The 52,611-nt window shown below is 58.6% G+C and carries 45 protein-coding genes and 3 pseudogenes (1 of these 48 only partly in view); 20 read left to right on the plus strand and 28 right to left on the minus strand.

What is annotated here, in order from left to right:
* Positions 1-856, plus strand: the 3' portion of a protein-coding gene (locus DXD49_RS04885; RefSeq protein WP_117734568.1) for a DMT family transporter. It extends 47 nt beyond the left edge of the window; only the last 856 of its 903 coding nucleotides appear in the window; its start codon lies beyond the left edge, outside the window; it ends in the stop codon at positions 854-856.
* A gap of 88 nt (positions 857-944) precedes the next feature.
* Positions 945-1,670 carry a uracil-DNA glycosylase gene (locus DXD49_RS04890; RefSeq protein ID WP_117734569.1) on the plus strand — a complete coding sequence of 242 codons (726 nt, stop codon included), beginning with the start codon at positions 945-947 and terminating at the stop codon, positions 1,668-1,670.
* Positions 1,671-1,720: 50 nt separating this feature from the next.
* Here the strand turns inward: DXD49_RS04890 and DXD49_RS04895 are convergent, their stop codons facing one another.
* The 3 genes from DXD49_RS04895 to DXD49_RS04905 all read right to left on the minus strand — a co-directional run bounded on the left by DXD49_RS04895 (position 1,721) and on the right by DXD49_RS04905 (position 4,903).
* Positions 1,721-2,401: an SDR family NAD(P)-dependent oxidoreductase gene (locus tag DXD49_RS04895; RefSeq protein ID WP_117734570.1), complete on the minus strand. Its 681-nt coding sequence runs from the start codon at positions 2,399-2,401 to the stop codon at positions 1,721-1,723.
* A gap of 9 nt (positions 2,402-2,410) precedes the next feature.
* Positions 2,411-3,133, minus strand: a complete 723-nt coding sequence (locus DXD49_RS04900) for a VUT family protein (RefSeq protein WP_233502109.1) — start codon at positions 3,131-3,133, stop codon at positions 2,411-2,413.
* Between the two features lie 156 nt (positions 3,134-3,289).
* On the minus strand, positions 3,290-4,903 hold the full coding sequence (locus DXD49_RS04905; RefSeq protein ID WP_117734571.1) for a peptide chain release factor 3: 1,614 nt from the start codon (positions 4,901-4,903) through the stop codon (positions 3,290-3,292).
* 569 nt (positions 4,904-5,472) lie between these two features.
* Between DXD49_RS04905 and DXD49_RS04910 the strand changes: the two genes are divergently transcribed.
* From DXD49_RS04910 to DXD49_RS10050, 5 genes and pseudogenes are all read left to right on the plus strand, one after another.
* Entirely contained in the window at positions 5,473-5,853 is a 381-nt protein-coding gene (locus tag DXD49_RS04910; RefSeq protein WP_117743314.1) for a GntR family transcriptional regulator, read from the plus strand.
* A 23-nt stretch (positions 5,854-5,876) separates the two neighbouring features.
* Positions 5,877-6,758, plus strand: a complete 882-nt coding sequence (locus DXD49_RS04915) for an ABC transporter ATP-binding protein (protein ID WP_117734573.1) — start codon at positions 5,877-5,879, stop codon at positions 6,756-6,758.
* Positions 6,755-7,453, plus strand: coding sequence for an ABC-2 transporter permease (locus tag DXD49_RS04920; RefSeq protein WP_117734574.1), 699 nt, complete (start codon positions 6,755-6,757; stop codon positions 7,451-7,453). The genes DXD49_RS04915 and DXD49_RS04920 overlap by 4 nt, the downstream gene beginning before the upstream one ends.
* A gap of 259 nt (positions 7,454-7,712) precedes the next feature.
* Positions 7,713-8,126, plus strand: a pseudogene (locus tag DXD49_RS10045) (EamA family transporter); the annotation flags it as partial.
* Between the two features lie 57 nt (positions 8,127-8,183).
* A pseudogene (locus DXD49_RS10050) lies at positions 8,184-8,588 on the plus strand (EamA family transporter); the annotation flags it as partial.
* Positions 8,589-8,682: 94 nt separating this feature from the next.
* Here the strand turns inward: DXD49_RS10050 and DXD49_RS04930 are convergent.
* From DXD49_RS04930 to DXD49_RS04940, 3 genes are all read right to left on the minus strand, one after another.
* The gene (locus tag DXD49_RS04930; protein WP_117763678.1) at positions 8,683-9,987 is read right to left on the minus strand and encodes a chloride channel protein; all 1,305 of its coding nucleotides are present in this window, start codon (positions 9,985-9,987) and stop codon (positions 8,683-8,685) included.
* Between the two features lie 125 nt (positions 9,988-10,112).
* Positions 10,113-10,646, minus strand: coding sequence for a TIGR00730 family Rossman fold protein (locus DXD49_RS04935; protein WP_117734577.1), 534 nt, complete (start codon positions 10,644-10,646; stop codon positions 10,113-10,115).
* Positions 10,647-10,682: 36 nt separating this feature from the next.
* Positions 10,683-11,108, minus strand: a complete 426-nt coding sequence (locus DXD49_RS04940) for a potassium channel family protein (RefSeq protein ID WP_158550201.1) — start codon at positions 11,106-11,108, stop codon at positions 10,683-10,685.
* Positions 11,109-11,362: 254 nt separating this feature from the next.
* Here DXD49_RS04940 and DXD49_RS04945 point away from each other — a divergent pair, with 254 nt between their 5' ends.
* A complete protein-coding gene (locus DXD49_RS04945) occupies positions 11,363-11,842 on the plus strand; it encodes a pyridoxamine 5'-phosphate oxidase family protein (RefSeq protein ID WP_117734579.1) in 480 nt (159 codons plus the stop codon).
* 105 nt (positions 11,843-11,947) lie between these two features.
* Here the strand turns inward: DXD49_RS04945 and DXD49_RS04950 are convergent, their stop codons facing one another.
* Positions 11,948-13,120 (minus strand): MalY/PatB family protein, encoded by a 1,173-nt coding sequence (locus tag DXD49_RS04950; RefSeq protein ID WP_117794369.1) that lies wholly within the window; start codon positions 13,118-13,120, stop codon positions 11,948-11,950.
* Between the two features lie 151 nt (positions 13,121-13,271).
* Positions 13,272-14,009, minus strand: a complete 738-nt coding sequence (gene tsaA / locus DXD49_RS04955) for a tRNA (N6-threonylcarbamoyladenosine(37)-N6)-methyltransferase TrmO (protein WP_233502110.1) — start codon at positions 14,007-14,009, stop codon at positions 13,272-13,274.
* 141 nt (positions 14,010-14,150) lie between these two features.
* Here tsaA and DXD49_RS09650 point away from each other — a divergent pair, with 141 nt between their 5' ends.
* Positions 14,151-14,978 carry a TipAS antibiotic-recognition domain-containing protein gene (locus tag DXD49_RS09650; RefSeq protein WP_117763677.1) on the plus strand — a complete coding sequence of 276 codons (828 nt, stop codon included), beginning with the start codon at positions 14,151-14,153 and terminating at the stop codon, positions 14,976-14,978.
* Positions 14,979-15,029: 51 nt separating this feature from the next.
* Positions 15,030-15,275 carry a glutaredoxin gene (locus DXD49_RS04965; protein WP_117763676.1) on the plus strand — a complete coding sequence of 82 codons (246 nt, stop codon included), beginning with the start codon at positions 15,030-15,032 and terminating at the stop codon, positions 15,273-15,275.
* Positions 15,276-15,434: 159 nt separating this feature from the next.
* On the opposite strand, the gene DXD49_RS04970 is transcribed toward DXD49_RS04965, so the two are convergent.
* The 8 genes from DXD49_RS04970 to DXD49_RS05005 form a co-directional block, all read right to left on the minus strand.
* A complete protein-coding gene (locus tag DXD49_RS04970) occupies positions 15,435-16,388 on the minus strand; it encodes a tRNA-dihydrouridine synthase (protein ID WP_117794370.1) in 954 nt (317 codons plus the stop codon).
* A 50-nt stretch (positions 16,389-16,438) separates the two neighbouring features.
* Positions 16,439-19,693 carry an ABC transporter ATP-binding protein/permease gene (locus tag DXD49_RS04975; protein ID WP_117743320.1) on the minus strand — a complete coding sequence of 1,085 codons (3,255 nt, stop codon included), beginning with the start codon at positions 19,691-19,693 and terminating at the stop codon, positions 16,439-16,441.
* A gap of 187 nt (positions 19,694-19,880) precedes the next feature.
* Positions 19,881-21,572 (minus strand): FAD-dependent oxidoreductase, encoded by a 1,692-nt coding sequence (locus tag DXD49_RS04980; RefSeq protein WP_117794371.1) that lies wholly within the window; start codon positions 21,570-21,572, stop codon positions 19,881-19,883.
* The gene (locus DXD49_RS04985) at positions 21,569-21,895 is read right to left on the minus strand and encodes a rhodanese-like domain-containing protein (RefSeq protein ID WP_117734587.1); all 327 of its coding nucleotides are present in this window, start codon (positions 21,893-21,895) and stop codon (positions 21,569-21,571) included. Before DXD49_RS04985 ends, DXD49_RS04980 begins: the two co-directional genes overlap by 4 nt.
* A gap of 119 nt (positions 21,896-22,014) precedes the next feature.
* On the minus strand, positions 22,015-22,674 hold the full coding sequence (locus tag DXD49_RS04990; protein WP_158564863.1) for a Crp/Fnr family transcriptional regulator: 660 nt from the start codon (positions 22,672-22,674) through the stop codon (positions 22,015-22,017).
* Positions 22,675-22,772: 98 nt separating this feature from the next.
* Positions 22,773-23,735 carry a redoxin domain-containing protein gene (locus tag DXD49_RS04995; RefSeq protein WP_117736508.1) on the minus strand — a complete coding sequence of 321 codons (963 nt, stop codon included), beginning with the start codon at positions 23,733-23,735 and terminating at the stop codon, positions 22,773-22,775.
* Between the two features lie 35 nt (positions 23,736-23,770).
* Positions 23,771-24,682, minus strand: coding sequence for a 4Fe-4S binding protein (locus DXD49_RS05000; RefSeq protein WP_233505092.1), 912 nt, complete (start codon positions 24,680-24,682; stop codon positions 23,771-23,773).
* Positions 24,675-24,821, minus strand: coding sequence for a CD1871A family CXXC motif-containing protein (locus DXD49_RS05005; protein ID WP_197032826.1), 147 nt, complete (start codon positions 24,819-24,821; stop codon positions 24,675-24,677). The genes DXD49_RS05000 and DXD49_RS05005 overlap by 8 nt, the downstream gene beginning before the upstream one ends.
* 89 nt (positions 24,822-24,910) lie before the next feature.
* Between DXD49_RS05005 and DXD49_RS05010 the strand changes: the two genes are divergently transcribed.
* Complete coding sequence (locus DXD49_RS05010; RefSeq protein ID WP_117743324.1) at positions 24,911-25,585, plus strand: response regulator transcription factor; 675 nt, start codon at positions 24,911-24,913, stop codon at positions 25,583-25,585.
* Positions 25,582-26,730, plus strand: a complete 1,149-nt coding sequence (locus DXD49_RS05015) for a HAMP domain-containing sensor histidine kinase (protein WP_117794373.1) — start codon at positions 25,582-25,584, stop codon at positions 26,728-26,730. The genes DXD49_RS05010 and DXD49_RS05015 overlap by 4 nt, the downstream gene beginning before the upstream one ends.
* Positions 26,731-26,846: 116 nt before the next feature.
* Here the strand turns inward: DXD49_RS05015 and guaA are convergent, their stop codons facing one another.
* On the minus strand, positions 26,847-27,827 hold the full coding sequence (gene guaA / locus DXD49_RS05020; RefSeq protein ID WP_117743326.1) for a glutamine-hydrolyzing GMP synthase: 981 nt from the start codon (positions 27,825-27,827) through the stop codon (positions 26,847-26,849).
* Positions 27,828-28,123: 296 nt separating this feature from the next.
* Here guaA and DXD49_RS09755 point away from each other — a divergent pair, with 296 nt between their 5' ends.
* Together DXD49_RS09755 and DXD49_RS05030 are read left to right on the plus strand one after the other, a co-directional pair.
* The gene (locus DXD49_RS09755) at positions 28,124-29,128 is read left to right on the plus strand and encodes a helix-turn-helix transcriptional regulator (RefSeq protein WP_199568962.1); all 1,005 of its coding nucleotides are present in this window, start codon (positions 28,124-28,126) and stop codon (positions 29,126-29,128) included.
* A gap of 155 nt (positions 29,129-29,283) precedes the next feature.
* Complete coding sequence (locus tag DXD49_RS05030; protein WP_117794374.1) at positions 29,284-33,651, plus strand: hypothetical protein; 4,368 nt, start codon at positions 29,284-29,286, stop codon at positions 33,649-33,651.
* A 90-nt stretch (positions 33,652-33,741) separates the two neighbouring features.
* Here DXD49_RS05030 and DXD49_RS05035 read toward each other — a convergent pair whose 3' ends face one another.
* From DXD49_RS05035 to DXD49_RS05045, 3 genes are all read right to left on the minus strand, one after another.
* Positions 33,742-34,326, minus strand: a complete 585-nt coding sequence (locus DXD49_RS05035) for a hypothetical protein (RefSeq protein ID WP_117794375.1) — start codon at positions 34,324-34,326, stop codon at positions 33,742-33,744.
* Positions 34,327-34,335: 9 nt separating this feature from the next.
* Positions 34,336-34,566: a helix-turn-helix transcriptional regulator gene (locus tag DXD49_RS05040; RefSeq protein ID WP_117734598.1), complete on the minus strand. Its 231-nt coding sequence runs from the start codon at positions 34,564-34,566 to the stop codon at positions 34,336-34,338.
* Positions 34,567-34,779: 213 nt separating this feature from the next.
* A complete protein-coding gene (locus tag DXD49_RS05045; RefSeq protein ID WP_117763667.1) occupies positions 34,780-35,988 on the minus strand; it encodes an ATP-binding protein in 1,209 nt (402 codons plus the stop codon).
* Positions 35,989-36,240: 252 nt separating this feature from the next.
* On the opposite strand from DXD49_RS05045, the gene DXD49_RS05050 reads away from it, so the two are divergent.
* Complete coding sequence (locus DXD49_RS05050; protein WP_117794376.1) at positions 36,241-38,238, plus strand: type IIA DNA topoisomerase subunit B; 1,998 nt, start codon at positions 36,241-36,243, stop codon at positions 38,236-38,238.
* 45 nt (positions 38,239-38,283) lie between these two features.
* On the plus strand, positions 38,284-40,524 hold the full coding sequence (locus DXD49_RS05055; protein WP_117794377.1) for a DNA gyrase subunit A: 2,241 nt from the start codon (positions 38,284-38,286) through the stop codon (positions 40,522-40,524).
* A 90-nt stretch (positions 40,525-40,614) separates the two neighbouring features.
* On the opposite strand, the gene DXD49_RS05060 is transcribed toward DXD49_RS05055, so the two are convergent.
* On the minus strand, positions 40,615-41,823 hold the full coding sequence (locus tag DXD49_RS05060; RefSeq protein WP_117794378.1) for an ATP-binding protein: 1,209 nt from the start codon (positions 41,821-41,823) through the stop codon (positions 40,615-40,617).
* Between the two features lie 383 nt (positions 41,824-42,206).
* Positions 42,207-42,737: a flavodoxin family protein gene (locus DXD49_RS05070; RefSeq protein WP_117734603.1), complete on the minus strand. Its 531-nt coding sequence runs from the start codon at positions 42,735-42,737 to the stop codon at positions 42,207-42,209.
* A 287-nt stretch (positions 42,738-43,024) separates the two neighbouring features.
* Here DXD49_RS05070 and DXD49_RS05075 point away from each other — a divergent pair, with 287 nt between their 5' ends.
* Together DXD49_RS05075 and DXD49_RS05080 are read left to right on the plus strand one after the other, a co-directional pair.
* Entirely contained in the window at positions 43,025-44,758 is a 1,734-nt protein-coding gene (locus tag DXD49_RS05075) for a DUF262 domain-containing protein (RefSeq protein WP_117794379.1), read from the plus strand.
* Between the two features lie 9 nt (positions 44,759-44,767).
* Positions 44,768-45,112, plus strand: coding sequence for a DUF6508 domain-containing protein (locus DXD49_RS05080; protein WP_117734605.1), 345 nt, complete (start codon positions 44,768-44,770; stop codon positions 45,110-45,112).
* A gap of 224 nt (positions 45,113-45,336) precedes the next feature.
* Here the strand turns inward: DXD49_RS05080 and DXD49_RS05085 are convergent, their stop codons facing one another.
* The gene (locus DXD49_RS05085; RefSeq protein ID WP_117734606.1) at positions 45,337-45,774 is read right to left on the minus strand and encodes a helix-turn-helix domain-containing protein; all 438 of its coding nucleotides are present in this window, start codon (positions 45,772-45,774) and stop codon (positions 45,337-45,339) included.
* A 189-nt stretch (positions 45,775-45,963) separates the two neighbouring features.
* Positions 45,964-47,019, minus strand: a complete 1,056-nt coding sequence (locus DXD49_RS05090; protein ID WP_117734607.1) for a YeiH family protein — start codon at positions 47,017-47,019, stop codon at positions 45,964-45,966.
* A 217-nt stretch (positions 47,020-47,236) separates the two neighbouring features.
* Here DXD49_RS05090 and DXD49_RS05095 point away from each other — a divergent pair, with 217 nt between their 5' ends.
* Complete coding sequence (locus tag DXD49_RS05095) at positions 47,237-48,127, plus strand: LysR family transcriptional regulator (protein WP_117734608.1); 891 nt, start codon at positions 47,237-47,239, stop codon at positions 48,125-48,127.
* Positions 48,128-48,375: 248 nt separating this feature from the next.
* On the opposite strand, the gene DXD49_RS05100 is transcribed toward DXD49_RS05095, so the two are convergent.
* From DXD49_RS05100 to DXD49_RS05115, 4 genes and pseudogenes are all read right to left on the minus strand, one after another.
* The gene (locus DXD49_RS05100) at positions 48,376-48,624 is read right to left on the minus strand and encodes a transposase (RefSeq protein ID WP_117794380.1); all 249 of its coding nucleotides are present in this window, start codon (positions 48,622-48,624) and stop codon (positions 48,376-48,378) included.
* A gap of 195 nt (positions 48,625-48,819) precedes the next feature.
* The gene (locus tag DXD49_RS05105; RefSeq protein ID WP_006720091.1) at positions 48,820-49,035 is read right to left on the minus strand and encodes a histidine kinase dimerization/phospho-acceptor domain-containing protein; all 216 of its coding nucleotides are present in this window, start codon (positions 49,033-49,035) and stop codon (positions 48,820-48,822) included.
* Positions 49,036-49,114: 79 nt separating this feature from the next.
* Positions 49,115-49,732: pseudogene (locus DXD49_RS05110) on the minus strand (GyrI-like domain-containing protein).
* Positions 49,733-49,871: 139 nt separating this feature from the next.
* Positions 49,872-50,321, minus strand: coding sequence for a hypothetical protein (locus tag DXD49_RS05115; protein ID WP_117794381.1), 450 nt, complete (start codon positions 50,319-50,321; stop codon positions 49,872-49,874).
* A gap of 794 nt (positions 50,322-51,115) precedes the next feature.
* Between DXD49_RS05115 and DXD49_RS05120 the strand changes: the two genes are divergently transcribed.
* The gene (locus tag DXD49_RS05120) at positions 51,116-52,078 is read left to right on the plus strand and encodes an Abi family protein (protein WP_117794382.1); all 963 of its coding nucleotides are present in this window, start codon (positions 51,116-51,118) and stop codon (positions 52,076-52,078) included.
* Positions 52,079-52,611 lie beyond the last annotated feature (533 nt).

Here is a 52,611-nt window from a genome sequence, read left to right on the forward strand (position 1 = left end):
ATGGGGCTTTTCGTATCCCCTCATGAAGATCGGCATGGACAGCATGAACGCCACGAGCATCGTCGCGCTACGCTGCATCATCGCCTTTGTGGTCTGCCTGCTGCTCTTCCACAAGCACGCGTTGCGCATCAACCGCGACCTTATGGTCCGTGCCGCCATCATCGGCGCCATTATGGCAACCGAGCTCACCTGCATGTGCCTGGGCTCCAGCCTCACCTCTGCCTCCACTGCCGGCTTTTTGCAGAGCCTGACGGTCGTAATCGTGCCGTTTGCCAACGCCGCCCTGCTGCGCCGCGCCCCCGAGCGCAAAGTGCTCGTCGGCACCGCCATCGTCACCTGCGGTATGTTGCTGCTCTCGGGCGCCGACTTCACTAGCCTGAACCCGGGCGCGCTCATCATGCTGCTCTCCGCCTTTGTCTACGCCGGACACATCATTGTGGCGAAGCGCTTTGTCGAAGATGTCGACCCGCTGGCTCTGGGCGTTTGGCAGCTGGGCTTTGGCGGCTTGTTCTCGGGCATCGCCGCATTCACCTTTGGCGGCTTCACGCTTCCCAGTACGCCCAGCGAGATCGTGGTCGTCATTGCGCTCGCACTCATCTGCTCTGCTTACGGCTTTATCACCCAAACGCTCGTGCAGCCCCATGTGCCTGCCGAGACCACCGGTTTCGCCTTCTCGCTCGAGCCGGTATGCTCTGCCGTCTTTTCGTTCTTCCTGGTCGGCGAAGTCCTGAGCCCCATCGCCTTCTTTGGTGCCGCCCTCATCCTCACCGGCGTCATGGTGGCAACCGTCGAACTTCCGCGCCTTCGCGCGCATGGACAGGCTCGCATGGCAGGAGCGCCCGAGCACGTCTCGTAGACCCCGCTCTTCATACAGCCGTGGCATAAAGGCAACCGGTGCGCCTTTACAATAGATGCCAACAGAGCATCTGCCATAAAGGAGCCCCATGGACACCGCAACCCGCGACCTCAACATAGCAACTTGGTTGGGCAATGCGCCGCAGCCGGTACGTGACACTACGAACCAGCTGCTCGAGCGTATCGCCCTTTTGCGTGCCGAGCAGACCATCTACCCGGCACAAGACGACATCCTCAATGCCCTCGCCTACACGCCGGCCGACCAGGTCAAGGTTGTCATCTTGGGTCAAGACCCCTATCACGGACCCAACCAGGCCATGGGGCTGTCGTTCTCGGTCCCCGCGACGCAAACCAAGTTGCCGCCGAGCCTGCGCAACATCTACAAGGAACTCAATGCCGATCTGGGTTGTCCCATTCCCTCCACGGGAGACCTAACCCCATGGGCACAGCAGGGCGTCCTGCTCCTCAACACCACGCTCACCGTGCGCGAGCATGCCGCGAACTCGCACGCCAAGCTGGGCTGGAGTACCCTGACCGACTACATTATCGAACGCTGCTACCAGCTGCCCCAGCCGGTAGTCTTTTTGGCATGGGGCCGCTTTGCCCAGCAGATGGTCGAAGGCAAGCTCGCCACGACCGGCGCGGGCAAGGCAACCGACAAGTTCTGCCTGGCCTCTACGCACCCCTCGCCGCTTTCGGCCAACCGTGCCACGGCAGAACTCCCCGCTTTTATGGGGTCGCGTCCCTTCTCCGCTGCCAATCGGTTACTCGAACAGCACGGCTCGACCCCCGTTAACTGGACTTGGCTCGGATAAAAATCGATACATCGAAAACGCGCCCGACAGCTTTCCATCGGGCGCGTTTCCTATTCGGGCCAAATAAATTGCGTGCGGCCGGCCTCGCCGCCATCGATCAGCAGGCTCTGCCCGGTCATAAACCGGTTGGTCACGCCCACAAAGTAGATCCACTCGGAGATCTCTTGGGCGGTGGCCCAGCGCTTAAGCGGCGTGAGTTCCATAATCTGGCTCCACAGGTGTTCGTCTTCCATCACGCAACGGTTGAGCGGCGTGATCACGCCACCCGGGTCCACACTGTTGGCGATGGCCTGCGGCGCCAGGCGGTTTGCAAGGTTCTTGGTGTAGGCGATAACGCCGCCCTTGCTGGCGGCATAGTCGGGAAACTCCGATCCCGTATGCCCGCTCGCCGACCCCACATTGACCACGGATTTGATAGCCGGTGTCGGCTTGGCGGCAAGCCCCTCCCCCACAAAGGCATAGCGCTCGGTCACGTTGATGGTGCCACGCAAGTTGGCGGCAATATCGTCGGCCGAATCCTGCACACCGGCAACGTTCACGATTACCTGTGGCTCAAGGTCGCCTGGAAACGAGTCAGGCTCGCGGACATCAACGATCAGATGGCGGTAGCGCTCGTGTTCGATCGCCGCCGGCAGCAGATCAAAGCCCACGACCTCGTGGCCCTCGTCCAAAAAGCGCTGCACGCACGCGGCTCCGATACCACCCGAAGCACCCGTGATCAAAACCCGCATGCTTGCTCCTTAGGCGGTTGCATGGCGCTTGAGGTACTCGGCGCCCACATTCTCGCGCTCCCAGCTGCGCACGACCTTGTAGCCCACGGGGCTCAGGAAGACCTCGCACAGCAGCTCGGCAACAGCGCCGGTCAGCGAGCACATAAGAACCTGCACCCAGGTCCAACCAAAGAACGTGTGGCTCACCACAATGGCAAAGACTAGGTTGTCGATAAACTGGCCGACACCCGTAGACACATAGGAGCGGAAGGCAAAGCTCGCAAAGTTATTCTTTTTGAGCATGCGGCCGAGCGACTGGTTGAGTGTGGAGTTAACCACGGCAGAGACGAGCATTGCCAGCGAAGAGCCCAGCACCACATACCAGGTGCCACCGATGGTGGCGTTAAGGGCAGTGTTGACCTCGATCATACCCGTGTCGTAGTAGGCGCCCCACATGCCGGGCGTGAGCGAGCATGCCCAAAAGCACAGGCTCACGGCCAGGTTGACCGCCAACGCGAGGATAGAAATTTTGATGGATGCCTTGGCGCCAAAGCGCTTGCAAATCATGTCCTGGCACAAAAACGAAACCCAGCTCACCACAAAGCCGCAATCGAGTGCCAGATACGGCAGGCTGATAAGCTCCTTGTTGGCCAGCAGGTTCATCATGATAACGCTCACGATAAACAGCGAAACCGTTGCCGCGGGAATGCTCCGCAACAGGACCTTGTAGTCCTCCATGACCTTCTTGATCATTATGTACTCCTTTGGTTTTAGGTTTAACGAGCAGGATATCGGACCCGAACTGCTCGGCCGCCACGGTCTTGAGGCGACGGTGGGTATGATAGCCGCTCACACGGCGGCAGGCAAGCAAGCGGCGCGGCAGCCCCACAGGACCACCGCGCCGGCGCACTAAAACGTTACGTTGCCAAACTCCGACAGGACAAGGTCGGGGTTGTGGTCGGTCGCCCAGTCAACATTCCACGGGCTCGTAAACAGCAGCAGTTTGCCGCCGCGCATGTCCTCGACGCGCAAGGTGTCACGCGTGAGCGAAAGGCCCGGGATGTCGATGGTGTCGGGGTCGTTCTGGATCCAGCGGATGTCCGTATAGGGCAGCGGCTGACGACGGACTTCAACACGGTACTCGGCCTTAAGGCGGCGCTCGAGCACCTCAAACTGCAGTACGCCGACCACGCCCACGATGACGCTCTCCATGCCGGCACCCAGCTCGCGGAAGATCTGGATGGCGCCCTCCTGGGCAAGCTCCTCCATGCCCTTCACGAATTGCTTGCGCTTGAGCGTGTCGACCTGCGTGATGCGGGCGAACATCTCGGGGGCAAACGTCGGGATCTGCGGATACTGTACGTGGCGCTTGCCAGAGCACACGGTGTCGCCGATGCTAAAGATACCCGGATCGAACAGGCCTACGATATCGCCCGCGTACGCCTCGTCCACGATGGCGCGGTCATCGGCCATCATCGACGTGCCCGTGGCAAGCTTGAGCTTACGGTTGCCCTGCACGTGGAAGGCATCCATGCCGCGCTCGAACTTGCCCGAGCAAATGCGCACAAAGGCGATACGGTCGCGGTGGTTCTTGTCCATGTTGGCCTGGATCTTAAACACAAAGCCGCTAAAGTCGTCGCGGCACGGATCGACCGGCTCGCTGGTGAGCGTATCGGTATAGGCGCGCGGCGTCGGGGCCAGGCGCAAGAACTCCTTGAGGAAGGGCTCCACGCCAAAGTTGGTGAGCGCCGAGCCAAAGAACGCCGGGCTCAGCTTGCCGCAGGCCACGGCATCCAGGTCGAGCTCGTCGCCGGCGCCATCGAGCAGCTCGATGTCGTCCATCAGGTTCTTGTGGTTCTCCTCGCCAATAAGCTCATCCATGGCGGGGTCGCCCAGCTCGGCCTCGACCTCGGCGACCTTCTTGGTGGCGTTGGCGTGACCGTCGCCCTCAAAGGCGATGACGCGACGGGTCTGACGGTCGAACACGCCGCGGAAGTTACGGCCGCTGCCGATTGGCCAGTTCATGGGGTACGTATTGATGCCCAGGACGTTCTCGATCTCTTCCATGAGCTCAAACGGATCGCGGGCCTCGTGGTCGAGCTTGTTCACAAAGGTAAAGATGGGAATGTGGCGCAGCGTGCAGACCTTAAAGAGCTTTTTGGTCTGGGCCTCGACGCCCTTGGCGCCGTCGATGACCATGACCGCGGCGTCGGCGGCCATAAGGGTACGGTAGGTATCCTCCGAGAAGTCCTGGTGGCCGGGAGTATCGAGGATGTTGACGCAGGCGCCGTTGTAGGTGAACTGCAGTACCGAGGAGGTAACGGAAATACCGCGCTCCTTCTCGATGTCCATCCAGTCCGAGACGGCATGCTTGGCCGAACTCTTGCCCTTGACCGAGCCGGCGGTCTGGATGCTGCCGGTATAGAGCAGCAGCTTCTCGGTAAGCGTGGTCTTACCGGCGTCCGGGTGGCTGATGATCGCGAATGTGCGGCGCGACGAGATTTCATCCGACAGGCTTGCCATGCGGATCCTTTCTTGCATTGAGTGCATTACGTCGTTGAAACCGTACTATTGTAGCCGCGAAATCCCGCCACAGGGCACCTATCAGGACAAATTCATCAGCCAAGCTCGCTGTGCACCGGGCAGCCGCCTCAAGGACTGTCTCGATCTGTAACAGATAGACGGGTTTTAGCGTTCCTGGTGTTACAGATTGAGATAAACGGCTGGGAAGATCGACACCGTCTCAATCTCGTCTCAATCTGTAGCAGAAAGACGGGTTTTGAGCCTCCACCTGTTACAGATTGAGATAAACCGGCAGGAAGGCAACCAATGTCTCAATCTGTAACATCTAGCCGCCCAAATCGACTCTTACTGTTACAGATTGAGACAAATAGACAGGCGGGCAAATAACATCTCAATCTGTAACAGCAAGCGACCCAAAACGGACCTAGGTGTTACAGATTGAGATTGTTTTGAAGTAAGCGCGACACTGGCAGGCTATTCCACATTTCCTCTTGCATAACTGTGCATAGTGTATATATACTGTGCTTACCGGTTATATACACGTGTAGCCCAACAGCTAAGGAGCCGCTGTGGACATCATCCTATCCAATTCGAGCGACAAGCCCATCTATGAGCAGATCTCCTCGCAGGTCAAAGCTCAGATCCTTTCGGGCGCACTCGCTGCAGGAGCCAAACTCCCCAGCATCCGCGCGCTCGCGAGCGACCTCGGTGTGAGTGTCATCACCACCAAGCGCGCCTATGCCGACCTGGAACAACTTGGCTTTATCTGTACCGTGCAGGGCAAGGGCTGCTTTGTCGCCGAGGGCAACCAGGAACTCTTGCGCGAAAACCAGCTTTGCCATATCGAAGAGTTGCTTGCGCAGGCCGCTACGCAGGCCGAAACCCTGGGCGTCACGCGCGACAAATTGCACGAGATGCTCGACCTTGTAGCCCCCGAAACCATGCAGTAGCCATCTGCAAGAAAGGCTATACCATGCAAAACTTGCTAGAACTCAAAGGCGTCTCACGCCGCGTAAGCGACCGCTTTTCCCTACGCGATGTCACACTCACCGTGGAGCCCGGCCAGATTGTTGGCTTTGTGGGCGCAAACGGCGCCGGTAAGACAACGACGATTCGCGCCGCGCTCGGACTCATAAAGCTCGATGCCGGCGAGGTGCACCTGTTTGGGCAGCACTGCGGCACCGACGCGCCCGGCGAGACACAGCGCCATCTGCGCTCCCGCATCGGTCTTGTCCTGGACACGTGTCCTTTCCCTTCCACGCTCAAGGTGGGCCAGATCGAGACGCTCGTAGGCCCGGCGCACCCCACATGGAGTCGCGAAACATTCGCCAGATTTATCGAACGATTTGGCCTTGATCCCAAAGCCAAGGTCAAAGACCTCTCCCGCGGCATGGGTATGAAGCTGCAGCTCGCCTGTGCGCTCAGCCACAATGCCAGGCTGCTCGTTTTGGACGAAGCCACCGCGGGCCTCGATCCCATGGCGCGCGAGGAGCTGCTCGATGAGCTGCTCGCCTTTGTTTCCGACGGCCAGCGCAGCGTACTGCTCTCGAGCCACATTACGTCCGACCTCGATAGCGCCGCCGATCGCGTCATCTGCATCGATAACGGTTCGATTGCATTTGACCTGCCACGCGAGGACATTACCGACCGCGCCGGAATCGCCCACTGCACGCAAGCACAGGCCGCAGAGCTCATGGCTTGCGTCGAAGGCGCCCGTGCTGCCCGCCACGCCTATAGCGTGGACGTGCTCGTGCCCAACCGCCGTGATACGCTCGAGGCTTTCCCCGAGATTCCCTGCGATCGGGCAACCATTGATGACTACCTTCGCCTCATGCTGAAAGGGGCTTCAAAATGAAACGCGCCTTTATGTCCGAGCTCGCCATCGTTCGCACGCTTATCCCGAGCATCGCGGGTGTCGGCTTATTTATATTCATCGTGATGACCCTCGCCAACGCATCGGATGGTGATTCCGGCATGAGTGCTGGCGCCTGCGCAGTCAGCGCCATGTCGCCCATCATGATCATGAACTCGCTAGCCGGCTTCGACAATCAAAACGGATGGGAGCGCTATCGGGCAACGCTGCCCTTCTCGCGCAAAGACATCGTCTGCGCACGTTACCTGTGTATCGTTGCTTTCTCGGCCATCATGGCATGTGCGGCCGCGCTGTTGAACATCGTCACCATCCCACTCTTCAATAATGCAGGCATTTTCCCGACGGGACAGGTCGTATTTGAGATCGCAATTGCCTCGGCAGCCTCGATGCTCATCTCCCTCATGATGGTGTTTTTGGCGCAGCCGCTGTTCTTTCGTTTTGGACACATGGAGGCGCTGCGCCTGTCCGTTGGTCTGTTTGCCTTGCTCGGTTGCCTTGCTATGGCCACGCTGAGCTCCTCCAACCCCATCAGCAACTGGCTCATGTCGATTGCCGGGGCAAATCCCGATTCCGCCGTCCTCGGCTGCCTGTGCGCAGGAATTGCCGTCCTGGCCCTCGCGCTATGCGCAATCAGCTGCACCGTCAGCACCAAGGTTTATCGAGTACGCGACCTGTAATCGACAGCTAAAGGACTTGGGCGGCACCCCACCTCATTTACTAGATAAGACGAAGCAGTAACAACGTCGTTACCACCCTTCACGGCATGCCGTTCACTTCTCGGAAAAACATTCACCTTCAATTCGAGCCCTAACCAAATGGCTCCCCGGAACATGGCCCCGTCTCGCCGCGGCCATATCAAACCTTCATGGTGGGGCGGTATCCTTATGTCCATAAAACTCGCAGGATAAACCCATTATCCAAGGAGGCATCGCACCCGTGTCGTGGGTCGTCGCAGCATTTGCGTCAGCATTCTTTGCCGGCATCACATCCATCTTGGCCAAATGCGGTATCAAGCAGACCGACTCCGATATCGCGACGGCCATTCGCACCTGCGTGGTGCTCGTTTTCGCCTGGGCAATGGCGGGCATTTCTAGATCCATTGGGACCATTGGCAGTATCGAACCCAGATCCTGGCTCTTTCTCGTCCTCTCGGGACTCGCTACAGGTGCTTCGTGGATCTGTTACTTTAAGGCGTTGAGCATCGGAGACGTCAATAAGGTCGTACCGGTCGACAAGATGAGCACCGTGCTCGCCGCGCTGGTCGCCATCGCGCTTTTTGGTGAGACGAGCAACCTTGCGGTTAAGCTCGTGGGAACCGCTGTCATCACCCTCGGCACGTTTTTAATGATCGAGAAGAAGCAGTCCGCCGGACCCGAGCAGCAGCAAGACCGGACCTGGCTCGCTTACGCCCTCGGCGCCGCCGTGTTCGCGGCACTCACCTCCATCCTCGCCAAGATCGGCATCGAAGGCGTCGAGTCAAACCTGGCCACGGCAATCCGCACCTGCGTGGTACTGGTTATGGCATGGGCAATCGTGGCAGCCAAGGGAAAACTGGAGCAGGTCGCGCACGTTGACCGGCGCGAACTCACATTTCTCGTAACATCGGGCATCGCAACCGGAGCATCGTGGCTGCTCTATTACTACGCCATCGCTGCAGGCCAGGTGAGCGTCGCGGTGCAGATCGACAAACTATCGATTGTCGTATCGGTACTATTTGCGCGTCTGGCATTCAACGAAAAACTCTCACGACGCAGCGCCATCGGTCTCGCCCTCATCGTACTGGGCACCGCCGCGCTTGCAATTTGGAAGTAGCGCCGATACCGAACGAAATCCAGTCCACCCGCAAATCCGTGACACAGCGCCCGCACCGGACTTGAGATGTTTGTACTGACTGCGCGCTATCGTGCTACTTGCGCAGCGGCTTGGGCAGCGGAATGCCGGCGGCGATAACGGCGGCGATGATCATGCAGACGATACCCTTGAGCGGGAAGCACATGAGCAGCAGGCCCACGACCATGACCGGCTGACGCATGACCGCACCCATCATCGATGCCGTGCAGACGGCGACGCAAAAGACCGGATCGGCGCCGGTGAAGACAGCAAGGCCGTAGCCCAGGCTTACGCCCGAGAAGATAACCGGGAAGAAGTGGCCGCCGCGCCAGCCCATGTTGATAAGGGCGGGCGTCAGCATGGCCTTGACAAGACCGGTTGCAATGAGTACGCCAGCGGGAATGGTCATATAGGTCTCCATGAGCACATCGGCCTGCGTCTCGCCGGCAAACATGGTGTAGGGCAGGACCGTGCCGCAAATGGCGAGCGCCAAACCGGCCAGCATGGCCTTGATGACAGGGTGCTCCCCCATGGCGTGGGCCAGTGCCTCGCTCGCGTGCTCCGAAACAAAGTACAGCCAGCCACAGACAGTGCCGATGAGCGCCAGGGGAATAAGCCAGGCAAGCTCGAGGTTGCCCACCTGAGCAGCCTCGAACCTCGGCATACCCATACCGCCGCCCATAAGCTGGCCGAGCAACAGATAGGTGCCCAAGCCGCCGGCAATCGCGATGCCGTAGACCACGGTCTTTTGCGCCTTGGGCAGCTTGATGGTGATCTCGTCGGACGCTGAGTCCTCATCGTCGTCGGCGCCCTGGCCGTCGGCGCTGCCGGCGAGCGGCGCCACAAAGCCAAAGACAGGCGCGGTAAAGAGCGCCGTCAGGGCAGCCTGGGTACCCAGCAGCGTGAGTTGCCTAAACTCGGCGCCAAAGCAACGCATGCGGTCGCCGACCCAGCTGCACAGACCTGCAATGACACCGGTCAGGCCAGCCTCCGGTCCAATGCTTCCGCCAAACAGCAACGGCAGCAATGCCGCAAGAGATAGCTTGCCGAGGTTGTCGTACGGGTAGCGGCAGTCGCGCTTTACCTTGGCCATCACCTGGTTGAGGTCATCGGTCTTGGTGCCCGTCATCTTTTCGTACAGACCGATCAGCAGGCCGCCCAGCAGGCAGACGAAAAACGGGTACGGTAAAAAACCGAACGGACCGCTCGCGAGCTCGGGCGAAGCGACGCCCAGCATTTGCGGAATCTCGGTCCATAGATAGTCGATACCGTGCTCCATCGCAAAAAAGAACAGCCAGACCGCAGCGCCTGCGAAAGCGCCAGTCACAGCAACGCTAGCTAAAAACAGCGCACGGTTTTTGGGTTTTGCCAGGTTACCCATCGGGTCCTCCCGTGGTCAAAGTCAACATAGATACGCCTTATTGTAGGGCGAGCATTGTCCAGACGAGCCAACCATCTGCGCCCCAAACGACACCATTGAGTGCCAGGGCACTACGGATGCGAACCTCAACTCCCAATAATCGAGGCAATCTCGCGCAAATCGTCGGCAAAGTAGATGCCTTGCTGGCGCTGCGGACTCGATAAGCCCTTATCGATCATATGCCCGAGCAGCGCCTTGAGGTCGTTGTAGTAACCGTCCAGGTTATACAGGATGCACGGAGCACTCAGGTGTCCCAACGATACCGCAGACATGACCTCGGCAATCTCCTCGAGCGTGCCCGTCCCGCCGGGAAAGGCAATGAAGGCATCGCCAAGCTCAATCATCTTGGCTTTGCGCTCAGCCATATCGCTCGTCACGATAAGGTCGTCAATACCTTCGTGTTGAAACTCTGCCTCGATAAAAAAGCTCGGCTCAACGCCCGTCACATGCCCGCCAGCATCGAGCACGCTATCGGCAAGCGCGCCCATCAGGCCCGATTTAGACCCGCCGTATACCAGCGCGTGCCCGTTGGAGCCAATCCAGTTGCCCAGCTCTTGCACCGCAGGCAGAAACGCCGGGTCATTGCCGACGCTGGCGCCCAGATACACGGTGATATTCATATTCAGTCCCCCTCGTCGTGACGCACGGCGCCCGTTCTAGCGTTGGCGTCGGCGATATTCGCGTACGCGGCGCGACAGGTCAGCGAGCTCGTCACGATCGAGCTCTTCCAAATGCTCAAGATCATCCATAAAGCGCGCCATGGTGTCCTTTTGGCGCAGTTTAATGAGCGTATTGCAGTAGTTCACCGCCACACCCGTGAGCATGGCGATGTAGAAGATGCTGATGACGCTCAGGACGACGGTAATAGCGCGGGCGACCGGCGTTTCGGCCGGGATATCGCCAAAGCCGATGGTCGAGACCGTCTCAAAGCTAAACCAGAGACCATCGCCAAACGTGAGGGTCGTGGGCTCGGACAGCCAGACAGCCGTCGAGCACAGCAGGTAAAAGATAAGAAACAGGCCCGTGATGCGTGCAAAGCCAGCCTGTCGCAACACGTCGGCAAGCGTCCTCAACTTGTTCATCGCGACCCCTTTTCCCAGACGCCCAATCACATTCGCTCGGTATTGTCCCACGCCTTCCCCGCAAACGGAACCAGTCGTCGGGGACGCTTCTAAACGGCGGGTTATGAAGGACCGTCCCCGTGGCAAAACGGCATACGTTTCAATCTGCGACAAATAGGACATCCCCACAGGTCTCACGGCCCGAACGAGTATCTTGATATAGACATACCGCCCACCGCCGTGCCCGCAGCACGCAAAAAGAAAGGGAGTCCACAATGTTTAGGCCTCTTCGCAGAAAAAAGCGCGCCATCACCGATAAACAGGCGCGAGAGCTGCTCGCCGATTGCAAGCGCGGCGTTTTTGCCGTCAACGGCGACGATGGCTATCCCTATGCCATTCCCGTCAATTACTTCTTTGACACCGAGCACGACAAAATTTATTTTCATGGTGCCAAGGCAGGACACAAGGTCGACGCACTCAAACGAAACGACAAAGTCTGCTTTACCGTCTATGGCAACGATTGGTATAAGGATGACGACTGGGCACCCTATGTTCAGAGCACCGTGGTTTTTGGCCGCTGTCGCCTCGTGAACGATGACCCGGCATTTGTCGAAGATACAATCCGCCAGCTCGCCCTCAAATACTACCCTTCCGCCGAGGAGGCCGAAGAGGAGATCAAACAAAGCATAGGGGGCGTCCAGCTGTATGAAATTACGGTTGAGCACCTTTGCGGCAAGCAGATTCAGGAAAAATAGCAAACGCGGAAAACGTGCTCGCAGCCCTCTGTGCCCTCTGTGCCCTATGCGCCCACGCACGCTAACGGCGTGGGCGCAGACCGCGGCGGCCGAATCGCTTGCCCCCTATACCCCAAAAACGTAGCGGTCCAAGCGGTCGCACGCCTCCCTTACACGCGAAAGCGGCAGTGCTAGATTCACGCGAATGTGGCAAGATCCGTGGAACGGACGGCCGTCCTGATAGCCCACGCCCACACGCGCGCCCTCATCGAGCAGCCACTGAATATCGCGGCCATGCTCGCGGCACCACTCCGTGCAGTCTAGGAACACCATATAGGTGCCCTGCGGGCGCGAATAGGACACGCCCTCAAAATGCTCGTCCACGTAATCGCAGAAGTAGTCAATGTTGCCCTCGATGACCTCGTTGAGTTCATCGACCCACTCGTAGCCCTGCGGCTGGTAGGCGCCGATAAGCGCATGCATCGAAAGGACATTCATCTCGTTATAGTGGGTCATATTGGACACGGCGCTCACGCGATCGCGCAGCGTCTCGTTATAGATGATGTGGTAGCTGCCGACCAGGCCCGCCAGGTTAAACGTCTTGCTCGGCGCATAGAGGGCGACCGTGCGCATGCGGGCATCCTCGCTCACCGACTGCGTCGGGATATGCTTGTGGCCGGGCATGATGATGTCGGACCAGATCTCGTCCGAGATCACCACGCAATCGAGCCGGCGATAGATGTCCATGGCGCGCTCAATCTCATCGCGCTCCCATACGCGGCCGCAGGGGTTATGCGGCGAGCAGAACACCGCGGCATGGATATGGTTTTGGACGAGCTTGCGCTCCATGTCCTCAAAGTCCATGCGCCACACACCCTGGTCGTCGAGCTTAAGCGGGCTGTGGACAATGCGATAGCCCGCGGCTTCGATAGACTTGGTAAAGCCGATGTAGGTAGGGCTGTGGACCAGCACCGCATCGCCTGGCTGAACATACGCACGCAGCGTCGACACGACACCGCCCAGCACGCCGTTTTCGTAGCCGATATGTTCAGGGCGCAGACCCTCGACGCCATTGCGGCGGCTCTGCCATTCGATGATGCGGTCGAAATACTCGGAGCGCGGGTTAAAGTAGCCAAACATGGGATGCTGAGCGCGCTGAATGATGTGCTCCTGGACCGTAGGCACCGTGGCAAAGTTCATGTCGGCCACCCACATGGGAATGCGGTCGAAGCCCTCGTCAGGCGCGTTCGGAGCCATGCCGGGGATCTCGCCCCAAGAGTCAGCGGCGATGGAGTCCATGCCGTGGCGGTCGATGATTGAAGTGAAGTCGTATTTCTTGCTGGACTCCCGTGCAAAGTAGACTGTTTCGATAGGCGCTATTGTCCACCAGCGTGGGCGGTTTTGGCGCGGGGTTTGGCGCTTAATTTGACGGGTGCAGACGAATGGCAGGTTAGTCTTGCGCGTCGTTGACGGCAACTACGGTTAGCTGGGTTTCGTCGACCGTAAAAGATATGTCGAGCCCGGCGAAGGCCAGATGATAGACGCGGTTCGGCTCGTGCTTGCTGCCTGCGCGGCGCGGGTCTTGGCGCAGGACCTCGACCAGGCCGGGGAGCTTTGTGGGCGGGACCATATCCTGCAGCGTCTGCGGGAACTCGATGTCGAGCTCTTGCCACGGAGCATCCTCAATCCAGCCGCCGGTCGCATCCGGGTGACAGTCCGCAAACGGAATGTAGGGCTTAATGTCGTAGATGGGCGTGCCGTCGCGCAGATCGGCCCCCAGCACATGGATGATGGGGCCATCGTCGGTGAGCTCAACGTGATCGAGCCTTACGCAGGTAAGTCCGATAGGATTGGGGCGAAACGGGCTGCGCGTGGCAAAGACGCCCACGCGCTCGGCTCCGCCCAGACGCGGCGGGCGCACAGTTTTCGACCACTTGGCATTGGTGCCGGACCTGTCCTGCGTCTTGGCATCGACGGCGATGTCTTCGGCCGTGCCGCCGGGCGTTCCGTTTTCAAAGCGCCAGAGCAGCCACAGGTGAGAGAAGGAGTCCAGACCCTCAACTGACGCGCTGGAAGCATATTCCGGCTCAAAGACAATGCGCCCCTCAAGATGGGGCGCCAAAAAGCTGTTGCGCGGAATGCCGAACTTCTGCGGCAGGTCGGTATGTATGTGTGCGATAGGTTCCATGCCGGTCATTGTACGGCATGGAGGCGTGGGGCGTTGCGCGCAATTCTTCGCCGCGGTCCTCCGTCGTGCAACCAACGGTTGCTTGGAAGGGCACCTGCTGCCGCGTATGCTTAAGCCATCAACCAGCAGAAAGGAGCCGCTATGGCCTTTGCAGAAAAGCTCATCGCCGTCCGTCGCGCCCATCACCTTACCCAGGAGCAGCTCGCCGCCAAGCTCTTCGTCACACGCCAAGCCGTCAGCCGTTGGGAGCGTGGCGAGGTCATACCGGGCATCGACATGATGAAGCTCATCGCCGCCGTGACCGGCGAGCCACTGTCTCATCTGCTTGAAATGCCCGAGCACTATTGCCAGAGCTGCGGCATGATACTCACGCCCGACGACTGCGGCACCGATGCTGCGGGTACCGCGACCGACCATTACTGCAAGTGGTGCTACGACCATGGCCAGTACACCTACGACACCACCATGGAGGCAATGATCGAGGATTGTGCCCCGCGGCTGGCGCAAAACACCGGCATGTCGCTCGACGAAGCCGTCTCGCTCATGGGCGCCGTCCTGCCGCAACTGGAGCGCTGGCACACCGTGCAGGAAAACGAGGAGCGCTACGGCGCCGAAGCGCGGGCGCGCTATGGCGATGAGGCTATCGATGCAGCAAACGAGGCGCTGCTGGACATGGACCCCGAGACATGGAACGACATGAAGGAACTTGAACGCGCTATTCTGGGCCAGCTCTCGATTGCCATGGGCATTGGCGACCCAGAGAGCAACGAGGCTCGTAAGCTTGTCGCGATGCATCGTCGCTGGATTGCTCTCAACTGGGGATGCGAGCCCCAAGACGAGGCGTACCTGGGCCTCGCCCACGGTTATCTTGCCGACCAGCGCTTTGTTGACTACTACGACAAGCCCTGCGCCACCGGAGCCACGGCGTTTCTGGTCCAGGCCATCGAGTCTTCGTTGACGCGCGCATAGACCGCGGCGGCTTTGGGTATTTCAATCAAAACCTCAACCGATTGGAGACCTATGGCTACTAATCACGAGCTCGCGCTGTACGTTATGACCGGCTGCCCGTATTGCTTAAAGGTCAAGCACTTTTTGGCCGATAACGGCGTGACCATTCCCGAGCGCAATATCTCGACCGATTCCGATGCCGAACAGACACTCATCGCCGTCGGCGGAAAACGCCAGGTTCCCTGCCTGTTCATCGACGGCAAACCACTCTACGAATCGAGCGACATCATCGCGTGGGTGCAGGAAAACCTGCTCTAGTACGCACGCTCTGTCCGTCCAGGGCCCCAACCCATACGACCCAAACATGTACACCAGCATCCAAAGTCGACATTTTTCGACATCTTTGGATGCTGGCGTACAGCTTTTTGCATGGGCCCAGCACAGGCGATCCGTTCTTCTCCGTCCCCAAGGGATCATTTAGCCACAAAAGCGGGCGATGGGCGCAAGTGGCTGCTCGCGAAAGACACGCTCGACGGCGGCACGGTATTCATCGACCTTTTTGGTCTTGCGTACGAGCTTGTGAACGGTCGCGGGATCGGCGAAGGCGCATTTGGCGTAGAACCACCACTCCTTCATGCGAAAGACCGCGTTGCCCCCAATCTCGTCCGCATAGGCCGCAAACAGCATGTCATGGAAGCGTTGCAGCTCAGCGGCGGTAGCGGCAGGGTCGCCCTTAACCATGCGAGCCAGCGCGGGATTCGCAAGCAAGCCGCGCCCCAACATTACGTGGCGTGTTCCGGGATAGGCCTTCACCAGCGCATCCATGTCCTCAAGATCAAAGATGTCGCCGTTATAGGCCACGGGGAACGGCGCCCGTTCCAGCGTCTCGCCGTAAAACTCTTTGCGCGGTGAGCCCGTATAACGGTCCTTTTGCACGCGCGGATGCACGATCAACTCCGCCAGCGGCATTCGGCAATAGAGGTCGAGCACGCGCTCGTACTCGTCATCGCATTCGAGCCCCAGTCTGGTCTTGACCGACACCGGCAAGGGCGAGCGTTCGCACACGTCGCTCAAGAACACCTCGAGCTCATCCAGGTTGCGCAGAAAGCCCGAACCCTTTCCTTTGGCGACAACCGTACCCGAGGGGCAGCCAAGGTTGAGGTTGACCTCGCGGTAGCCCATATCGGCAAGCACCTGTGCCGCCCACACAAACTCGTCCGCATTCTTGGACATCAGCTGGGGCACCACGTTAAGTCCCTGGTTATTAGCAGGGTCGATCTCTTTAAACGCCTTGCCGCCAAAGCGATTGCCCACCCGCGGCGGCGGCAAAAACGGCGTGTAATAACAATCGAGCGCGCCGAAGCACTCCGCATGCACGCGACGGAACACATGCCCGGTAATGCCCTCCATAGGGGCCAGCGATAAATACATCAACATCCATTCTCAAATCAATGTGACAAAGGAACAGTCCCTTTGTCACATTATTCGGAGCGTAGGGCTTCCACGGGGTCTTTCTTGGATGCACTGCGGGCAGGTAGCAGGCCAGCAACGACCGTCAGTAGCACCGAAATTGCGATGAGCATCAGCGCGTCTTGAACGGGCAGGCTCATCAGATTGGGAACCTGCTTGGCCGCAAGCGCCCAGGCATTAACCGGAAGGCTCACAGCCACCACGACGACAATGGCAAAGACGCCGGCAATGAGGCCTTCGATAAAGGTCTCGGCATTGAATACGTTGGCCACGTTACGCTTCGATGCGCCAATCGCGCGCAGGATGCCAATCTCCTTTTTGCGCTCCAGCACGCTGATGTAGGTGATGATGCCGATCATGATGGAGCTCACCATCAAACTGATACTCACGAATGCGATGAGCACCAAGCTGATGGTGTTCACGATGTCGGTCACCGAACCCATGATGATGCCCATGTAGTCGGTGTACGAGATCGCCTGTTCATCGTGGCCAGTGGCTTTAACCTGCTTGTTGTACGCATCGATGTGATCGAGTACGCGCTCCTTGGCCTCAAAGTCACGCGGGAAAATCTTGACCGAGATGGGGTCTGCCTCGTCCGCATAGCCCAACGTGGTCAGATTGTTATCGTAGGTGAGCTTTGACGCCTTGGCATAGCTCATCATGAGCGAGCTCAGGTCCTCGGCGTCCATGTTGAAGTGAATGGCACGAGCGAAGGCACCCGCATCCACGCGCATGGCGCTCGCCAAGTTGGCAAAACTCGAAGACATCTGCGTCGCCATTTGGTCCATAAGTCCCGCCGCACCCATCTTGAGCTGGGCCGATACCGTCATCGCGATCTGCTCGCTGATTGTCTTGGTCACCTGATCCATAGACTGCTGCAGATACGGAGCCAGCTGCTTTTGCACATAGTCGGTCATCGCGTGCTCAAGACGCTCGGCCAGGGCATCGCCGCCGAGCGCCTTGAGCTGAGCCAGGTATTGCTGGGCGTCGGCATCATGCTCAAGATACGTCGAGAAAGCGGCAGCAAGCTTTGACGCGTCTTTAAGATCTTCGGGCGACAGCGCCTTAAACTGATCCGACTGTATAAAGCCCTCAAACAGCTGGTTGGCAAGCGTTCCCACCTGCTGCATTTGCTCGGGTGTGAGCTCCAGACCGTCAAAGATGCCCGAGAAATCTGGAGCCGGCGCTTTGGCCATGATGTCGCTGAAGTCGATGTCCTTCCCAACGCCCGAAAGGTCAATGTCCAGACCGGACAAGTCGATACCAGAAAGGTCCATACCGCTGGCCGCACCCGAGAGCGCAGACGTATCGAGCGAGAACGCGCTCTTTAGCGCCGCCTCGTCCACGCTGAACATGCTGCCCAGATCAACGCCTTGCTTGGCCTCGCCTTGCAGCTCATCAAAGGTTTTACCCGTAAAGACATCCGTCTCGGGGCGGGCAAGCTGCTCCTGCACGATCTGCGAATCGGCAGCGCGCTCCATAAGCTGGCGAGTCAGCGCATGCGTGTAGGCAATGCCCGGGGACAATGCACTCGCGTTAGCCGTCTCGTTGGGTCGCACCACGCCCACAATGCGCACGTCGATACCGTCAGCAACCTTGGACGCCATAAAGTCGGCATCGCCAGACATGTCAGTCCACATGCCGGTCTCTTCGTTTTTGCGATAGGCATCGGCCGGCGACAACACCTTAAATGTCGTGGACAGCGCATCGTCGTAGGTAAAGTCGGTGCCGGTCTCGGGCGTCTCGACCTTGCCGTCGGCCGTCATGGCGCTGTTGACCAGGTCATTGAGCTCATCGATATCCAGCGCACCGATGCTATAGAGCGTATAGTCGCCCACCGTGCCGCGGCTCGAAAGCACCATCACGGCCTCGTTGGCGGACGTGGGCCAATGGCCGGCAACGACATCGTACTGGCTGTCGAGCAGGCTCTGGTCGTCAATCATCTCGTTAAAGACCGAGGTTCCCATGGAATCCATGCTCACCGTTGCCGCCGAGCTCGCGCCTCCGCTCATGGCCTCGGTCATGGCGTTGGGCACCAGCCGGACAGGCTTCTCATCGCCCTTGCCGGCACGATAGACAACCGGCGATACACCGTAGCCGTACTGAATGGCGTTGACCTCTTTATCGATGCCGTCGCCACCGGCATCGAGCCATGCCTTAAAGCTCGTCATGTCATTGGACTTAACGCTCGCAAACATATCCTTTACGGCCGTGACCACAGGAATCTTATCGGTTCCCTTAGCCTCGCCGCCGGCACTGTCGTCGGACGAATCCACGCTTTCAGACGAACCGTCATCCGTGGCCCCCTCTCCGCCCATCATGGACGACAGGTCGTAATCCTGCTTGGAAATGCTGAGTGGGTAGCTCGAGAGCGTGTCCTCCTCAACCTTTTTGATGTAGCCGTTTACGCCATTGGAGAGTGCCAGGATCGCCGCAATGCCGATAATGCCAATCGAGCCCGCAAAGGCCGTCATGGCCGTACGGCCCTTCTTGGTCATGAGGTTTCGGGCAGAAAGCCCCAGCGCCGTCACAAAGCTCATCGAGGTTTTGCGCGTAGGCTTGGCCTCGCGGCGCGCGGCCTTGGCAACATCAAAGGGGTCGGAATCGTCGGTGATCTTGCCGTCCGCCAGGTTGACGATGCGCGTAGCGTACTTGTACGCCAGCTCGGGATTGTGCGTGACCATAATGACCAGACGGTCGCGCGCCACGTCCTTGAGCAAATCCATGACCTGCACGGATGTCGTTGAGTCTAGGGCGCCGGTCGGCTCGTCTGCCAGCACGATCTCGGGGTCGTTGATCAGGGCGCGGGCGATGGCCACGCGCTGCATCTGTCCGCCCGATAGCTGGCTCGGGCGTTTGTTAACGTGCTCGCCCAGGCCAACTTTCTCCAACGCCTCGCGCGCACGCTGGCGGCGCTCGGCATGCCCCACACCCGTGAGCGTGAGCGCCAACTCAACGTTTTCCAAAATGGTCTGATGCGGAATGAGGTTATAGCTCTGGAACACAAAGCCAATGCGATTGTTTCTGTAGGCATCCCAATCGCGGTCGCTGAAGTCCTTGGTCGAGATGCCGTCGATCAGCAAGTCGCCGGAATCAAAATGATCGAGTCCACCAATGACGTTGAGCATCGTAGTTTTTCCCGAGCCCGAGGGACCCAGGATGGCCACGAACTCGTTATCGCGAAAAGACAGGCTTACGCTGTCGAGCGCCACCTGCGTAAACGACTGCGCAACATACCTTTTGCAAATATCTCTGAGATCCAGCATGGACGGCAACCTCTCCCCCGCCGTTCGCGTTCGACACGTTTGACCTACTCTATCAGCTTTTCTGCCGGTACCAGTAAGGAATGTAGCGAACAAAAAAACGGGACAGCACGCCGCATGGCGCACCATCCCGCGTATAACATCCCCGATGCGACAAAGAGGCTGTCACTTTGTCACATTCCAATGCGCGCTACTTTTCGAGCCCGCACGGCATAACGTTAGCGCTGCCGCGGCGAGCCTCAGTCACGGCTGCAAAGAAGCGATAGCCGCCCGAGAAGTTAAAGCACTCAAAGCCATGCTGCGCCAAAATGCGGCAAGCAATGTAGCTGCGAATGCCGCTCTGGCAAATCACGTAAACCGGCTTGGCCCGGTCGAGCTCGCCCAGGCGATTGCGCAGATCATCGACGGGAATGTTTACGAAACCATCGATATGCCCGCGCTCATACTCCCCTTCCGTACGAACATCGAGCAGCCGCACGCTGCCATCGCGTGGCAAGTTGGGCTCATCCTCCCAATGCCACTGCGCCAGTATGCCGCGATTGAGGTTCTCGATCATAAAGCCCGCCATATTGACGGGATCCTTCGCCGATGAATACGGCGGCGCGTATGCTAGGTCCAAATCCTTAAGCCTATCGCCGCGCATGCCTGCCTGGATGGCAGTCGCCAGGACGTCGATACGCTTGTCCACACCATCGATGCCCACGATTTGCGCACCCAGCAGGCGCAATCCCTGCTTCTCGAAGACAACCTTCATGGTCATGGGCGTTGCACCCGGATAATAACCCGCATGCGAACCGGGCGACAGGACCACGCTGTCGCAGTCAATTCCCGCCGCGTGTGCTGCCTTTTCGGATAGTCCCGTGCTTGCCGCCGTCAAGTCGAATACCTTGATAACCGATGAGCCCAACGATCCGAGGTAGCAGCTGTCCATGCCAGCTATGACATCGGCGACGACACGCCCCTGCTTGTTGGCGGGGCCGGCGAGCGAAATGACCGCGTCCTCGCCGGTCACCTGATGCGTGACCTGCACGGCATCGCCCACGGCATACACGTCGGCAGCAGAGGTCTCCATGCGGTCGTTGACCACAATAGCCCCCTTGATGCCCAGTTCGAGCCCCGCCTCTTGCGCCAGATGGCTCTCAGGTGCCACGCCAATGGCAAGCAGCACCATATCGGCTCCGATAGGGTCATCGCCCGCAACATGGGTGACAACGCGGCCATCAACTTCCTCAAAACCTGTCACATCGGCCTTGAGGCGCAGATCGATACCGTGCTCACGCACCTCGGTATGCAAAAGGGTCGCCATGTCGTAATCCAGGTTGTTCATAAGCTGGACGGGACGCTGCAGAAGGGTCACCTGGAGCCCCAGCTCACACAGATTCTCCGCCGTCTCGACGCCAATGAAGCCGCCGCCGATCACGACGGCACTGCTCGGTCGCCGCTCTCGAACATAGCTGTGAATACGCAGCGTGTCCTCAACGGTGCGTAGGCTAAAGATTTTATCCGAGTCGATGCCCGGCAACGCAGGGCGGATCGGCTTTGCACCCGGCGACAGGATGAGCTTGTCATACGTCTCGACAAATTCCTCGCCCGTCAGCATATTGCGAACCTCGACCGTATGCGAATCGGGATGGATGGCAAACACCTCGTGACTCGTCTTGACCGCAATGCGAAAGCGATCCCAAAAGCCCTTGGGAGACTGCAGCGTCAATGCGCTCTCTTCTTCTATCACGCCGCCAATGTAGTACGGAAGCCCACAGTTGGCATACGATACAAAACCCGTGCGCTCAAAGATGACAATTTGGGCCTGCTCGTCGAGTCTGCGCAAACGTGCCGCCGCCGATGCGCCGCCCGCGACGCCTCCAACGATAACCACCTTCATAGCCAACGCACCACCTTTCCCGTGTAGCCGCTTATGCCGCCGATATTCTTGACACTGCCATACCCAGAACGCTTAAGAAAACTCACAGCTTGGTTGCTTCGCGCACCGCTCAGGCAATGCACGAAAAGCTGCGTGCCCTTGTCTGGATACAGCTCAAGCACCTGGTTGATACGATTGAGCGGAACGTTGACGCTGCCCGGAATGTGGCCCTGTCCATGCTCGTCAGCACTCCTCACGTCGAGCAGCACCGCCCCCTTAGAAGCCTTCCATTCCTGGACGCCCACATTAATGTCCGGTCCTGCAAACAAATCAAACAATCCCATAGCGCACTCCTTTGCTGGTTGCTTTGGGCAAGTATGCCAAGGCACTGCGGTCGCGTTCTGTGACCAAGTCACCAAACGGAAAATATGTTGCCGACGGCAGATGCAGCTGCGCGGTAGGTCTAGACCAACCGTGCTAACCCATCTACATCACGCACGATAATCCGTCCGCGCCTAATCTCGATGAGCCCGTCCTGCGCAAGACGTCGCAGAGCGCGCGTCACCGCTTCGCGCGCAGAGTTGATGTCGCGTGCAAGCTCGTCTTGCGTTACGGCAACTTCTGCTGTGCCCGCAGCTCGGCAATGCTCGAGCACGTAGCTGGCGACGCGCTGATCGAGGCGCTTAAAGAGCATCTGCTGCAGCACGCATACCACCTGGGAGTAGCGCTTCACCTCAACCTGGAGCATAAAGGCCTTAACGTAGACATTATCGCGGGCGAGCTGGGCACACACGCTCGCAGGCACCACCAAAAGCGATGGCCTGCGTGCTGTAACCACCATGGTGTCAAATGAAATCTGCTCGATAACGCACGAGGCCGTGGTGACACAGCACTCTCCGCAGCCAACCCTAAACAGCGTGACCTCCTTGCCTTCCTCGGAAAGCAGGCTCACGCGAATGTCACCTTCGATAATAAAAACAATGCCAGTGCAAGAATTTCCGCTGCTACCGATTATCTGCCCGGCATCAAAGGATCGCAGCGACGAGCGCTCTGCCACGAGCGTCTGCTCATCGGATGTAAGTTGTCCCCAAAACGGCAACCGCTCGACCATGCTGCCGACCATAGCCGCCCCCTTTCGACGTATACCCATGATGCTACCCCGAAGCAGAAAAAAGAGTCGCTGTTTCTAGCGACTCCCCTTCAGTTGTCTGTCCCACGGACTTACTGTTCGCTCTTCGCGAGTGCCTGATCGATCAGTTTGTTGAGCGCCTCGCGCTGCTCAGCGGAGTTGATGCCGCCCATGATCGGCTCTCCCACAATGTTACCGTTCTGGTCGATCACATAGGTGGTCGGGAACGAGTACAGGTTGGAGGTGAACTTTCCGGCCTCGCTGTCCGACTTAAACCAGATGTTCTTATACGTCACGCCCTTCTTGGAAAGCACGTCCTTGGCATCGGCCACCTCGTCTTTGTTGCCATCGAGCGTAAAGGAATTAACGCCCACGACCTGGCCGCCCTTCTCGGCAAGCTCCTTGTTGAGCTTCTCCAGATCGCCCAGCTCTCCCACGCACGGCTTGCAGGTGGTAAACCAGAAGTTCATGACGGTGACCTTGTTCTTGGAGAACAGCTCGTCGCTGTTTACATCGTTGCCGTCCAAGTCCTTGCCCTTAAAGCTGGGAAACTTCGTCTCCCCGCTCTCGCCGTTGGTCATGCCTGCGGTCGAGGCATCGACGCTCTCCCCCTCGCCGGGCGTGCTGCCGCATCCGGGGAACTCCTTCTCCAGCGCCATGAGCTTGTCCTCGATCTCCTTGACCTGCTGCGCGCCCGCCTTAAGCGTCTTAAGCTCGTCAGCCGCAAACTGATCCTTGGCGCCCTCGATGGTATCGAGCAAGAAGTCACCGTAGTTCTTGCCGTCCTCAATCATGGGAGTGTCTTTGTTGGCCGCAAGGAACACCTTTTCCCATAGGGCGTTATCGCTCGCAAAGATCTCGTTTTCCTTTTGCAGCAGCTGCTGGTACAGCTCGGCCGCCTCCTCGGCACTCGACGGCTTTTGCGCTATGAGCTCGGCAATCTGCGCATCGCCGCTCGTGGCATCCTTCGCGTCGCCCTTGGGGGCAGAGCACGCCGCGAGAGTCAGCGCCAGCACGGGCAGCATCAACAGAGCCGCAATTTTTGACAGTTTCATGGTTCCTCCGTTTATATCGAAACTTATATAGGTACCTATTTGTTTTCGCAGGCTTGCGTGGACTGCGCGGGTTTGTCGCCCGTCAAACCCAGCCCGTAGCGAAAGCTAATAGCATCGACGGGGCACGCGCCCACGCATTTGCCGCAACGAATGCACTCGGCATGGTCGGGCGTACGCGTAACGTCCACGTCCATCTGGCACACCTTGGCGCACTTGCCGCACGAGACGCATTTACAATGATCAACCCGAATCCCCAGCAATGACACCTTGTTCATGAGCGCATAAAATGCGCCGAGGGGGCAAATCCATTTGCAGAAGGGGCGATAGAACAGCACGCTCAGCACCGCAACCACAATGAGGATCGCGAGCTTCCAAGAAAAGAGCTTTCCCAGCGCGGAGCGGATTCCCACGTTCATGATGGACAGCGGAATCGCGCCCTCGAGCACACCTTGCGGGCAGATGTACTTGCAAAAGAACGGGTCGCCCATACCCACATCGTTAACCACCAAGACGGGCAGCAGCACCACGGCAAACAGCAGCACGGCATACTTGATGTACGTGAGCGGCTTGAGCTTTTTCGTGGAGAGCTTTTTGCTGGGAATCTTATGAAAAAGCTCTTGTAGCCATCCAAACGGGCACAAAAAGCCGCATACAAAACGTCCCAGCAGCACGCCGATCAGAATGAGCGTTCCGGTGACGTAATACGAAAAGCTAAACTTAGACGAGCCCACCACCGACTGAAACGACCCGATGGGGCACGCACCCGAGGCCGCCGGACACGAGTAGCAGTTGAGGCCCGGCACGCAGACGGCTTTGCCCGCTCCCTGGTAGATGCCGCCCTTGGCAAAGTTAGGCAGGTGAATATTGGTCGCAAGCGTCGCCGCCGCCTGAATCAATCCACGAAATCGCGCTAAAAGATGCGATGCAGTGTTTTTTCTTTTATCCAATTCCGATACACTCCAAGCACAGCCTGATTGCCTTGGCCAGCACGGCATCTGCCTCGCCGCGCATAATTCCAAAGCCAACCATGGCTACCCCAACGATCAGCAAAGCCACCTGCGCCACAGGCTTAATCGCTTTGAACAATCTGACCACTCCTTTCGTTTCGCGACCCATTGGACCATACCGACTATAAAATCCGTGTTAAGCGTGAATGATTATGCAAGGAGAACGTTATACGTATCTTGGTCGTCGAGGACGAGCGGGCGCTGTGCGATGCGATCGCACGCAGCCTGCGCAACTTGGCCTATAGCGTCGACTGCTGCTACGACGGACAACAGGCCCTCGATCTGCTCGATGTCGAGACCTTTGATCTTGTTGTGCTCGACCTCAATCTCCCCCATGTCGACGGCATGACCGTGCTCAGGCAACTCAGGACAACTGATTGCGAGACCAAGGTGCTCGTGCTCTCGGCACGCGGCGAGGTCTCCGACAAGGTAGCGGGGCTCGGTGCGGGCGCCAACGACTACCTCACCAAGCCGTTCCATCTTGACGAGCTGGCGGCACGCATGCGCAGCCTCACGCTCGGGCGCTTTACGCAAAGCGACGTTGTTCTAACCTGTGGATCACTGAGCTTTGACACCAAGGCGCGCCTCGCCTCCGTGGGCGGCGAGGTTCTATCCCTCACGCGCAAGGAGACCGGCATCCTGGAATCCCTGATGCTTAACCAAGGGCGGCCGGTGCGCCAGGAAGAGCTTATCGAGCATGTATGGGACAGCAGCGTCAACAGCTTTAGCAACGCGACCCGCGTGCATATCTCATCGCTGCGCAAAAAGCTGCGCGGCGCGTTGGGGCACGACCCCATCCGCAACCGAATCGGCGAAGGCTACGTTATGGAGGACGGCAAATGAAGCGGCTGTCGCTGCAGTGGCGCATCACGTTGATGACGGCCTTACTGATATGTTCGACCTGCGTACTTATGAATTGCCTGGTTGGTTACTCCGGCATGCGCTACATGGACTCGATTGGTGCAGAAGCGGCGGCGCACAACAAGGTGGAGACCGCAGCGCCCAGCTCATTTGACCCGGCAAGCAAAGAGCTCGACGATGAGTTGACCATCGTCGTGAGCGACGCCCAAGCATCGTTTAGCGCGACGAGCTGGTGCATAACCGCGGCGGCGACGCTGCTCGGTGGCGTGCTAGCCTACTTCGTGAGCGGATATGCGCTGCAGCCGTTGCGCTCCTTTGCGGCGCAAGTCGAGAGCGTGCGGCCCGACAACCTCGCCGACACAAAGATCAGCGAGGACGTGCCCTCTGAACTCAGGCGCTGCAGCGCGTCGTTTAACGACATGATTTCCCGCCTTGACGAGGGATTATCCGCACAAAGACAGTTTACGGGCAATGCGGCGCACGAGCTGCGCACGCCGCTCGCGCTCATGCAAGCCCAGGTTGAGTTGTTTTGCGCTGAGCACCCCGACGCCGATGCCGATACAGCGAGCCTGCTCCGGCTGCTGCAGGAGCAGACCGAGCGAATGACGCACATGACAAAGACCCTGCTCGAGATGAGCGAGCTGCGTAGTGTTCCCTGCAACGATGCGATTGACCTGGCGCCGATGATCGAAGAAGTGCTCACCGACCTGGCGCCCCTTGCCGAGCAAAAGGGCATCACGCTTGTAAGCAAGGGCGACGCGCAAACGATCGGCTGCGACACGTTGATCTATCGGCTACTGTTCAACCTGGTTGAGAATGCCATTCGCTACAGTGCGCCCAGCTCAACCGTGCAAATCGGCGCCCGTGCCGAAGGCGACCGCGTGCTGCTTCGCGTGCGTGACCAAGGGCCAGGCATTCCCAAGCAATACCAGACGAGCATCTTTCAGCCCTTCTTTCGTGTCGACAGATCGCGCAGCAGAGCATATGGCGGTGTGGGGCTGGGGCTTGCGCTGGTCTGGGAGATCGCCGCGCTTCACGGCGGCTCCATCGAGGTCGAAGAAAGCTCGAAGCGCGGAACGACCATGCTCGTGATTCTTCCCGCTCGCGCACCCGGCTCATTAAAATAACGAACGGGATGGCACGCCGTGTGGTGTACCATCCCGCACATAACATCGAAGATGTGACAAAGGGACCGTCCCTTTGTCACATCTGCTAGTTCTCGTCGCCTACCAGCTGAGTTAGCTTACTCCCACTCGACCGTGCCGACGGGCTTCGGCGTAAGGTCGTAGCAAACGCGGCAGATACCGGGGACCTCGGCGGTCACGCGTGCGGTAATGCGTTTGAGCAGCGCCCAGTCGAGCTCGGGCACCTCAGCGGTCATGACGTCGACGGTATTGATGCAGCGAATAATGCAGGGCCAGTCGTAGGCGCGCTTGCCCTCGCGCACGCCGGTGGCGCGGAAATCGGGCACCACGGCAAAGTACTGCCAGATGGTCAGACCGGCCTTGTCGATCTCCTCGCGCACGATGGCGTCGGCCTCGCGCAGCGCCTCGAGGCGGTCGCGGGTAATGGCGCCAAGGCAGCGGACGCCCAGGCCAGGACCGGGGAACGGCTGACGCTCAACCATGTTCTCGGGCAGGCCGAGCTCGCGGCCCACGACGCGCACCTCGTCCTTGTACAGCAGCTTAACGGGCTCGCAGAGCTCAAACTGCAGGTCCTCGGGCAGACCGCCAACGTTGTGGTGGGCTTTCACGCCGTCCTGCGACTCCAGAATGTCGGGGTAGATAGTGCCCTGGGCGAGGAAGCTGACCTCGTCGCCAACCTTGCGGGCCTCCTCCTCGAACACGCGGATGAACTCGGCGCCGATGATCTTGCGCTTGGCCTCGGGCTCGTCGACGTCGACGAGTTTATCGAGGAAGCGGTCGGTGGCGTCCACATAGACCAGGTTGGCGTCCATCTGGTTCTGGAACACGTCGACGACCTGCTCGCTCTCGCCCTTGCGCATGAGGCCGTGGTTCACGTGCACGCAGATGAGCTGCTTGCCGATGGCCTTGATCAGGAGCGCCGCGACGACCGAGCTGTCAACGCCGCCGGAAAGGGCCAGCAGAACCTTCTTGTCACCGATCTGCTCGCGGATTGCGGTGACCTGCTCGCCGATGAACACCTGGGCAAGTTCGGGAGTGGTGATACGCACCATATCGTCGGGACGCTTGTTGGGATCCATGCAGGGCTCCTTTTCGGTTCGATGGAACGCGCCGCGCATATGCAAACGCGCTGTCATATGCCCTCATTATATGCAGAGCAAGGTTCGTTTCCCATCGCTGCAACGGAGCTTTTTGCAGGGGTGGCAATTTTTCCTAATGTCGAGGTCAGCTAGACTTCGGTAGCTCCCTTGGGAGCATTGCCAATAGACTCTTCCTTTATTCGTTCGGCATAATCGTAGGCGATAACCACAAATTCCAGTCCCGAGCAACAGGAGTACAATTGCTGCTAATGTGGCCACCTGATGGAAGATGGAAGATGGACTGCGATAGTTACCAGCTCATTCCCATGCCGTTGATGTGCACCGCCTTTGTGCCGGGGCAGATTGACGCTGCGGTTGCAGGCATTTCCGACCCCGATTCACGCACCATCGCCACGGCAGAAGCGCTGTACTTTCGCGGACAGGCCACCCTCGCTGCCAAGACGGCGCGCCCCTATCTTGACGCCACCGATCCCGCGCTGCGCTATTCCGCATGCTTTATCTGCGGATATGCCAGTCTGTCGCTCAACCGTATCGCCGATGCCCGTCGTTGCCTTACGGGCATCCTCGATACGCCAACTGACGAGGAATCGCCCGCCGCTCACGCCACGCATATCCTGTTCGCCTCGGCCGCGAGTGTCCTGTTGCACTTGCCTTCCCCGTATTCTGCCGAAGAGTTTCATCCGCTTGCGGCGCATCTGCCCGAAGGCCTGCGCCTGTTCGCCAGCTACGTGATGGCGCACGCCTTGTATCTGCGCGGCGAATACGGCCGCAGTCTGGGCATGGCGGAAAACGCCCTGATCATGAAACAGGAAAGCTATCCGATCTCGGAACTGTTCCTGCACCTGGCAGCTTCCATGGCATACATGAGCCTCAAAGACGTCGACGCCGCAAAGGCACACTTCGGAGCCGCTTGGGACATTGCGCGTCCCGACGGCCTTATCGAGCTCATCGGCGAACACCATGGCCTTTTGCAAGGACTCATCGAGGCATGCCTAAAATCGCAATACCCTGACGATTTCGCACGCATCATCGAGATTACATATCGATTCAGTTACGGCTGGCGGCGCATCCACAACCCCGATTCGGGCGAGGACGTGGCCGACGATCTAACGACCACGGAGTTCACCATGGCCATGCTCGCCTGCCGTGGGTGGACCAACGCCGAAATCGCACGCCATATGGGCGTGTCGCCGGGCACTGTTAAAAACCGCCTATCCGGCGTATATGCAAAGCTTGGCATCGGCACGCGCGCCGAGCTGGTCGCTCATATGTTGCGTTAGCGACCGGGCTGCCAAGCGCATCGAACGCGATCCGGAGCCCGGCACTTCGCTCGCCTAAATTGGACATTTTGACCCTTGAACGGCACTACCGCCACGGGGCACCTTCTCGCAAAATTGGATTATTTCCACCGATACCTGCGGGATGGGAGCCCAAGATGCTTGATCGCCGTTCGTTACTTGTTGCCGGAGCGTCCTCGCTAGCGAGCATCATGTTGCCTCGCGTGCCGGGAAGCGAAAATGCCTTCCTGCTGCCGTTCGCGCCCACCGAAGCCTATGCCGACGAAAAAGACCCCTTCAGGGTGCTCGTTCTCTCGCGCACCATGTTTGGTGTGGTCGTGGTCGACGTCGCCAACAAGAATATGCCCGTCAAGGGAGCGCAGGTCACGCTCGCGTCGCGTTATGCCGCGGGCAAGCAGCTCTCCGCCACGACCGACGATGAGGGCACGGCCATCTTTGAGGTCGCGCCGCTTTCGGAAGGCTACGTGGACGAGGCAACGCTTCTCGACGCGTACGACTTTAACGGCGGCATCTCCATTAGCATGGCGGGCTACCGCGATGTCGAGATTCCCCTTGCGCGTATCCAGGGCGGCACCGCCATAACCGCGCCCACGCGTCCGCTTTCCGACGGCGAGCCGTACTTCCGCCAGCTCACATTCGACGAATGGGACATCCAATACGCTGAAGCCACGTTCATGGCATTGCCGAAGGACGACACGGCAAACGAGCAGCCCGATACGCACGCCTTTACCGTGCAGGCACATCTGCCACAGGGTGGACAGGCAACGCTGCGCATCAACAAAGTGACGCCTGCCGCGGGCAGTTCGCCCGAAACCGTCACGCAGATCGGTCAGATCAAGGCCAGCGCATCGGGTTCGGATAATCTGGCAACGTTCACACTCGAAGACAAGTTCCTCGATGCGGCATCGGGCCTTCTGGAAGAAGGGTGCAAGCTGCGCTTTGTCCTCGACTATCAGGGCAAAACCTACACGATCTCATCCCCTATGGCCGTTGTCACCGCGCCGGCCGCGAAGTCGGAATCGGGCTCGACCACCATCATTCCCACCACTATGGACCAAGAGATCACTCCGTTTAATTTCCCAGCGGCGTTTCCCGGCATCGGCGGCAACAAGTTCACCTGCTGGATGCCCTCGTTCCCCATTCTGTTCGATTTCTCGTTTGCCGGGTACGTACTGTTTGGCGGAGGATACAAACCAGCCAGCTATATGAACGATTCGGGCAATCCGGATCCGGAGTACTGGAAGAAGTCACCGCGTGAGTCGGGCGCCAAGCAGGCAACCCGCTACCTCGACAAGATGGAGGGGAAATGGAGTCAGTACAAGAGCATGAGTGCTGGTTCGGGTACCGATCCAAGGAACACCAAGCTCCTTCGCCACCATTGCACGCCGCTGTTCACGATGGATATCGCCACGCAGCTGTACGGCTCGCTCGCCTACGATTGGGTGGGCAAGACCTGGGGTGACAACAACGATCCCGCATGTGGCAATATTAAGGCCCTCTTCCAGGTAAGAACCGACCTCAACTGGACCGAACAGTTCACCTTGGGACCAGTGCCCTTTTTCCTAAACGTCAACCCCTGGGTGCTGGCGAAGCTGGCGCTCGCCGTGGGTGCCCACACACACGGCAGCGGCGCGGCGTTTTTTAAAAACATTTCGCTCGACTATTCAAACACGTCGGGCTCGTTTACCATCCAGATCGGGCTTGCCGTCACCTTTGGCGCCGGCGTTGCAGGCGTCGCTTCGTCTGCCGTGCGCGGCGCCGCATCCCTCACGCTGTTCATTGGGTACGAGAAGGCAGATGGACACCAGCTTCCGCGACTGCGCGTAGGTGCAGACGTCGATGTCGACGTGATACTCCAGTTCGTAATGTTCAAGTGGACCACCAAGGCTTGGTCGGGATCGTGGCCCACACTCGCCGATTCGTGGGATATGTCAGTGAACAATGGCGATCAGTATGTGCTCCAGCGCTCTGAGCTGGCCCTGGGTGGAGATACACCTTATACGCTGGATGCCTGCTTCGGCTCAGCCGGCAACGCCGAGGCGGGCGGCGTTCCGCAATTTATCGCATCGGCCACCATCGTCACTAACGCCGAGCTGCTCGCACGCGCCGAGGTTAAGGCCACTGCCGTAAACGTCGCGCCTGTCGTGCGCGATTGGGATCAAGCGGTCACGCGCATTGAGCTCGAAGCGGATGCAGAAAGCGACGACACGGGACAGATCGAGCATTTTGTCCACGCACTGATGGAAAACAACGAAAACACCGCGCCGATGTATACGTACACCCATATCGGGCAGGCGAAGGACGCCGTTGCGGACCCCAACGCCAATTCTGCTTGTGTGTCGGAGGACGAGCGTGGCGGCATAAAACCCTCAAGCGACAACGTGCTGTTTACTGGCGTGCTCAGCGAAGCTCACATGAAGCTGGCAATGATTGCCGGCGTAGAATGCCTGTTCCGTATCGCCTCGGTGCGCTACGGCGACAATGGCCGCTCGCGTCTGGTGGTGCACACAAAGGCAAACGGCACGTGGTCCGCTCCCACGCCCGTGGACTTCCCCCTTGGGTTTGGCGAGGGCGACGTGGAGCGCGACGGCATATTCGATTACGACTTCGACGTGGTGGAATATACAGACGGGAGGGGAAACCAGGACGCCTACGTGCTGCTGGTCTCGGGCGAGCGGCGCGACGGCGACGACACCCTTTTCGATACGGCAAGCACAGCCGGCATACTGTCCGTTGCGCGCCTGCGCATAAGTAATGACGAGATCCGCGTGGTGTCGCATACGTCATGGCGCAGCATCTCGCGTGGCCCTCTGCAAGAGGATGGCTACCATTGCCTGCAGTGCCCGCGTATCACGGTGGGCAAGACGCTGGTCGACGGGCGCCTGTCGGGTGCCTACCTCCACCGCCGCGGAACCACCGCAGAAAAGGCACTCGGCAGCGAGGCTGAGGTTGCGCTGGAGTGCTTTGCCCTGTGGTCGGACGTTTCGGGCGACAGCCTGACGTTCCGTCAGGTCCTCCGCTTTCCGCAGGCACCGTCGAGCATCGAGCTGGGCTCGCCCGAGAATATCAACGGCAAAATGGTGGTGCCCGTTGCGTACGAGACTGCAGACGGTTGCGGCTGCGCATCGTACGCCGTGATTGGCCAGTCCATTGCAGGCTGGGGCGTTATGTCACCAGACGCCACGGTGCCCCATGCGGTGCCGTGGCCGCAACATTCGGGCTTTTTGGCTACCGTCAACGAGCAACTGCAGCATATTACTTGGACGCGAGGCGCTGCGGCATTTGCGTCGGAGCCCGTGGGGGCCGCAGGCTGTGGCCCGGCATCGTTTAGCGTAAGCAACAACGGCCGGTGCGTGCTTTATGTAGAGAACACCGACGGCAAGGTGGGACAGACCTACGACGAAGAAGGCAACCCGGTAGCAGTGATGGGCAAGCACTTCCGCATCTTCGCCAGCACTTTGGCAGGCGATCTGTTCACGGAGCCGTTCGTGATGTGCGAGCTGGACCATCCCGTCGACCAGATAACGACATTTTTGACGTCGGGAGGCATGCTCTCCGCGCTCGCCACGCACATTGTGAGCGCGGAGCAGAGCGAGGCAGAGCTGCACGGCATCGAAGTACCCTTGGTGGCGTGTGCCACTCCGACAGGCGCGGTCGCTACCTCAGGCGCGGTGGTGCCCGGAGCAGCAGGCGAATCCTTCATGGTCACGGTGCGAAACGACGGCAACACCTTGCTGACCGCCGGCACGATCGATCTGTACCGAGAGGGCTCCAGCCAGCCGTTCTCCAGCGCATCCATCGGATTCGGAGTGAAAGCACGCATGGCTTCGATCTACGATCCAGAACTTGCCGAGGACGCTTCGGCCAACGACATGGCACACGTGAAGTACGCGCTCGAGACGCTGGGCGCACGTTTTGCAACGCACCCGCTGGTAGCCGACAACGGCAACGCCGTGCTGGCACCGGGTTGCACGGCACAGTTCCGCATAAGCTTCGCCATTCCCGAGAGTTGGAGCGACGAAGTGGGCAAACGCGTAACGCTGTATGCGAAGGCGCGTAATCTGGTGGCGCTCGATCCCGTAACACTCGAGGAAATTCGACCGGGTGCAAACTCGGCGCTGGGTGCCGTACTGCACGAGCTTCATGTGCCCGACGCAGCATGCGAGCGCTCAGAAGTTCAGGTCGGCGTATGCGACAGCGCGAATACGACAGGGCTTCACGACGCCCCGATGACAGCAGACGGCGATGGCGGCTCGAGTGGCGGCGGTACTGACGAGAGCGGCGGCTCCGGCGGAAGCAGCTCCGGCAGTGGCAAGGACCACGGCAATAACAAGCGCTCCGGAAAAGCGGGCGCGCTTGCGGGCACGGGCGATGTCAGCGCTCCCCTTACGGCAGCCGCTGCAGCACTCGCCGCGGCAGGCGCCGGCCTCGTCGCCTACAGCGCCCGCCGCACAGCACTCGAAATCGACACCGCCAATGAGGTCAATTCGGATAAGCCTCGCTAGCTCCTAGTTGCTTTTACGAGAGACGCCGACTCGGCTCATCGAACATCAAAATGGGCTGGTTCTGGATACCCAGAGCCAGCCCATTTCGCATTAGATATCATCAGGGGAGTCGAGTTCTGCCTCGAGCTTGGCGCGGCGTCTTTTCGCCGTGAAAAACGTTGCGCACAGGCCAGCAAACGTGGCCGCGAAAATCGTCGCACCGCAGAACACGCCCGTGGCCAGGTTCGCCAACCAAAAGACGCTTTCGAGCGGTACGATCTGCGCCTCGGCGATACAGCGCATTGCGGCAATAACAAGCGCGAACGCGGCGCCGCTAAGACCGCTGACAAGCAGGAAATATCCAACAGGAAGATGCTCGGTTTGCCCAAAACGATTGGTATCGACATAGCCCTTCCGCGTTTGCAGCCCTGCGCAAATCAACATCACGAGAACGAGCCAAAAATACATGGCTGCCTCGAATGGCGTTGCAAAGCCATGCGGCATTTCACTGGCGTCGCTGTGAACCCACGCAACCTGTCGAGCTATAAACTGGTAGAAAAAGATCATCAACATGCCAAACGAAAGCAGCACGAAACCAATCTTGTAGATCTTCGCGTTCTCAGCCTCCAGGCGTTCATCCTTTGGGCCGGCATATTCACGCCACTTTTGCACGATTTTCAGATCTTCATATTTCATAGTGAACTCCTAAAGAGTATTAGGGTCGGCGTCGGTTTCGTCTTCCCAAAACAAGTCGTTCAACGTAACGCGCAGCGCCTTACAGATTGCCACGCACAAATTGAGCGTGGGGTTGTAGCCGCCCGCCTCGATAAGGCCGATGGTTTGGCGCGCAACGCCCACGGCTTGGGCTAAGTCAGCTTGCGAAAGGCCAGCCGCCGCGCGTGCCGCCTTCATGCGTAGGTTCTTTTTGCCCGGCATGGAGTTCCTTTCGTAAATGTGGACAGATATCCGTTGCAACATGACAGAAATATATTGCATCCTTCACAAGATGTCAACTATATCTGTCATTATGGAAACCATGTCCGCCATCGCCATGTGGACATAACAATTTCGATTCGCTATTCAAACTTACTCGGACAAAACCGACTCGGTTTTGTCCGAGTAAACGCGAGCGTAAACTATCACTGTCCGCTATTCGACATCCGGCCCCTCCCCCATCAGCCATCGGGCGATGTCGACCACCTTAATCCCCTCATAATCAACAGCCTCGTGCTTTGTTCGCGCAATGACCATTTTGGGATACGCATCACGTATCGCAAGCAGGGGTGCCACTTCGCGTTCAAAAGTCTCCTGACGCGAAATGTCATCGCTAACTTGGATATACACTCGCTCATCGCGACGAATTGCCACGAAGTCGATTTCCTTCTTATAAAGCACCCCGACATAGATTTCCCAACCGCGTCTTAGGAGCTCTATGGCGACCATATTTTCATATACGTGCCCGAAGTCGAGCTTTTTAGTGCCCAGTTTTGCGTATCTGATTGCATGATCCGATAAATAGTATTTATCACCCGAAGTGAGGTACTTTTTACCGCCTACGTCATAGCGGCGCACTCGATAGAACGCAAAGGCCTGGCATAAATATCCGAGGTACTGGGCGAGCGTTGCCACGGAAACGCGTGTTCCGGCAGCATCCAGCGCAGCCACAATCCCGCTAACAGAAGATATGTTACCGATATTGTCCATTAGGAAATCGCATGCACGTTCTAGCTGCACCTTGTTACGAACCCCATGCTTTTCTTCCACATCACGCAAAACCAAGACATCTAGCACGTTCGCAATATATCGATAGCGAGCTCGCTCGCTAGGATACAAATATGAGCCAGGCATTCCGCCCTCTCTCAAATATCGGTCAAGCGCTTCGTCCGGGTTATGAATTTCGTGATATGTCGAAAACTCCAGCAAGGAAAACGGAAATACTTCAACCTCATATGTCCGCCCGCGAAAAAGCGTCGCCAAATCACTCGAAAGCAAGAAAGCGTTGGAGCCAGTAACGTAGATATCGTATTTTCCCGATGCATGAAGGCTATTGACCACTTTTTCGAACCCAACGCAGGTTTGCACCTCATCGATCATCACAATGTTATCGAGGCCCTCGCAATAGCCTTCCTCAACGTAGCGATGCAATGCTCGATAATCCGTTAGTTCCTCGAATTCGAGGAGATTGAAATTGATGCGGATAATATTGGCATCGGGGTCGGCCTCACGAAAGCGATCAGCAAGAGCTTCCAGTAGAACAGATTTGCCGCACCTACGAATGCCGGCAATAACCTTGATGTCCGGCGTTCCCTTAGCGCCAAGAAGCGCTTCCATATATTGAGGACGTTCGATAATCTTCATATCTTCACCGTTCTATTAAATAAAAGCTCTCTTTATTCGTTTTCGTTTAATATATGTCTTATTCTACTAAATGAAATCAAATAACTCTTGATTTCATTCAGCTATTTCTCCCAATAAAGTAACATCAATCAATATACCACGAACGTTTGTTCGATGGATTTCGTGTTGGGTGGAATCGCCCAAGGGCTGGGCTATGCTACCTTGACTATCTATATGACTTAAACGCAGCAAAGGAGCACCGAGAGAGCGAGTATGGCAAAAAACACCGCAAACTATGGTAACGACAGTATCCGCCAGCTCAAGGACGAGGAGCGCGTACGCTTGCGCCCCGCCGTCATCTTTGGCTCGGACGGACTCGACGGTTGTGCGCATGCCGCCTTCGAGATCCTGTCCAACGCCGTTGACGAGGCGCGCCAGGGCTACGGCAAGCTCATCACCCTCACCGCCTTTCGCGATGGCTCTATTCAGGTAGAGGACAACGGCCGCGGCTGCCCGCTCGACTGGAACCCCTCCGAGAAGCGCTTTAACTGGGAGCTCGTCTTTTGCGAGCTCTACGCCGGCGGCAAGTACAACAACAACCAGGGCGGCGACTACGACTTCTCGCTCGGCACCAACGGCCTGGGCTCGTGCGCGACCCAGTACGCCTCCGAGTACATGGACGTCACCGTCTGGCGCGACGGCAACAAGTACTCCCTGCACTTTAAGAAGGGCAAGGTTGTCGGCGCCAAGAAGAAGGCACTCGAGATTGAGCCCAGCGACGAGAACCGCACCGGCACCACTATCAAGTGGCGCCCCGATCTTGAGGTCTTTACCTCGATCAGCATTCCCCACGACTGGTATCGCGAGACCATGCGCCGTCAGGCCGTGGTCAACGCCAACGTGACCTTCCGCCTGCGCATTGAGGGTGACGATGGCGAGTTTTCCGAAGAGGATTTTTGCTATCCCAAGGGCATCGAGGACTACGTGCTCGAGAAGGTCGGTACCGACTACCTTACCGAGCCCTTCTTTATCGAGGCCGACCGCCGCGGTCGCGATCGCGAGGACCTGCCCGACTACAACGTTAAGATCACCGCGTGCATGTGCTTCTCGCGCACCCTCACGATGCAGGAGTACTACCACAACTCATCATGGCTCGAGAACGGCGGCTCGCCCGAGAAGGCCGCGCGCAGTGCTCTGACCAGCGCCATCGATGCCTACATTAAGGGCCAAGGCAAGTACAACAAAAACGAGAGCGGCATTAAGTGGCAAGACGTTCAGGACTGTCTGGTACTGGTGACCAACTGCTTCTCCACTCAGACGTCCTACGAAAACCAGACCAAGAAGGCCATCAATAACCGCTTTATCCAGCAGGCCATGACGGCATTCTTTAAGGAGCGCCTCTCGACCTACTTGATCGAGAACAAAGACGCCGCCAACAAGATCATGGAGCAGGTACTCATCAACAAGCGCTCGCGCGAGAACGCCGAGAAGACGCGTCAGAGCATTAAGACCAATCTGCAGCAGAAGACCGACATGGCCAACCGCGTGCAGAAGTTCATCGACTGCCGTTCCAAGGACAAGAACCGTCGCGAGATCTACATCGTAGAGGGCGACTCGGCAGCAGGCGCCATCCGCACGTCGCGCGATGCCGAGTTCCAGGGCGTTATGCCCGTCCGAGGCAAGATCCTCAACTGCCTGAAGGAGGATTATCCGCGCATCTTTAAGTCCGACATCATCATGGACCTCATGCGCGTGCTGGGCTGCGGCGTGGAGATCAAGGACAAGCGCATCAAGAACCTTGGTGCCTTCGACTTGGACAACCTCAACTGGAACAAGGTCATCATCTGTACGGATGCCGACGTCGACGGTTATCACATCCGCACACTCGTGCTCACCATGCTCTACCGCCTGGTGCCCACGCTTATCGACGAGGGGTACGTGTATATCGCCGAGTCGCCGCTCTACGAGATCAACTGCAAAGAGAAAACCTACTTTGCCTACACCGAACTCGAGAAAAACGGCATCCTCAAAGAGATTGGCGACCAGAAGTGTTCCATCAACCGCTCCAAGGGTCTTGGTGAAAACGATCCGGACATGATGTGGCTCACCACCATGAACCCCGAAACGCGCCGCCTGATCAAGGTGGAGTCCGAGGACGTCACCAAGATGGAAACCATGTTCAACCTGTTGCTGGGCAACGACGAGGCGGGCCGTAAGCGCCATATCTCCGAGCACGGCAAGGAATACCTGGACCAGCTAGATCTGCAGTAGCAGCAAATCAATAACGACGGCCCATAAGAAGTTCAAGAGGAAATCGTGGCAAAGAAGAAGACGAAGAACCAGCCAAAGAAAAAGCAGGTCAACGCCGAGAACGTCATCGGCCTGCACTCCGAGGTCACCGACCAGCCGATCACGCAGACGCTCGAGGTCAACTACATGCCCTACGCCATGAGCGTTAACGTGTCGCGTGCGTTCCCCGAGATCGATGGCTTTAAGCCCTCGCACCGCAAGCTACTCTACACCATGTACAAGATGGGCCTGCTCAAGGGCGAGCGCCAGAAGAGCGCCAACATCGTGGGCCAGACCATGAAGCTCAACCCGCACGGCGACGGCGCGATCTACGAGACGATGGTGCGCCTGGCCACCGGCAACGAAGCGCTTCTTGCCCCCTTCGTGGAGTCAAAGGGCAACTTTGGCAAGTACTATTCGGGCGACCTGAGCTACGCCGCCTCGCGTTATACCGAGGCCAAACTCGCGCCCATCAGCGCCGAGATCTTCAAGGACATCGACAAGGACCCGGTCGACTTTGTTGACAGCTACGACGGTTCCATGAAGGAGCCGCGCCTGCTGCCCACCACGTTCCCCAACATCCTCGTCTCGGCCAATAAGGGCATCGGCGTCGCCATGGCATCCGACATCTGCGGCTTCAACCTCAACGAGGTCTGCACCGCCACGATGCACTACTTGCAGGACCCCGACTGCGACCTGCTCGAGTACATGCCCATGCCCGATTTCTCGACCGGCGGTGAGATCATCTACCGCCGCGAGGAAATGGAGAAGATCGTCGAGACCGGCCTTGGCAGCTTCCAGATTCGCTCCCGCTGGCGCTGGATTCCCGAAGAGCGCATCATCGAGGTCTACGAGATTCCCTACACCACCAAGACCGATGTCATCATCGAGCGCATCGTCAAGCTCTCCAAAGAGGGCAAGGTCAAAGAGATCGCAGACATTCGCGACGAGACCGACCTTTCGGGTCTGCGCATCGCTATCGACCTTAAGCGCGGCGTCGACCCCGACAAGCTCATGGCCAAGCTCTACCGCTCAACCACGCTGCAGGACTCGTTCTCATGCAACTTCAACGTGCTGGTCGACGGCTACCCCCGCGTTATGGGCGTGCGCCAGATCCTGCACGAATGGGTCGCATGGCGCATTCAGTCCACGCGTCGCCGCATTAACTTTGACCTGGGCAAAAAGTCCGAGCGCCTGCACCTGCTGCACGGCCTCGAGGCGATCCTGCTCGACATCGACAAGGCCATCGCCATCATTCGCGGCACCAAGCTTGAGGCCGAGGTCGTGCCCAACCTTATGAAGGGTTTCGACATCGACGAGACCCAGGCAGAGTTTGTTGCCGAGCTTAAGCTCCGCAACATCAACGAGGAGTACATCCTCAACCGCACCAAGGACATCGCAAAACTCGAGGGCGAGATTACCGAGCTCGAGGAGATCCTCTCCAGCGAGGAGAACATCAAGAAGGTCATCAGCGACGAGCTGGCCGCGGTCAACAAGAAGTACGTGATGCCGCGCCGCACGGGCAGGATCGAGCCCCATGAGGTTATCGAAGTAAGCTTGGAGCCCGAGGTCGAGGAGTACCCGGTCACTATCATGCTCTCGCGCGATGGCTACCTTAAGAAGATGACGGACCGCGTGCTCAAGAAGGCGACCACACTCAAGTACAAGGACGGCGACAAACCCTTTATCGAGTTCCCGTCCTCCAATACGCACGAGCTACTGGTCTTTACCAACAAGAGCCAGGTGTACAAGTGCAAGGTTGCGGCGTTTGAGGACACCAAGTCGGCCCAGCTGGGCTCGTACCTGCCGACCGATCTTGAGATGGAACCCGACGAGAGTGTCATCTGGGTCATCGACCCCGAGGACTACAAGGCCGACGCGCTGTTCGTCTTTGAAAACGGCCGCGTGGTGCGCGTCGCACTTGCCGGATACGTCACCAAGACTAACCGAAAGCGCCTCAAAAACGCCATCTACGGCGGCAGCAAGCTGCTGTATGCGCAGGTACTCAAGGAAGACCGCGACATCGCGCTGGTCTCGAGCGACTATCGTTTGATGAACTTCAACACGTCGCTGCTTAAGACCAAGACGACCACCAACACGCAGGGCGTCCAGGCTTTCACGGCCAAGAAGGGCCGCTCGGTCACCACCATCGGCACGACCGAAGAGATTCTTGGTGCCGGTGTCTCGGCCGAAAAGTTCACTGCGCAGAGCCTGCCTTCTGCCGGTGCCCTCATGAAGGAAAACGACATGCCGAGCCTGTTTGACTAAAACAACGGCAGAACCGCCATAAGCTCTTAAAACGGTGGGGCCCGGAACGCAGCAACATCGCGCTCCGTGCCCCGCTCGTTGCAACGTATATCATATGCCCCACACAGGAATCGCTTGGACATCCTTGGTAATAAGGTATGGATCCGGGGTTTGGCAGACAACGTGTCCAAACCCAATTTCATAGCCGGTCAGGCCCTCGAGACAGGAAAAATTCTTCACCGCATCTTTGCCCACCGTGGCCGACATCTTCACCTCGACGGGATGGAGAATATGGCCCTCTTGGATGAGCAAATCAATTTCGCGCTTCTTTTGGTCTCGATAGAACCATACGTCGCGAAGGCTCTTCCCCGTGTTCATAAAGCTCTTCAAAATTTCCGAGACAACGAACGTCTCAAATATATGCCCCGCCGCGGCCCCATTGCGCAATTGCTCCGGCGTTATCCACCTCGTTAGATGACAAACAAGACCTGTATCCATAAAGAATATCTTAGGGGTCTTGGTCAGACGCTTATCGACATTAGGCCAAAAGGGCTCGACAATCCGAACGATGTTCGACGCCTGCAAAACCGAGAGCCAAGCCTTCACCGTCTTACGGTCGACGTCAACGGTGTTTCCAATATCGGTGGCATTTAACAGTTGCCCCGTTCTCGCTGCGCACGCGACCATAAAGCTGTAGAACTTCGCCTCATCCTTTACGTTTACAAGATCGCGAACATCGCGTTCGAGATATGCGGCAACGTAGTCGGAATAATAGGAGTCCCAATCGATAGTTGGGTCTTGCAGTTCGGGCATCGAACCCCTATGGATGATGTTCCAAATATTTCCCGAAGACATCTTAGAGGCCAAGGAAACCTTTTTGGGGATATACGGACGAGGGCCCTGGGGACCACCAACGAGTTCGCGCAAGCTTAAAGAGGGCATCTCCAGAATTCTAATCCTCCCCGCCAAGGATTCGCTCACCCCTTTCATAAGGTGATATGTCTGGGATCCCGTGAGGACGATTCGTCCCTTCTCCTCTGATTGATCGACAACCCACTTCACCGGAGAAAAAAGCTCAGGCACTCGCTGAATCTCATCAATGATGATCGGCAGATCATGAGACTCGAAAAACAGGGCGGCGTCCTCTTTTGCAAGAAGATAATTCCGCGGGTTCTCCATCGAAACATAGTCGAATCGGTCGCCTAGATGTTGCTTGAGAACCGTCGTCTTCCCAACTTGGCGCGCTCCGGTCACCAAGACAACTTTTCCCTGTCCCAGCATCGAATCTATCGTCTGTTCAATTTCGCGCTCGATGTACATACAATCGCCTCCCGTTATGGAGTCTATTATCTCGTACAAACGTTAATTGGTCAAAATCGGGAGCGCTACTCCCGATTTTCACTCACAGTCTTCTGCCCGATTCTGGCCCCAGCAGGGTCTCAGAAATTGCCAAGCGTATGGGCGTCGCCAGCAACTATGCAAGTCAATACAAACGCCGCCTCCTCGAGGACGGCGTTATCGGGGAACGTGGACGTGGCCTCGTCGGCTTCGACATCCCCGCGTTCAAGGAGTTCCTGAGCGAGAAGGCCTCCTAGCGCGCCAAGATTGTCCGCAAGGACTTCAACGCATGGCAATCAGCATTCCTCTTGGTAAGGACAGCAAGCATTTCCACTAGTGTTGATTGCCATGCGCTCTTCGAGCCCTTAGGCGAGCTTGCGAGCGAGCTCTCGCACCTTTTCCAGCTTGGGCGAGGAGGCCATGCTGTCGCGCTCGGTCATGCCGCTAATGGTGACAATGCCCTGGTCCTCCCACTTGCAGTACGCGCAGGCTGACTTGTACATAGCGATAGCCGCATCATAGACGCCCTCGCTGTGGCTATCGAGCAAAAGGGCCGTCTTGGTGAACGGGAAGCCCGTAGCACCGAAGGCGTACAGGCGGTCGATGACAGCCTTCTCCTGTGCAGTGATATCAAACCAGTAGATAGGCGAAGCGAAGACAACCATGTCGGTGTCTTTCAGCGACTCGATCACGTTGGCCATGTCATCCTTCTGCACGCAGACGCCCTCATGGGCGAAGCAGTATTGGCATCCCAAGCAGCCGGCGATCTTCTTGCTGGCAACGCGGACGACCTCGACCGCATTGTCGCCCTCACGCGCGGTCTCGGCAAACGCCTCAACCATGGTGTCGGTATTGGCGCCCTTGCGCGGGCTGCCGCTCAATACAACGATTTTCATAGGATTCCCTCTCCTTCATGCCGCAGGCGCGCAGCATGTTTTCTTGTAACCAAAACGAATGGAGCTATTCAGTCGTCTGTAGACCGCATCTCTCGTTCGTGCCCTCCAAAGAAGGTGCAAGCAGAAGCATCACGGGCATTGATCAGCGCCGATATGGATCACGACATGAAACCGTAAGGGTTGGCCAGAGGTTGCTAGATTCAATAACTCTCAGCAATGGAGCGAATGACGACTTCGGCGATATAATCCGTGTCATCTTGATTGTTCCTGCGCGGAAGGTACAGCTCATGTCCAAGCTCAACATCGACCAGCGATCGATTCGCGATCTTCTCACCGATAAGCGATCAGACTTCCTCATCCCCGACTACCAGAGGCCCTACGCCTGGGGCGAGGATGAATGCGCAACGCTGTGGGATGACCTGTTCTCGTTCGCTTTTCCAGGCGATGACTACGAGCGTTTCGACAGCGAAAACGACGAATACTTTCTAGGGCCCATCGTCACCTTTAAGAACCTCTCTGGCCAACTTGAGATCATTGACGGCCAGCAGCGCCTCACCACCATCATGCTGCTGCTCCGCGCGTTCTACGACAAGTTCACCAACATGAAGGATAAGCAGTCTGTGAAGATGCGCGAGGCAATCGCCCGTTGTGTATGGAAAACCGACGAGTTCGACGAGCCCGACATGGAGCGCCTCAAGATCGACTCCGAGGTTGCATCGGACAACGACAAGAATGAATTCCTCGAGATTTTACGAGAGGGCAACGTAGGCGATGGCTGGAAGAGCGCTTATGCCCGCAACTTCGCTTTCTTCCAGAGGAAAATTGAACAACTGGTGAGCGAGTGGCCCACCTACACCGTCTACATGGCCACACGCGTCATCAACAATGTGATACTGTTACCCATTGAAGCGGAGTCGCAGGACACCGCGCTACGCATCTTCTCGACTCTAAACGACCGAGGGCTGCCTCTCTCGGATGCCGACATCTTCAAAAGCCAGTTCTACAAGCATTATTCCGACACGGGGCGCAAGGACGAGTTCATCCGTCGCTGGAAGGCGCTCGAGGAGGGAGCGAACGCTATCTTCCGGCCCATGCGCGGTACACCAACCGATGAGCTATTTACGCGCTATATGTACTACCGCCGCGCGAAGAACGGCATCCGCGACACGACCACCGCATCGTTGCGCGACTTCTTCGGTGCCGATGGCTACGCCATGCTCAAGGAGGACGCCACGCTCGACGATCTCGAGGCGCTGCTCGGCTTCTGGAAACGCGTCGACGCGCAGGAAGGGTTCAGCGAGCGCGTGCTCCGCAGGCTCTTCGTGCTGAACTACGCCCCCAACGGCATGTGGACCTATCTGCTAAGCGTCTGGTTCCTTGCCAACCGCGACAGCAAAAGTGTCCTCGATGACGAGGCACTCTACGGCTTTCTAAACAAGATCACGGCATTCGTTCTCGCCTACGCCATTGAGCGTCCCGGCGTAAATGCGCTGCGTTCGCCAGTGTATCCCGAGATGATCAACATCGTGGAGCACCGCCCGGTGGAGTTTCCCAACCACCACTTCAATCGCGCAAATATTGCTGAGCGATTCCGAACCTACGTGTTCACCAACGGCAGGCCTGTAACGAAGTCCATGCTCACTTGGTGGGCGTACGCAGACCCAGATCAACCACTCATGGACCTAGACACTACGCTCGAAATTGAGCACATCTATGCCAAGAAGCGCAACGAGGTAGACCCGCTCGTCGACCAATCCAACCTGGAGGCGCTGGGTAACAAGGCGCTGCTCGAGAAGCGTGTAAACATCCGCGCGGCCGACTACAGATTCTGCGATAAACGCAAGTACTATGAGGGATACACCGACGGCAATGGCAAGCGCAAAGCCGGAACAAAGATCGCGGAACTCAAGCGCCTGACACAAGTCATGGGAGACTTCACCGAAATAGACATCGCGACTCGCACGGCTCAGATCATCGATGCCTTCGTGGACTACCTGGGCGACAACGGACTTTTGAGCTAAGGAGCGAACATGTTCGAAAGACTAACCAAGCACGCTGGCAAGCTGGAGGACAGAAACATGAATGTCGAGCTTGGGGGCGGGACGCTCGGACTCGAGGATTTCGTCGACGATTTCTATGAACTGGACGGGTTCGCGGACACCAGCTACTTCGAGACGCTTGAACGCCATGGCATCGACACCTCGGAAGGCATAGACAGCTGCGACATCGACCATGGGGACATTGACCTGATACGTGCATGCATCACGTGGTGCGTTCGTGGCGACCGCTTCTGCGACGGACTCCTTGCCGCGCAAGCCAGGAGCGGGTTTCTGGACCGCTGCCTCTTCCGGCTGAAGGAGCTCGACGAGGGCTGAACGGCGGCCACGAAGACGTCTGGCGCTGCGACAGCACAGCGATGCGACAATGCCATGCCGTCGCACTCCGTCATGCCACCAAATCAAAAGCGGAACCATCGCTCAATCTTGAGATGCATTGACCAAAGGCTCACGTTTCTACCGAGAAGTCGAGAGCGCGGGGCACACTGTGGCGCTTTATCCTCAGCTCATAGCTGCACTGCTTACTTAAAATGAACCCGTGGTCAAGATGAACTACGAGAATCATAGCGGGCGGATACCGCCCGTATGCCCCCTTCGGAATAGGCGGGCTCGCCGGCGTTCACGGCACGGTAGATGGTGGAGAAGCTCACGACGCAGCGCCCGCCGCGCTCGAGGCGGGACCTGCCGTCTATCTGCTCGGGCGACCGGCGGTCGTCGACGATGCGCCTGCGCACCTCGGCCGCGAGGGCCGGGTCGGAGAGCCTCTTGCGGGGCCTGCAGGCCTTGCGGCGGGCGTCGGAGCGCGACTGGGCGGCGATGGCCCCGTAGCGCCCGTTTCGGCCGTTCCTGGCGATCTCCCTGCTCACCGTGGACTTGTTCCTGCCTATCGCAGCGGCGATAGCCGAGACCCCCTCATGCCTCGCGTGCATCTCCGCTATCCTGTCGCGCTCCTCGGCGCTAAGATGCCTGTAGCGGCGCATGTCCCCTCGCTCCGACGTTGACCTAGACAGCCAACATCGTAGCCCCCGGGAGTGCGCCACGCTCGTGAGCAGGCCCCATGCCGTTGCACTCAGAATGCTAATCCGCCGCCCTAAAAAACGCCTCGAAACCCCTTCTGAGATTTCGAGGCGCAGAACGCGCGATGCTTTTTTCCTTTTAAAGACAATAGCCTACCAAATGCCAAGCAGATGCTGCATGCCCAGGCTCACCAGAGCGATGCCGATCCAGCAGCACAGACCCATAAAGATGGGTTTGCCGCCCGTCTTAACCAGCTTGACTATATTGGTGTTGAAACCAATCGCCGCCATAGCCATAACAATGAAGAACTTGGAGAGCTCCTTTATGGGCGCGGTCACGCCCGCAGGTAGCGCGAAGACCGTGGTGATCACGCTGGCAAGCACAAAGAAGAGGATAAAGAAGGGGAAGATCTTCTTGATATCGAACGTGCCCGCAGCTTCGCCGCCCTCGCCGTTCGCGGCGGCGCGCTTGGCCTTGTGAACCTGCCAAAATGCCAGCGCCAGCGTGATGGGGATGATGGCGAGCGTGCGGGTGAGCTTCACAATGGTCGCCTCGTCCAACGTATTGGCGCCAGGGTGTATGCCGTCCCACGCGGCAGCGGCGGCGGTTACGGACGAGGTGTCGTTGACGGCGGTGCCGGCAAACAGGCCAAAGCCCTCGTTTGAAAGGCCAAGCATGCCGCCAAGAGCCGGGAAAATAAGCGCGGCGATGATGTTGAACAAGAAGATGACGCTGATGGCCTGCGCGATCTCCTCATCGTCCGCATCGATAACCGGAGCGGTCGCCGCGATTGCCGAGCCGCCGCAGATTGACGACCCCACGCCCACCAGAGTGGAAATCTTGGTGGGGATCTTGAGGGCGCGATGCAGGGCGAAAGAAATCACCAGCGACGTGGTGATAGTCGCCACGATAATGGGCAGCGAACGGGCGCCCACGCGCGCGATCTGGGAAAGGTTGAGGCCAAAGCCCAACAGGATAACCGCGTACTGCAAGATCTTCTTAGAGGTGAACTTGATACCGGGCGCAAACGGCAACGCCGCGTCGTCCTTAATAAACAGCGCCAGCACCATACCGATGAGGATGGCGAAGACCGGCCCGCCGATCACGTCGAAGCGCTTGCCCAAAAACCATGCCGGCAGAGCGATAAGCAGGCATAGCGCCACGCCCCTCCAGCTATCTTGAACCTTGTCCCACGTTCTTTCCGCCATATCTTCTTCCTCTCTATACGCGCCGTCCCTGCATGCGCGGAACCGCTCCGCCGCCTACGACATAAACCCAAATCTCTCTCGGCAAACAGCCAAGATTGAATGCATAGCGATAGTACTACCTTGGCTTATAATTCTTTTCACCCTATTGGTTATCACTCTATAAGTATTTGTTATATATGGACGATGTTATAGATGATTCTTGAGCATAGGAGTCAACGTGCTGGATTACCGCACCCATACGTTCTTGACGGTCTGCAGGCTGGGCAGCTTCACGCAGGCGGCAGCGGAGCTCCATATCACCCAGCCCGCCGTATCGCAGCATATCCGGCAGCTCGAGGCGCATTACGGGTGCGCCCTCTTCCACAAGGGCGGCCGGCGCGGCGAGCTCACGCAAGCGGGGGCGATGCTGTTTCGAGCGCTCGAAACAATGGAGAACGATGAGACGAGGCTCAAGGCGCAAGCGAAAGCCCTAACGCTGGAGCAGCCCGCCAAGGCTCCCCTGCGTTTTGGCTGCACGCGCACCATCTGCGACTATTGGATTCCCCGCGTACTCGCCCGCCATATGGCAAAACATCCCGACGAGATGGTGCAGATGAGCGTTGGCAACACGCAGGAGCTTGTGGAAGGCCTGGAGGCCGGTACTATTGATTTCGCCTTGGTAGAAGGATCCTTTAACAGGGCCCTCTTCGACTCCGCCCCGGTATCGCGCGAGCGCTATGTAGCTGTTGGGAGCGCAGATGAGTTCGACGCGTCCTATAAGCCGGTATCCATGGCCAGCCTACTCGACCGCAGGCTCATCCTACGCGAAGCGGGGTCGGGCACGCGCGAGATCCTAGAGAAGCACCTCGCCGCGCGCGACCTCGATCTTGACGACTTCGCAGGCACGTTCGAGGTCGCCAGCATCCCCGCCATCAAGCTGTGCGTCCGGGCGGGGACTGGCATTACGTTTTTGTACCGCGCAGCGGTTGAGCGCGAGCTCGATCAGGGCGAGCTGCGCGACATCACCCCAAGCGACTTCTTTGTCGAGCACGACTTTCGCCTGATCTGGCAACGTGGCAGCCTCGCTGCGCGCCGCTACCAGGAAATCGCCCGCTCCTGGAGGCGATAAAGCCCGCAGTGCCCGCGCACGTACACAGGCAGAAGCCCGGCTCCGCGCCAAAAACGGCCTCCGATGGCGCCTAAAAACCAAAATCGACCTCCAGTGGCAAAAACCAACGCCAAAACAGGCCTCCGATGACACTTTTACCATTGCCATCGGAGGTCGATTTTGGCAAGCTGCAGGTAGAGACGTCGCTCATTTTTATGGCAAGCGCTCGTATTTGCCACCGAAGGCCAAAAATGGGCTCTTCGACGTTTCTAGTGGGTAGCGCATGTCAGCTTCTTCTGGGCCGTGAAGTCCAGGCGGCCCAGCCGGAGGAAGATTATCGTCCTGAAATAGGCGATGCTCCTGAAGCCCCTTGCAGCGCTGCGGACCGACTGGACGACGGGGTTCAGCCCTTCCAGGAACGAGTTTGTGGAGCCCCTCTTCCACCAGTTCAGGATGCCCTCCCGCTCCTTCCTGAGCGTCCTCGCCACGGTCTTCATCTCCCTGACATTGGAGTGCATCTGGCCTCCACGCCGCCTCCGAGGCCGCGAGCGCCCATGGGGGTTCCGTCTCGCTCGCCAACAGCCCCTCGGGCGGCGCGGTGGCCACCATCGCGGTCCCCCTGTGCGGGGCCTGACGACTCAGGCCCTCACACCGGCGTGTCTCGCAATCAAACGCTTCCCGGATAATAATGCCCGTTGCAGGGCTCGCCCTGGCTAGTCGCCGCCCATGTGCATGAGCATGTCAGCAATGCGAGTCGCCATCTCGTCCGCCGCTGCACGGATGTTGGCGACCCAGGACGCAAGGCCGGTCTGATCGGATGCCTCCGCTTCAAGCACGTCGTAGTTCGCGGTCACCGCCATGAGCGGGGTGACGAGGTCGTGCGAGGCGGTGCAAACGAACGCGCGCTCCCGCGCCTCGGCCTCCGCCACCGGTCGCAGGGCACGTCCCGCTGCCGCCCACGCCACGGCGAGCGCCCAAAAGCCGAAGCGATCGGCGTCACTCGCTTCGCTAAATCAACTTTATGGGATGACGGATCACGGTCTTGAGCTTCTCCGGCGCGCACTTGCGCGGGTCGGAGAGGTAAATCTCGTGATGCAGACAGGCTTCGGAGAAGTCGGGGGCGTAGCCCCGTTCCGCTGCAAATGTGCGCATGGCGTCTATGGTCGCCGGTTCGTCGTTGTAAGGCCCGGTATGCATGCGCTGAATGCAAAGACCCTCGTCGACCCTCAGCAGCTCGACCGACGAGAAGTCCAGCTTCTTCTTGGCAGCGGCTTCCGAGACGGCCCAGTCGAAGTCCTCGCGAGTGACGAAATCGGGCAGGCGGATGCATGAGATGAGGTTGAAGTCGTCCTTCCGCGCGTAATCGATCCCGCCATCGGTGTGGTCTTGCCACCAGAAGCCCTCGAGCGGAGGCACGACGAAGTCGAAATAGCCTTCGATCTCTCGCGGGCCGTTTTTCGACATCTTGATGGTATAGGCGACGCCATAGGGCATCGGCAACGCGTTCTGCTACGCGCCGCCTTCGGCATTGGGATCGCCCTTGCCCCGCACGGCAACGTAGCTCATAGACGGAACGATCAGAAAGCTCGGCTTGTCAGGCGGTTTGCCCGCGATGTTGTAGCGCACCGTAGACGCTGATGGAGATGGCTGCGCGCAGGCACGAGTGCGCCGCCGCACCTCATAGCCTGTTTCTCGGGTATTTGGGGCGCGCGGCGTTCAAAAATGTGAAGCGGTTCCGCATGGCTCGGGATTGAGCCGAGGTGCCCTACTTCTCGCCCTCCAGCAGGCCCACGATGCGGTCGATGTCGACGGCGAAGCGGGGCCTTCCTTCGCGCTCGTAGCGGTCGAGGTACGCCTGGCACTCGGAGACAATGCGCTTGGTGTTGCCGTCGATGATGCGCTGGAGCGTCTCGTAGTAGGCCGAGCCCTCGGTCCTGAAGCGACGCTGGTAGGACTTGGTTATGGGGAACATCTTGATGTAGTGGATGCCGTGGCGACAGCCGGGGCGCGTCGTGGGGCGGGGTGGCAACGCAAAGTACTGGTCTTTGGGCACGTTGGGGGCGATGTTGGAATGCAGCGGCACGGCGAAGTCCCTGCGCTTCCCGCGGAAACGCAGCCTCACCACCACGATGCAGGGGAGATTGTGCTTAAGCATGAGCTCGCGGTCGCCCTCGACGAGGTCGAAGAAGTCCTGGGAGATGGATACGATCTTCATCGGTTGCGCCCCCTTCATACGAAGCGGGGCCCGCATCGCTGCAGGCCCCTACATGTGGGCGATATTCTACGCCTTGCGGCACCCCGTCGCCCACGGAGGTTAAACGTACACGTAAGCCGTACTCTGAAAGCCGCGGCTTCCGGCAAGTAGTTTATACCACGAAAGGTCGCTTTCAATGCGCATAGCTCGCAAAACAACACTCGCTGGGCCGCCACCCCTGGCAGTTACCCACCAATCTTCATTGGAGTCAGCAGGTCAATTCATATAGTTATGGGGGTGCATCCTAAAGGAAATCCAATTTATACCCCCATAACTAAGGTATTTTCTATTCCCACTCGATGGCTTCGGTTCTGTCGTCCCGTCATTCCAGTTGCACCCAGTTTTCGGCATCGACACGGAACGCGTGCCGCCGAATGACGCGATGTCGCGTTTCGTCGGCTTCGTGGACAAAAGTTGGGACAACCTCAAAAACTTTTTTCAAACTCAGGGCATTGAGTTTTTGTTTTTGTCCCAAAGGAGCTTCCGGCCGTGATTCGGGTGCCCGATTGGGCGGAATCGCCCGTTTCTGAAACTCAACCGCAGCATCACGCGCAAGCCACTCGCAACAACTGCAAATGATTGGTCGCGGGCGGCTTCCAACGCGATTCCAAAGCCGCAGGTCAGGCGACTGCGCTGCTGACAGGGAAAGGGAGTCGTATCAGGCGGCTTGCCCATGAGTCGACGATGAGGCCTCCATCGAATGTCGAGAACATGCTGGTAAAATAGGCAATACTTTTTATGACAGGAGACCGAGCATGGCCGAACCCCACGATAGGAAGCCGATCCTCACGATCGAGCAGCAGATAGAGCACCTCAAGCAGAAGGGCGTAGCCTTCGAGCTGTGTTCCGAGGAAGAGGCCGCGGACTACCTGCGTGACAAGTGCAACTTCTTCAAGCTCGCATCCTACCGCAAACTCTTCTCGAAATACGAGGGAGGCCCGCGCGACGGCCGCTACGTAGACCTCGACTTCTGCCAGCTGCGCCTGCTCGCGGCGCTCGACCAGGAGCTGCGCCACGCCCTGCTCGGCATGACGCTCGACATCGAGCATTTCCAGAAGGTGACACTGCTTCGCGAGATGGAGGACCGCGGAGAGGACGGCTACGCCATCGTGGCCGACTATATGGCATCGCTTACCACTGCAAACAGGGAGTACCGCCTGCGCGAGCTCAAGATGAGCGGCCGCAGCCCCTACAGCTCGAGCCTCTACGCGAAGTACTCCGGCGACATGCCCGCCTGGGCCTTCCTTGAGCTCACCTCGTTCGGCACCCTCATCGACTTCGTGCGCTTCTGCGCCAGGCGATGGGACGACAGGCGCCTCGAGGCCTCCCACTACGACCTCAAGCGCGTGAAGTCCGTCCGCAACTGCGCCGCGCACGGCTCGTGCCTGATCAACTGCTTCGCCGAGAGGGGCGCCGCCCGGGGCTCGGCGTCCAGCGGTGTCTCCCGAAGGGTCGCCGCCGTGGGAATTCCCAAGGCGACCAGGAGGAAGTGGATGGGGAATACGGCCATGCAGGAGGTCGCGACCGTGCTCGTGGCGCACTCCGGCTTGGTACCCGAGGGCTCCTCGCGCTCGCGCGCCGCATCCGAGCTCGCCGAGATGTTCGCCAGGGCCGACGGCGAAACCGAGGCGCTGCCCGACAAGGGGCCCGACGCCGCAGCTCGCTCCGCGCTCGAGTTTCTTCGCAGGTTGACAGAATCGATCGGGTTGGTAGAATAGCCTGCAGATAGCAAAACCTTCACGGTTTTAGGGGCGGACTTGCGCAAGCGACTCTGCCCTATTTTTTTACGCTTCAGGCATGCGCAGCGGAGCTAGAAGAACCACTTGCAGTAGAGACCGCCCTGGAATATCGCATGGCAGACCGTCAGCACGAGCAGGCCCACTTCGAGCCATTTGGGGAAGGGGTCCTCTTCTCGGTTTGTGGAGCCCCGATCGGGCCAGTCTGGAGAATACACGTCGCCGTACTCGTCGCCCCCCGCCGGCCTCGTCGGCCAGGAGGGCGAGTGCCTCGTCTAATTCCCCCACGGGTGTCCCCCCCGTCGAACCCGACCTGGAAGATGCTGGTACAATACCGCAGACGGCCGGCTCCGGCTATCTTCCGCCGCACCAGGCGGATACGGGCAGGATGGACGCCGGCAAGGCCTACGCCCTTCGCAAGGGCATGGCGAACCTGGATAGGAGAATCTGAGCTCCCATCAACTTTACGCCGTCAACGCTTCGAGCTCCCTTGAATTCTCAGACAGTACATGATA

It is taken from the genome of Collinsella sp. TM05-38 (assembly GCF_003466445.1).
Lineage (GTDB): Bacteria > Actinomycetota > Coriobacteriia > Coriobacteriales > Coriobacteriaceae > Collinsella.

What these genes read in the sequence shown, in the direction of transcription:
- DXD49_RS05120 (WP_117794382.1), top strand. Translation starts at nt 51,116, where the DNA reads ATGGCCGAACCCCACGATAGGAAGCCGATCCTCACGATCGAGCAGCAG.
- DXD49_RS05080 (WP_117734605.1), top strand. Translation starts at nt 44,768, where the DNA reads ATGTTCGAAAGACTAACCAAGCACGCTGGCAAGCTGGAGGACAGAAAC.
- DXD49_RS05085 (WP_117734606.1), bottom strand. Translation starts at nt 45,774, where the DNA reads ATGCGCCGCTACAGGCATCTTAGCGCCGAGGAGCGCGACAGGATAGCG.
- DXD49_RS04945 (WP_117734579.1), top strand. Translation starts at nt 11,363, where the DNA reads ATGTTTAGGCCTCTTCGCAGAAAAAAGCGCGCCATCACCGATAAACAG.
- guaA (WP_117743326.1), bottom strand. Translation starts at nt 27,827, where the DNA reads ATGGATCCCAACAAGCGTCCCGACGATATGGTGCGTATCACCACTCCC.
- DXD49_RS05040 (WP_117734598.1), bottom strand. Translation starts at nt 34,566, where the DNA reads ATGCCGGGCAAAAAGAACCTACGCATGAAGGCGGCACGCGCGGCGGCT.
- DXD49_RS05100 (WP_117794380.1), bottom strand. Translation starts at nt 48,624, where the DNA reads ATGCACTCCAATGTCAGGGAGATGAAGACCGTGGCGAGGACGCTCAGG.
- DXD49_RS04940 (WP_158550201.1), bottom strand. Translation starts at nt 11,108, where the DNA reads ATGAACAAGTTGAGGACGCTTGCCGACGTGTTGCGACAGGCTGGCTTT.
- DXD49_RS05115 (WP_117794381.1), bottom strand. Translation starts at nt 50,321, where the DNA reads ATGAAGATCGTATCCATCTCCCAGGACTTCTTCGACCTCGTCGAGGGC.
- DXD49_RS05035 (WP_117794375.1), bottom strand. Translation starts at nt 34,326, where the DNA reads ATGAAATATGAAGATCTGAAAATCGTGCAAAAGTGGCGTGAATATGCC.
- DXD49_RS05060 (WP_117794378.1), bottom strand. Translation starts at nt 41,823, where the DNA reads ATGTACATCGAGCGCGAAATTGAACAGACGATAGATTCGATGCTGGGA.
- DXD49_RS09650 (WP_117763677.1), top strand. Translation starts at nt 14,151, where the DNA reads ATGGCCTTTGCAGAAAAGCTCATCGCCGTCCGTCGCGCCCATCACCTT.
- DXD49_RS05050 (WP_117794376.1), top strand. Translation starts at nt 36,241, where the DNA reads ATGGCAAAAAACACCGCAAACTATGGTAACGACAGTATCCGCCAGCTC.
- DXD49_RS09755 (WP_199568962.1), top strand. Translation starts at nt 28,124, where the DNA reads ATGGACTGCGATAGTTACCAGCTCATTCCCATGCCGTTGATGTGCACC.
- DXD49_RS04970 (WP_117794370.1), bottom strand. Translation starts at nt 16,388, where the DNA reads ATGTATTTATCGCTGGCCCCTATGGAGGGCATTACCGGGCATGTGTTC.
- DXD49_RS04980 (WP_117794371.1), bottom strand. Translation starts at nt 21,572, where the DNA reads ATGAAGGTGGTTATCGTTGGAGGCGTCGCGGGCGGCGCATCGGCGGCG.
- DXD49_RS05015 (WP_117794373.1), top strand. Translation starts at nt 25,582, where the DNA reads ATGAAGCGGCTGTCGCTGCAGTGGCGCATCACGTTGATGACGGCCTTA.
- DXD49_RS04900 (WP_233502109.1), bottom strand. Translation starts at nt 3,133, where the DNA reads ATGATCAAGAAGGTCATGGAGGACTACAAGGTCCTGTTGCGGAGCATT.
- DXD49_RS04920 (WP_117734574.1), top strand. Translation starts at nt 6,755, where the DNA reads ATGAAACGCGCCTTTATGTCCGAGCTCGCCATCGTTCGCACGCTTATC.
- DXD49_RS04895 (WP_117734570.1), bottom strand. Translation starts at nt 2,401, where the DNA reads ATGCGGGTTTTGATCACGGGTGCTTCGGGTGGTATCGGAGCCGCGTGC.
- DXD49_RS04930 (WP_117763678.1), bottom strand. Translation starts at nt 9,987, where the DNA reads ATGGGTAACCTGGCAAAACCCAAAAACCGTGCGCTGTTTTTAGCTAGC.
- DXD49_RS04995 (WP_117736508.1), bottom strand. Translation starts at nt 23,735, where the DNA reads ATGAAACTGTCAAAAATTGCGGCTCTGTTGATGCTGCCCGTGCTGGCG.
- DXD49_RS04975 (WP_117743320.1), bottom strand. Translation starts at nt 19,693, where the DNA reads ATGCTGGATCTCAGAGATATTTGCAAAAGGTATGTTGCGCAGTCGTTT.
- DXD49_RS04890 (WP_117734569.1), top strand. Translation starts at nt 945, where the DNA reads ATGGACACCGCAACCCGCGACCTCAACATAGCAACTTGGTTGGGCAAT.
- DXD49_RS04990 (WP_158564863.1), bottom strand. Translation starts at nt 22,674, where the DNA reads ATGGTCGGCAGCATGGTCGAGCGGTTGCCGTTTTGGGGACAACTTACA.
- DXD49_RS05070 (WP_117734603.1), bottom strand. Translation starts at nt 42,737, where the DNA reads ATGAAAATCGTTGTATTGAGCGGCAGCCCGCGCAAGGGCGCCAATACC.
- DXD49_RS04935 (WP_117734577.1), bottom strand. Translation starts at nt 10,646, where the DNA reads ATGAATATCACCGTGTATCTGGGCGCCAGCGTCGGCAATGACCCGGCG.
- DXD49_RS05045 (WP_117763667.1), bottom strand. Translation starts at nt 35,988, where the DNA reads ATGAAGATTATCGAACGTCCTCAATATATGGAAGCGCTTCTTGGCGCT.
- DXD49_RS04985 (WP_117734587.1), bottom strand. Translation starts at nt 21,895, where the DNA reads ATGGGATTGTTTGATTTGTTTGCAGGACCGGACATTAATGTGGGCGTC.
- tsaA (WP_233502110.1), bottom strand. Translation starts at nt 14,009, where the DNA reads ATGGAACCTATCGCACACATACATACCGACCTGCCGCAGAAGTTCGGC.
- DXD49_RS04915 (WP_117734573.1), top strand. Translation starts at nt 5,877, where the DNA reads ATGCAAAACTTGCTAGAACTCAAAGGCGTCTCACGCCGCGTAAGCGAC.
- DXD49_RS04905 (WP_117734571.1), bottom strand. Translation starts at nt 4,903, where the DNA reads ATGGCAAGCCTGTCGGATGAAATCTCGTCGCGCCGCACATTCGCGATC.
- DXD49_RS05090 (WP_117734607.1), bottom strand. Translation starts at nt 47,019, where the DNA reads ATGGCGGAAAGAACGTGGGACAAGGTTCAAGATAGCTGGAGGGGCGTG.
- DXD49_RS04950 (WP_117794369.1), bottom strand. Translation starts at nt 13,120, where the DNA reads ATGGACTCCATCGCCGCTGACTCTTGGGGCGAGATCCCCGGCATGGCT.
- DXD49_RS05030 (WP_117794374.1), top strand. Translation starts at nt 29,284, where the DNA reads ATGCTTGATCGCCGTTCGTTACTTGTTGCCGGAGCGTCCTCGCTAGCG.
- DXD49_RS05075 (WP_117794379.1), top strand. Translation starts at nt 43,025, where the DNA reads ATGTCCAAGCTCAACATCGACCAGCGATCGATTCGCGATCTTCTCACC.
- DXD49_RS04965 (WP_117763676.1), top strand. Translation starts at nt 15,030, where the DNA reads ATGGCTACTAATCACGAGCTCGCGCTGTACGTTATGACCGGCTGCCCG.